Raw genomic sequence first — 56,878 nt, 5'->3', positions numbered from 1 at the left:
GCGTGCAGTTCCGTGTGCACGACAAATCGCTGACAGGCTTCAAATCAAGCCCTTTCAATGCCCAACCGTTTGATAGAGTTGAGAGAATTCACTGATGTTTTGGTATACCGTTCGACGCTTTAACCTATTTATCATCACTTTGATGATCCTTACATTAGTGGGTTTTTCTCTGCTTCGCCTTGACCCTCTCTCGCACTGGGCAAACGTTGATTTTTGGTCTGGTTGGCAAACTTACTTAATCAACCTTTCTCAACTCGATTTTGGCATAAGTAAAAACGGCAATGCGATTTACGACGAGCTCGCCGTTGTATTCCCTGCCACTTTGGAATTGTGTTTCTTTGCCTTTTTGGTGTCCCTTTTGATCGGTATTCCACTTGGAACCGTGGCTGGGATGAAGCAAGGTAAATGGCTCGATACCAGCATTTCATTCATGTCAATGTCTGGTTATTCCGCCCCAATCTTTTGGGTAGCTCTGTTACTTATCATGGTCTTTTCATTGGAGTACCAACTCTTCCCCGTTGCGGGACGGTATGATTTACTTTACGAAATTGATCATGTAACCGGGTTTGCCATTATCGACGCATTCATGGCGAAAGGCGAATACCGCGCTCATGCACTGCAAAGCGTTATTGAACATATGGTGCTGCCATGTTTGGTGCTCGCTTTGGCTCCAACCACCCAGGTTGTCGGACTAATGCGTTCCTCGGTAGCGGAAGTGATGAGCCAAAACTACATCCGTGCAGCGAGAATCAAAGGTCTTTCTAACCGCGAAATCGTAACTCAACATGTATTGCGGAATGCGATACCGCCTATCATTCCCAAAGTTGGTGTTCAACTTTCGAGTATGATTACCTTAGCTATCATCACGGAGTCTATTTTTAACTGGCCAGGTATTGGTCGTTGGCTTTTAGATGCGCTAGCAAGCCAAGACTATGCATCTATCCAAGCTGGCGTGATGGTACTTGCGACTTTGGTTCTTACCGCTAACATTCTCTCGGATTTGATTGGCGCGATGATTAACCCTTTAGTTCGAAAGGAATGGTATGCTAACAAATAACGTTTATCAGGAAGAACGCATTCCAACTCAGTTTGAGCGATTTTGGCGAAGCTACCGTGCCAACGGACTAGCCATGTTTGGCTTGTGGTGCTTGGTGTTTATCGTCCTTATTACCATTTTTGCCCCCCTACTTGCACCATTTGACGCCCAAGCACAGTCAGGTGAGTTGCTTGTGCCGCCATCATGGGCCCCAGCAGGAACGGTTGATTACTTTTTGGGGACCGATGACTTAGGTAGAGATATTCTTTCGCGCCTGATTATGGGCTCTCAGCTAACATTTGGCGCTGCTGTCGCCATCACCGCAATTGCTGCCGTTGTAGGCTGTTTAATTGGCGTATTGGCAGGTATGACGAAAGGCTTACTGTCGAGTACTCTCAACCACTTGCTCGATACCGTCATGTCGATCCCGTCGCTCTTATTAGCAATCATTTTTGTGGCATTTCTCGGCTTTGGTGGGTTCAATATTTTACTCGCAATCTGCTTGGCTTTGATTCCGCGTTTTATTCGCTCCGTTTATATCGCAGTCCACACCGAAGTTGAAAAAGACTACATAATGGCAGCACGCCTTGATGGCGCTAATGATTTCTACTTACTGTGGAGTTCAATTCTTCCTAACATTCTGACGGTCATTGCCGCTGAAATCACACTCGCGCTCTCTGCTGCGATTTTAGATATTACGGCACTGGGTTTTCTTGGCCTAGGCGCACAGGCCCCAAGCACCGAGTGGGGAGCAATATTAGGTGACTCTGTCGAGCTTATTTATATTGCACCTTGGACAGTGACCCTACCCGGCCTGACCATCATGTTTACTGTTATTACCCTAAACTTAGTAGGTGAAGGTGTACGTCAAGCGCTTAATGCGGGGATCGAATAATGCCGTTGTTAGATATTCGACATTTGACCATTGAGATCGAAACACCTCAAGGGTTGGTCAAAGCCGTTGACCGAATGAGCCTAACTTTGAACGAAGGCGAAATTCGTGGTCTTGTAGGTGAGTCTGGTTCAGGGAAAAGCTTAGTTGCAAAAGCGATTGTCGGGGTAAGTAAAGATAACTGGCGCATCACCGCAGACCGTATGCGCCTTGGCAATATTGACTTGCTTCAGCTTACACCAAAAGAGCGTCGGCGCGTCATTGCTCGTGATATTGCGATGATTTTCCAAGAACCTTCAACTTGTCTTGACCCTTCAGAGGAAGTCGGGCGTCAATTGATTGAATCCATTCCATCTCGCGCATTTGAAGGGAAATGGTGGGAGCGATTTAAATGGCGTAAAAAACAGGCCATCGCGCTTTTGCATAAAGTGGGTATTAAAGATCACAAGCGTTTAATGGGTAGCTACCCTTATGAACTGACTGATGGTGAGTGTCAAAAAGTCATGATTGCCATGGCGATAGCGACCAAACCAAAGTTGCTGATCGCAGATGAGCCAACCAACGACTTAGACCCGATTACCCAATCGCAAATTTTGCGTCTGTTGAGCCGCATGAACCAACTTAATAACACAACCATTCTGCTTATCGGCCACGACTTAGCGACCATAACACAGTGGGCAGGACGTATTACGGTAATGTATTGTGGTCAGTCGGTAGAGTCTGCCGATACCAGTAAAATCATTGCGGCACCCAAGCACCCGTATACAGATGCCTTGCTTAAAGCAATGCCAGACTTTAATGATTGGGTACCACACAAGCAAAAACTCCAATCCCTACCGGGCTCGATTCCGCCATTGCAGCATCTGCCTATCGGTTGTCGCCTCGGACCACGTTGCCCGTATGCACAGAAACAATGTGTAGAAATTCCACACACCAGACGAATTAAGAATCATAAATTTAACTGTCACTTTCCATTGAACACGGAGAAAAAGTCATGAGTGCGTTACTTGAAGTCGATAATTTATCGAAGCAATTTGTTACGCGCTCCCGTCTGTTCAAACGTCAGGTTAATGAGGCAGTTAAACCGGTAAGCTTTACTTTAGAGCCAGGACAAACTATTGGTTTTATTGGTCAAAACGGGTCAGGAAAATCCACACTAGCTCGTATGCTTGCTGGCGTTGTTGAACCAAGCTCCGGAGAGATCCGTGTGAATGGCGAACGATTGGAGCACAAAGATTACGCGACACGCTGCAAGCTCATCCGCATGATTTTCCAAGATCCAAACACATCGTTAAACCCACGAATCCAGATTGGTCGTATTTTAGAAGGTCCGCTAAAGCGAAATACCAACATGCCGCCAGATGCACGCATGCAGCGTGTAAAGAACACCCTGCTCCGCGTAGGATTGCTGCCTGAGCACGCCTATTTTTATCCACAAATGCTAGCTGCCGGTCAAAAACAGCGCGTGTGTTTGGCTCGTGCACTTATTCTTCAACCTTCCATCATTGTCGCTGATGAGGCGTTAAACGGTTTGGATATGGCAATGCGCTCGCAGATCATTAACTTATTCCTCGAGTTGCAAGAAGAGATGGGATTGTCATTTGTGTACGTGTCTCAGCACATTGGCATTGTTAAGCATATTACTGATAAAGTGATGGTGATGCATGAAGGTGAAGTGGTCGAGTTTGGCGAGACCAACCAAGTACTGACTCATCCCGAGCATCCTATTACTCAAAGACTAGTCGAAAGCCACTTTTATAAAGCGCCAAGCCATCAAACAAAATAGCTTATCAAAAATGTAATCGTGCAAATGTAAAGAAGCCTGCTTTAACGCAGGCTTCTTTATTGCATGGGGACTAATCAAAAAACTAACGGCGGCTCGCTTGTTTGCGTAGTTCAAAATCAAACTCGTCAGGAAACAATACGACCCCTTCTTCATTTTGATTTGGGAATACAACAATCGATAGCTCGTCATCCTCTAGACCAGAGGTCCAACGGCTGTGCCACTTGTTTAAAGAGATCGCTTCTGGCTCGCAATCTTCCCAATCACCATTCGCCCATTGCAAAGCAAACTCTTCGTTTGGCCATACTGGTACACAATCATCATCTTCTGTATTTAACATGACACAGCCATGTTCGTCTTTCAGAATCCAAACCTTACGATTCGCCACAATCTCTTTTACGCAGTACTTTAAACGTTGCTCTTCGTTGTAGCGATTAATGGTATCCATCTGCTCTTGGGTCAGTTGATCAGACATATTCGTCTCCTATTTCCCATAGAAAAATGCCCGCAGCTAAGCGGGCATTTAAAGTATATGCTAGAAAATTAAGCTAGTTCAGTTTGAAGCCAAGGCCAACCTTGCTTCTTACGGCTTAGCGTGTTTTCCATCATTAGCATGCCGTCTTTTTCGTGCTTAACAAGCTTCTCAGCCCACTCACCTTTGTATAGAAGACGAGTTTGAGCAGTCGTGATGTCTGTTAGCATTACAGCAGCGAACGCTAGGTTATCTTTCTCACAACGAGATTCTAGGTCTGCTTCTAGTGCTTCGATCATACCGTCAACTTGCTCAAGAGTTGCAAGTTCAACCTGACCAACCACTACGTCACGACCGTTGAATGGGTAACCTTTAAGGTCTTTCTCAACAAGCTCAGCCGCTGATAGACCTTCGATGTTTGTTTTAGCAATTAGAAGATCTTTAGTGAACGCGTCCACATCTTGTACGTCTGCGATTGCCGCTAGCTCAGCAACGGCATCTTTGTCTTTTTGTGTACAAGTTGGAGAAGCAAAACCTACTGTGTCAGATAGAATTGCTGACATCATTAGCTTAGCAATTTGTGGAGTAATCGCGTGGCCTTCAATCTTGAACATGTTGAATAGAACAGTGTTGGTACAACCAACAGGCCAGATCCATGCTTCCATTGGGTTTACTGTCATCACGTCACCTAGACGGTGGTGGTCAACAATACCCGCAATTTCAGCTTCTGCGATATCGTCTGGTGCTTGTGCTAGATCTGAGTAATCTACTAGCCAAACGGTCTCACCCGCAACTGATGTGCGAAGCTCAGGAACTTCAGCGCCAGCAACTTCTAGGATGTGCTGAGTTTCACGGTTGATTTCGCCTTGGCGAATTGGCATAGCTTCAACGCCACGCGCTTTTAGAAGTTCAGTTGCAACGAGTGCACTACAAATACTGTCACTGTCTGGGTTCTTATGACCTACAACTAGAATCATGTTTCTTCCTATTCAAGTCAATTTTATACGCCGCCTAATACAGTTAATTAGGGCGTGTTTGCTCACAAAGGCCGATACTTTACCTGATTTCAAAGAGTTTGACACGAAGAAAAGTTCACAATGCTATTGCGAATAAATCTCATTTGCATATAATGATAATTATTCCTATTTGCATTTGAGTAAACGATGAACGCGACCCAATTATTACACTCTGCACAACAGTTGTTTCAGCCTACTCAGTTTCGTTTAGCTTATAAGCGATTGCTGATCCCTATCGTCATGCTCATTTTGCTAGGCAATGAAAATACACGTGACGTAGCCGTACAGACGCTATCCGACTCATTCTGGGCAGTGTCATGCTATGTTGCTGCCACATTGGCTATTTATCATTATCTTTCAAACTTTATGTCGAAAACCAATCGAATTACCGAGCTATATCATCGCTCGCGTAATCATCAGGTTTTCTTTGCTTCTTTGTTGGGTGCTTTGCCTGGCTGTGGTGGCGCTATTGTTGTGACAACGCAATTTATTAGTGGCCGAGTGGGATTTGGTGCGATTGTCGCGGTACTTACTTCAACAATGGGTGACGCTGCCTTTTTACTTCTTGCCGCCAAGCCAAGTGTTGGATTAGGCGTGGTTGGATTAGGCATTATCGTGGGTACTCTTTCAGGGTTAGTCGTTAATGCTTTTCATGCTGATAACTTTCTGCGACCAGAACCAAAAGAAGCACCTCAGACACATGCTTGTTGCCAACACCAGACAGACCGACACACACCCCTTGAACAACGTGCAATCAATCTACAAGGCGCATTTTGGAAATGGCTTATTGTGCCTGCTAGTGTCGTTGCTGTGTTAATGTCTTTCCAAATAGATATTAATCAGTTGCTATCTTTGAAAGCCAACACCATTGAATGGCTGGGCGCTACCTTCGCGGTGATCACAATGTCGTTGTGGGCTATGACAAAAGAGCTCGGCGATTATCAGTCAACGGTCTCTGAAGATGAAAAAATTGTGGACTCGCATCCAATTCAAAAAGCGGCTCAAGACACAAACTTCGTCAGTGCTTGGGTGATCGTCGCTTTTCTGGCGTTTGAACTGACGACCTATTTTTCTGGAATCGACCTCGTAGAAACCTTTTCTCATTGGGGGATATGGATGCCATTAGCTGGCTTAGCCATTGGTATGCTACCTGGTTGTGGTCCGCAAATTTTAGTCACTAGCCTGTACATCTCTGGTGCAGCGCCACTTTCGGCGCAATTGGCAAATGCGATTTCCAATGATGGTGACGCCCTATTCCCCGCCATTGCTATGGCACCGAAAGCTGCTTTGGTCGCGACAATTTATTCGTCCATTCCTGCGTTTATTGTTGGATACGGGTATTACTTTTTATTCGAGTTCTAACGCCCAGAGCATCAAAACGAGAAAGGAGCCGCAATAGGCTCCTTTCTTGATCTCGGTATTGGGCGATTTACTTCACGTTATGCTGTAACGATCGCTTTCGCATTGAGCCCTTTATCAACGCTCACCATTAACAACTGGCAAGGTTCTTGGTTTAGCTTTTCGCCTGTCCAGTAATCATACCAGTCCACCGGTTGATCAGACGTCAGCGTAAATTCCATCGCTCCGTAACTCGCATAATTAAACAAACAATGGAGGTCATTCTTCGTCGTTAGTTTTAAAAACGCGTGATTTAAACTCAAAGCGGTAAACTTTGCAGATTGCTGGTTACGTTGTTGACGTAACATGAGCTTAGACAATGTCGTCTTAGCAAACGGCGTAATCTCAGGGAGTGGGTCGCCAGACAGCAGCAAACCACCACTCGCTAATAACACCGTGCGATGAAATTCATACTCTTCTCTGGATGCAGATTGATTAGCTAATGAAGTGAATGTCGCGCAATCCGGGTCAATTTGCCACAGTTTTCGGTGCTGCCAACTACGGTAAAAGGTTTCTCTGGCTATCTGCTCGAATCGACGACTATGACGCTCTACATCGTCAGAAACACGCATTGCATCCACAAGTCCCAGAGATGGCCACATTGGCGCGTTACAGCCTAACAGCCATGCATCCCCTGCCCCTTTAGCGATCGCTTCCATACCCATGCGGTAGGCTTCTACACCGGTGACACCCGATTGGCTTCGTTTACCTTTTAACGTGCCCCAGTAGTTTGCGTCTAATTTGAATAGCTCAACGCCCCACTCTTGACGCATAACAGAGACCACATGAGTTAGGTGATCTTGCACTTCAGGGTTTGAAGTATCGAGAATGTACCAAGGCGTGCATCGCCAACCACCGTATGTGACATCTTCTGCTTTAAGTAAGCCACCATCCTTGTGGCGAACAAACCAATCTGGATGCTGTTTGAAGATCTCCGACTCAGGTTGAGCAATAAAGGGCGCCATCCAAATCGCCGGCTTTTTACCTTTTGCACGGATACCATGAATGAGCTCTTTCACACCACCAGAAAACTTATCTGATGGGGTTAACCAATCGCCCATAAAGGCTTGATAGCCATCATCCAGAAGTACCCACTCTAGGTCTTCGAGCTTAGCTTGCATACAATCTACGTTCTGCATGATGTTTTGCTCTGTCACGTCTGCGTAGTACGCGTACCACGAACACCAACCAACAGGCGCATCTTGTGTCACACCTTGGCGAACAGGATGATGCTTTGCAATCATCTCGCCATAGGTTTGATAAAGCTCGGACAGCGATTGACCACAGAGTACCGCCACGGATTCAAGTTGATTACTTTCCCAATCCGCCACTTGAGTCAACTCACCATCAATTGCGGCTGATAAAACCCAATGCCCATCACGCAGCACAACATCAAAATAGCCTGCAAAGCGATGACATGATGTGAAGCCAAATAATGTGTAGCCCGCTGAACCTTCCACCACTAAATAGTTGTAATAACGCTTAGGTGCATTTTTAGGGTAGATTCGATAAGAAGGATTATTGTCTGGGCAGCGACCAATATCAACGGGGTGATTGATCGTTCCCGCCGTTTGCGCCAACATTTGAAAACCATCCCCAATTACGTTGGCCTCGTGCTCGTACAAAAACGGCATTTCGAATAACACTTCACGGTCAGTAAAGGTTTTATTGTGAAGGCCAGCAAAAGAAAAATGTAATTGATTACCCTCGACTTCAACTTGGAAGTCATTGTTATTCACAGTGATCTCAGTGTGATTTGCTAATTGAATGCTCTGAGCCATAATGGGTCTACTCACTTAATTACTATTGTTTAGCTTGGCGCATTATCTCCTGCTTGTCTCACCCAATTCGTTACCATCATCACGAATACCAGTCTCGTTTAACGTTATGAAGTTACTATTGAGACAACGCTCACTGAAATTTTGATAAAAAAATACCAGCCCTGAGGCTGGTATTTCTATTTATGCAAACTGCACTAATTAAGCAACTTCGATCGGACCACCAAATGAAGTGACTGGCGGCACTTTACCTGTGAACTTCTCGAAGTCTACGATACATGTGTTCGCAGAAGTCGCCTGTGCAAGCTCAGAAGAACCGATGTCTTGCGTTAGCGTGTTAGGATCTCCGTAGGTACAGATTGCGCCTTCTTTCTCGTTTAGAGGACCGTACCATGCACCTTCTTCGATACGAATAACGCCACGTGGGTAGCTGTCAGTCAAAACAGCACCAGCTAATAGCTGACCACGACCGTTGAATACACGTACCAAATCACCATCTTTGATGCCTTTTGCTTTGGCATCCGCTGGGTTGATGTAAACCGGCTCACGACCTTGTACCGCGTAAGTCGCGCGGAACTCTTCAGACTCACACATTTGAGAGTGAAGACGCTTATCTGGGTGGCAAGACTGCAACCAGAATGGATATTTATCTGAACCAGGACCACCGTGTGAACGCTCTGATTTTTCGAACCACATTGGGTGCTCTTGACAGTGTTCGTAACCGTAACGGCCGATCTTGCGTGATGTAATCTCGATGAAGCCAGACGGTGTACCTAGTGGATTCAGCTCAGGGTCTTTACGGAAGTCCGCATGACGAACCCAAGGTTTACCTTCACCGAAGTCTAGTACGCTCTTCTCCCAGAACTCGTTGAATTCTGGCATTTCGAACTTACCTTCGTTCGCTTTTTTACAATCGTTGTAAAGGCTTTCGATCCATTCCATCTCGCTCATACCACGAGTGTATTCTTCGCGGCGACCAAAACGCTGAGTTAGTTCACTCATGATTTGGAAGTCAGGCTTAGATTGGAACAATGGATCAACTAGGCGATGCATCGCAATCAGACCTTTGTTCGAGTATGAACCGTATACGTCGATGTCGTTACGTTCCCATTGCGTACACGCAGGTAGAACGATATCTGAGAAACGACATGTCGCAGTCCAAGCAAACTCGATCGTTACAACCGTTTGAAGCTTGCGGAACGCTTTCTTCATGCGGTTACGATCTTGATGGTGGTGCCATGGGTTACAACCCGAGATAACCATCATCTTGAAGTCTGGCAGTTTCACTTTACCGCCGTTGTAGTTGATCTCTTTGCCAGGTTCTAGCAGACAGTCGATCCAACGTGCAACAGGGATAGTACGACTGTAACCGTTAAAGTCGTTGTTGTCCCACTTAGGTTTCATACCTTGGTCAAGGTTACGAGGGAAACCACCAGGACCCGCGAAACCAGTAGAAGGCACACCGATACTTGAGTAGTGGTGACCGTAAGAGATACCACCGCCAGGTAGACCGATTTGACCAACCATTGCAGCAACCACAGCCGCTGCCCAGTATGGCTGCTCACCGTGCTCTTGACGCTGGATACACCAACCCATCAGGATCTGTGTACGACCGCTGACTAGCATGCGTGCGAATTCACGGATCTTGTCCGCTTTCACGCCACAAATTGCTGCTGCCCACTCAGGCGTCTTCTCTACTTTGTCTTTTGTCTTACCTTGAACGTATTGAATGAACTCTTCAAAGCCTAGACAGTAAGTATCAATGAACTTCTTATCGTACAGGTTTTCGTTGTACAACACGTGTGCCACAGCGAGCATGAACGCTACGTCTGTCAGCGGGTTGATGTACAAGTGATCGTTCTCTAAGTAGCGCTGAGTTTTGTTCTTCACTGGGTCTACAGATAGAACGTTGATCTCACCTTTCGCCACTTTTTCTTTTAGTTGTGCAAGGTACTTAAACGACTCATGCGTTTCACAGTTCCAACCTACTTGAAGGTTTTTCACTGGGTCGTTAGCCCAAAGAACGATGTTGTCAGAGTTTTCTAGGATCTCAGACCAAGACGTACCTTGTGCGTAAACTTCGGTTGAACCTAGCACGTACGGCATAATGGTTTGGCCTGCACCCGTCGAGTAGTCACCTACTTTAGTGATGAAGTTGCCGTGCATACCTACTGCACGTTGCATGTGCGCTGTACAGTTGTTAAATGAACCCGTTTGGTTCCAACCTGTTTGACCTGCATGCAGCGCCCATGGGCCGTAGTCTTTTTGAATACGTTCTAGCTCACGGTAGAACAAGTCTAGCGCTTCATCCCAAGTTACTCGGATGAAACGGTTGTTACCGCGAGTATCTGCGCTGTATTTATGTTTCTTCAACCAATCTAGACGAACCATTGGGTAACGAACACGTGAAGGGCTGTAGATAATACCCTTAATGCCGTTCAACATTTCTGTTGGGTTTTTGTCTAGCTCTAGCGGCTTGATCTCTTGAACTTTACCCGCGTAGATGTGGGCGCGGAACGCGCCCCAGTGAGAACCGGTTACTTTCCAAGTACCTGTCGTCTCAACGGCATTTGCAGAGGCGGACGCCAATAAGCTAGGACCAATTACTGACGCTGCACTTGTGGTTGCTACACCTTTAAGAAAACTTCTTCGTGTAATAGCCATTTAAAATTACTCCAATCCGACGCTTATTAGTGGTGACCTTCAGCATAATCTGAAGAGTGTTTCTGTAGATACTTCAAGATCAGTGCTTCACTGTCTGTATCTAGGTTAACGAACGCCAACATACCGTCGAACATACCTGGCCAGGTGTTCGCGTCGAAGTGCGCTTCCGCAGGTTGAGTGTGACATACAGAACAATTGGTCTTGTAGGCTTCACGAGATTTTTCCCAAACAGGATTGATGTCGTTCAGCATAGACTCTTTCTTAATCCATACTTTCGCCGCTACTTTTTCCCAAGGAAGGCCTGTTAACTCATCCACTTTTTTCTCACCAGTCGTCACAATGTTGCTGTCTGTTGCAGCTTCTTTCATCAGAGACGCAGTCGCAATGTTCTTACCGAAGTCTTCTTGAATTACACGACCAAAACCTTTTGCTTTGCGCCAACCGTCAATTTCGATCTCAACAAACTCGCCTTTGTCTTCAAGAACTTTAACGGTCGATGCAGGATTAAGAAGACCAGCTTCTTTACTGCCTTGCGCATCAAAGTAAATTGGTAGGTGACGAACGCTCACGAGTTGCTGACCAACGCCGTAATCCGTGTTAGAAGTCATACCCTCTAGATCACCCACGATACCGCCAATGCTGTCCATGCCTGCTGGTAGGTTGTGCGCAATACCCTTGTGACAGTCAACACAGCTTTGATCTTTCTCAGCGGCTTGCTTCATTTGGATACGAGCGGTTGGAGACATTTGCTCGAAATCCATCGATTCGTAGTTGTGACAGTTTTTACACTCCAGAGATTTGTTTGCCGAGAAACGATCCCATTCGTGTTTAGCAAGTTCGATACGACGCTCTTCGAACACACCCGGTTCGTCGTAGTTGCCAAATACTTGTGCAAATACTTCTTTAGAAGCTTGCATCTTACGAGCGATCTTATCTGTCCAGTTATGTGGAACGTGACAATCAGGGCAGGTAGCACGAACACCAGAGTGGTTTTTCCAGTGCACCGTTTCTTGTAGCTCAACGTACACGTTGTCACGCATTGTGTGACAACTAATACAGAATTCTTCTGTGTTGGTTGCTTCTAGAGCGGTGTTAAAGCCACCCCAAAAGATAACACCAGCAATAAAGCCGCCCATAGTCAGCACACCTAGGCTGATATGTACAGCTGGGCGCGTCATGGTACGCCACAGTTTAATGATTAATGATTTCATTATTTGCTCTCTTAAAATCTTTTCAAAAGTGTGGTTATGAGCTCACTGGCTTACATGCCGTGCGCGCCTGGGGGCCCAAAGAAGAAGACTTGCAACATCCAAACGATGAACCCGTAACCGCCAACAAAGGCCACACTCAGAATTGGGAAGAGAACAACTGCAATGAAGAGGAACGACTTCCACTCCAGGGAGCGTTTTTCACCACTCTCAATTTTATTAACATCACTCATACATTTGCCTATTTTGTATCTAGTGTTATTGAAAAGCCCGCGTAACCAAGCTTAAGTTTTTTACAATCTCTAATGGAAAATGTTAGACCATACTAATAGTAGGGTTCAATCAAATAAGCGACCTCAGACCTTGTAATTCAACACTTTTTTGAGCTCATCCAGAGATATGATGGATTGATGTTATTTATTAAAAAACATGAACAGATGTGACAAAATAAGTCTTTTAAGGAGTTGTTAAATAACCAACATTTAAGAAACATCGATCACATTTAAATCGTAATTACCATGCCATAAATCGACTTAAAAACTCCGGAAAAGATAACCACTTGTAAACAAAATGCTGCGTATTAATGTCTAAAATAGCACTCAAGATTTACTTTAAGAACAGCAAAAAGTGCACGTAGTGGTTCATATAAAGGAGAGGCTTAGATACAATTATTCGCGTATTTCAAGGAGCGATTATGGATAACGTGGTGGATATAAGCTGGGTCAAACTGGCACTGTTTGGTTTGATTTTATTGGTCCCCTTCTTTATCAATGCCCGCTACAAATTAGGGATAGCAAAAGACACCATAATCAGTGTTATCCGAATGACACTTCAGCTCATATTGATTGGCGTGTATTTAGAATATCTTTTTCAATTAAACAGCTTACTTGTCAATATACTTTGGCTTGCCATCATGCTACTGATTGGTGCCAGCTCAATTGCGGGAAAAGCTCACTTACCTAAAAAGCCACTTATGCTTCCGCTACTAACGGGCCTTACCTGTGGTCTAATACCACTTCTGATAGCAATTACAGCAGGCTTAGTGCAACCATCCCCTATTTACAATGCGCAGTACATGATCCCACTTGCCGGTATGTTATTGGGTAACAGCTTGAGTAGTAATATCATAGCTCTTCAGAATTTGTTTACGGCTTTTGAGCAGAGACAAGCAGAATATGAGGCTGCAATCTCACTTGGAGCATCTCCTCGCTACGCATCCTTCCCCTTCATTCAGGAGGCTCTTAGAAAGTCCCTCGCCCCGACTTTAGCTTCTATGGCCACTACAGGGCTGGTTACCTTACCGGGTATGATGACCGGTCAAATTCTAGGTGGCGCGAGCCCGATGGTTGCGATTAAATACCAGTTAGTAATTATGCTGGCGATTTTCGTTATGTTGAGTGCCTCCGTACCCATAACGTTAGAAATGACATTGCGCTGGGTACAAACCAAAGAAGGCCGAATCAAGATAAAAATCGAGCAACCCGAATCGACCAAAACTCATGGTTAGCTGGCGCTTGTAGGTAAAGACCGTTAAACAACTTATATTGCCAAGTCGAACGTACTTATAACTGAATAACTCAACTATTCTTCGAGCACTCATCAAGACGCTTTCAGATGAAAAGTCAGGCAGAATTCTTTTTGATATAAGCCTCTAATTTTATGAAATTTTCTTTGCAAGTTTAGATACGCACGACCTTTGATACAGGTTATCCACAGAAAATGTGGATAAGCCCCCAAAACCCATACGCAACCAGAAACATAGCAACATAAGTGATCAATCGAATCGTCATGCATTGATCACGTGACTGACATGTTCTAATTTTAAAGTAAAGGCAGTGATCACAAACTTGGAGAGACGTACATGGATGTCTTAATGATCAAAGAAAATTACGATGAACTCCTGTCCGATGCACCTCTGGATTGGCTCGTTCAAGAACCAAAGGAAGTAACTTCTCATTGGCTCCCAACCGATTTTGGCATCAACGAAGAGTTGATTTAGCATGACTCGACTTGTTTGACATTTGCAGAGACAAATAAAAAGAAAGGCGAACCATCTAGTTCGCCTTTCTTGTGATCTTCTAAACTTATCGCAAATGGTTATCTTCATCGCGTAGATAAATCATCCAATACCACATGCCAACAAATACGCCACCACCAATAATGTTTCCTATCGTAACAGGAATTAGGTTGTTTACGATGAACCCCATCATGTTTAAGTCCGCGTAGTTTGCAATATCTGCCCCTGTCATTTGCCAAAACGCTTCTGGCGCAAAGTACTTAATACCAATCGCCATAGGTACTTGGAACATGTTCGCAATACAGTGCTCAAAACCTGCCGACACGAACATAGCCACAGGCAAAATCATGACCGCTATTTTATCTGTCAATGTTCGCCCACTAAACGTCATCCAAACTGCAATACAAACTAATACGTTACACATGATGCCAAGCGCAACAGCGGCAAAGAAACCATGATGTAATTTGTGTTGGGAGATCGCCATCGCGTTAAGACCAACTTGGCCATGATCAAACATATATTGCTTGGTAACTAGCATACAGGCCACGAGCAAAATGGCCCCAACCATATTGCCAAAGTAAACCACCAACCAGTTTTTGATAAGTGCTTGCCAAGAGATTTTTCCACTCGCACGCGCAACTAGTGTTAGCACAGAGCTAGTGAAAAGCTCGCCGCCAGTAACCACCACCAAAATCAAACCAAGGCTAAATGCCAGACCACCAATGAGTCGTGTAATGCCCCAAGGCAGCTCGCCTGCGCCTGTCGTTACTGTGGTATAGAAGATGAAAGCAATACCAATATGAAGCCCCGCAGAAATGGCGAGCAGAAAAGATTTGATTGGAGCTTTCGTTGCTTTGCCTACCCCCACTTCAGCCGCGCGTTCCGCAGCTTGTGGCGGTAATAGTGAGTCAAACTGATTAAAGTTCATTCTGGTGTAACATTTAGAAACATTTAAAGAGGCGCGGATAATCGCTCTATTTCCCTATTTTTTCAAGTGCTATTTGGCGTGTTTACTAAAATCGTTGTTATTGGGAGATCAAGCAATAAATAGCGCCTATCATTCGCTACCGTAAGCATCATTGATACTTAACAAGTATTCGGCCTTTCGAACAAAGATCCTGCGTTATATCAGCCTGATAGCGCCATACTTAACACTTCTTGTCGTTGAATGTTGCCCAACGCTACTTTTCAGACTAGCTTGGTAAAAAAAGCGCAAAGGAATCATTTATGAAATATTCAGCTGAACATATCGCCGAATTGAATCTACTTCTTCAGTTCGACCTAAGTAGTGCTGCAACTGGTATTAAAGTTCATACAGACGCGTCAGAAGAAATGCAGGCAGCCGTTGCTCGTCTATATAAGAAGCAACTTTGTACACAGCCTGACGGTGGTTATCTAACAGACGAAGGCATTGAAGTTGCAGAACATGCAGATAAGATTTTAAGAGTTCTGTCTGTGTAATTTGAACAAAAAACGCCACCGAACTCGGTGGCGTTTTTTAGTCCTATATTTTTCCTGTCGATGCCTGTGGCAATAATCGCTTTTTCATTTTGCTAAATGGTTGAACCTTGTCATACAACCAGTTAAAACCAGTGGCATAAAATAGGAAGAAAACGAGGAAGCCGGCTTCCAGCATCAGAGCTTGAAGAAGCGTAATTTCTAAGAACCAGGCAATCACAAGTAGAGAGATAAAGATTAATCCTCCCTCGAAACCAACAGTGTGTCCAAGCCGCATCGCTAAACTTCGCTCAGCTCGATTGCCACCAAACCACTTATCAAAGTACAAGTTGTAGATGTAGTTCCATATCACGGTATACATACTCAACCCGACCCCAACTAACGCGAGATCACTAGAGCCCTTTCCAGTGATCAATGAAGCCGCTGGTACAATAATCGCGAGTGCGATTAACTCAAAAAGTACTGCATGAAAAATTCGTTCGTTACGAGTCATATTTCTCTGTCCAAATAGTTCTACTCAATGCTTAGAATTTTATCTACTATTTAGATAACCAAAAGTTAGATACCATCGGTTTAAGCGATATGTTTACCATCGAACAACTGCAAGCTTTCATTGCTACATCAGAAGCAGGATCATTTTCAGGAGCAGCTAGAAAACTGGGGCGAGCTCAATCTGTAGTGAGCCAGCACATCATGAATATGGAGATCGACTGTGGTGTTGAGCTTTTCGATCGATCAGGCAGGTACCCTAAATTAACTGAGAATGGCCTCGCGCTCGTACCTTATGCACAAGCAACAATCAGCCAACTCGACCGCCTAAACAATAGGGCATCGCAGCTCTTTTCCACGCCAACGAACAAATTAGTCTTAGCTATTGATGAAGGGATTCCTCTGACTCGCTTGCCGGATGTGCTAAAGAAGTTAGAGCAACGCTTTCCACACTTACAAGTTGAATGCTTAACGGCATCAAGCCCTGATATCATTGAATTGGTTAAGTCGGAACGCGCCACGACTGGGATTATTTTGAGTGATTTACAAATACCAAGGCACATCGATTTCACCAATCTTGGCAATATTGCATTTGATGTCTATGTCTCTTCAACACATCCTTTAGCAAAGCAGCAAATCACTCACATTGATCAATTAAAACAACATCGTCAATTGGTCATACGATCCAAAAGTGCAGAGCCATGTGGTCTCAATCAAGCATTTAGCCCAGATATCTGGTACGCTGATAACTACTATATTTTGTTGGAATTGGCGAATAAAGGGTTTGGTTGGTGCTTTCTACCACAGCATTTAGTCGCGTATTCACCTAATACATTAAAAAAAGTTGGGGATGATTTCACAAAACTGGCTTGGCAAGTCAATGTTGACCTTATTCAGCACCAGAAATGGCATTCAGATCCCCTCCATCAACAAGCCAAAGCAGAACTGCTCAACCTATTCGGGCAGACATAAGTAAGTAGGAAGACCCAAATGGCAAATACATTGATCGTAGGTGCAGGCTGGCTCGGAACTCCGCTAGCAGAAACATTGATGAAAGATGGACACTATGTTGTCGTCACTCGTCGTAGCCAAACTCGATTAAAAGAGTTACCCACCTCATTAACTCACTCCGCATTGTTCGATTTCAATCAATTGAACGCCACAGCACGGCTAGATGAACTGCTCAAACAGCATCAAATTACGCACGTTATCGGCGCTTTTCCTCCAGGATTTCGTAAAGGACGCGGTCAAGAATATGCCCAGCAATGGCAAATACTTGCCAACGCAGCTAAGCAAAACAACGTTGAAAAACTTCTCATGATCAGCTCTACCACGGTTTACCCTAACCTTGCTTCCGATATGGAAGAAGCTGACGCGTCACTCTCTTTAGCAGCCAAAAGCCCTTATTTCTCTGACAATGCACGTATTATGCTTCAAGCAGAGCAGCATGTTATCGACTCGAATATTAGCTTTGTTATTCTGCGTTGTAGCGGATTAATCGGGCCAGATAGACACCCATCTCGCTTTGCAGCAAGGCTTCAACAAGTTAGTCGTAAAGCACCAGCTAATATGCTTCATCAAGATGATGCTGTCTCGGCTGCGAAATTTGCCTTAGGCAATTTAAGCAACCAAGTCATTAACGTTACGACACCTCATACTGTCAGCAAGGCTGAGTTCTACCAAGCTGCCATAAACAAAATCGGAAGTGAGATACCTCTTCCACCCGTCACAGAGCAAGCTGACAAGCGTATTCTTGCTGACAAACTACTCTCACTTGGTTATCGATTTCACTTCAATTCAACTTTGGATGCGCTATGAGACTCTATAGACATATAGAAACGCTTTGGGATTACATGCAACTTAAACATGAACTGAAGCCTGCGGACTGTTTGTTTGTGATGTGCAGTAATGATGTGCGTGTAGCGGAGCACGCTGCCAAGCTCTACCACCAAAAGTTGGCACCTTTGATTGTATTTTCAGGGGGTGAAGGTCGCTTCACAGATGGACTGTTTGAAAAAAGCGAGGCAGAAACCTTTGCCGAGATTGCAAAGTTGTCGGGCGTTCCAAGCGAAGCAATTTTGCTCGAGACTAAATCCACAAACAGCGGAGAAAACGTCCGCTTTACTGAGCAACGATTAAAAGAGGAAGGAAAACAATGTTCCTCGTTTATTCTGGTACAAAAACCGTTTATGGAGCGTAGAGCAATCGCGACATTTGAAAAACAGTGGCAGTCACCCTACACTCAGCTCCAAGTAAGCTCTGCGGCTCTTCCATTTTTTGAATACATTAATGAAGACATGCCATTAATGATGGTGCTAGAAGCACTAATGGAAGATTTCTCTCGCGTAAAAAGCTATCCAGAGAAAGGATTTCAAACCGAGCAGAACATCCCTCAGCAAGTCGAATCTTCTTACCAGGTTTTACTCGAGCGGTTTGGTTTTGACTTAGTCTAACTTTTTCTAACCGACAACAAAAAGCCACCAAGTTCGGTGGCTTTTCTGTATCAATACGGCTTATTTACCGAGCGCTTCTTTGTAATGTTGGCGGCATACGGAGACATACTTATCGTTACCGCCGATCGCAACTTGATCGCCTTCTTTAATTGCCACGCCGTGTTCATCGGTACGAATAACCATATTCGCTTTGCGGCCGCAATGGCAGATTGTTTTGAGCTCAACCAGCTTGTCTGCCCAAGATAATAGATACTTACTGCCTTCAAAAAGTTCGCCTAGAAAATCGGTGCGAAGGCCGTAACACAATACTGGAATATGCAACTTATCAACGACTTCAGTAAGTTGATAAACTTGTTCTTTCGACAAGAACTGACACTCATCAACAAGAATACAGTGACGTTTTTCAACCTCATTCAGAGCTGCGATCTCCTGATACAAATTGGTATCCTGACGAAATAAATGTGCGTCAGATTGAAGACCAATACGAGAGCTCACTTTACCGACACCAAAACGATCATCTAGCGCAGCCGTAAAAATAACTGGCGTCATGCCGCGTTCTTGATAGTTGAAAGAGGATTGAAGAAGCGTTGTTGATTTACCCGCATTCATTGCTGAGTAATAGAAATACATCTGAGCCACAGAGCATTACCTAAAGTTAAAGTTTTAATTTATGGAAATGGAAAATAAAAGGGCTGAATTATCAGCCCTTTAAAAATGAAAATTCAATTACTTACGACGCCACGTTGTGCCTTCTGGACCATCTTCCAGAACAATGCCCATTTCGGTCAGCTTGTCACGAGCCATATCTGCATTCGCCCAATCTTTCGCAGCACGAGAGTCGTTACGCAGCTTGATCAGAGCTTCGATTTCAGCCACTTCATCATCGTTACCTGCATCACCTTTTAGGAAGGCTTCTGGATCTTGGTGAAGAATACCGATCACATCTGCTAGTTCACGCATTAGCGCACCTAGCTCGCTCGCTTTCTCTAGGTTTTCTGTCTTCAGACGGTTAACTTCGCGCGCCATGTCGAACAGAACTGAGTACGCTTCTGGTGTATTGAAGTCATCGTTCATCGCTGCTGTAAAGCGAGATACGTACTCTTCACCACCAGCAGGCGCAGCGTTTAGGTCTAAACCACGTAGAGATGTGTACAGGCGCTCAAGCGAAGCACGTGCTTGGTTTAGGTTATCTTCGCTGTAGTTTAACTGGCTACGGTAGTGACCAGACATTAGGAAGTAACGCACTGTTTCAGCATCGTAGTGACCAAGAACGTCACGGATAGTAAAGAAGTTACCTAGAGATTTAGACATCTTCTCACGGTCTACCATTACCATGCCGCTATGCATCCATGTGTTCACGTATTGTGTATCGTGTGCACAGCATGATTGCGCGATTTCATTTTCATGGTGTGGGAACTGAAGGTCAGAACCGCCGCCGTGAATGTCGAAGTGGTTACCTAGGATTGAAGAGTTCATTGCTGAACACTCAATGTGCCAACCTGGACGACCAGGCCCCCATGGTGACTCCCACGTTGGTTCACCCGGCTTAGACATCTTCCAAAGTACAAAGTCTAGAGGGCTGCGTTTTGCTGTTTCGATATCAACGCGCGCGCCAGCTTGAAGCTGATCAAGGTCTTGCTTAGAAAGCTTGCCGTATTCGTTGAACTTACCCACTTCAAACATTACGTCACCGTTATCTGCAACGTATGCAAAACCGCGCTCGATTAGCTTCTCAACCAATTCGATGATTTCAGCAATAAACTGTGTCGCACGAGGTTCAACGTCCGGGCGTTTCATGTTCAGCGCATCAAAATCAGCGTGCATTTCACCAATTAAACGCTCAGTCAATGAATCGCAAGACTCACCATTTTCTGCGGCACGTTTGATGATCTTATCGTCGATATCTGTGATGTTACGTACAAACGTCAGATCGTAGCCCAAGTAGCGAAGGTAACGTGATACAACGTCAAAAGAGACGAAAGTACGACCGTGACCAATGTGACAGAGATCGTAGATGGTAACTCCACAGACATACATACCGACTTTGCCAGCTGTAATTGGTTTGAATTCCTCTTTCTGTCTTGTGAGTGTGTTATATATCTTTAACATGATCTCTATCTATGATTGTGAATGAATAAAAGAAGATGAGTATATCAACTCCAACCTAGTTAGGTAATAGCAATTAACCGATAAAACGATAATCGGCTAAACTTCAAGCACAAAACGAAGAATTTCCTCTTCCTGAGTTTTTAAAGCACTAGAACTTAGGCTAGAATCTCGGGCTCAACACAACACAGTAAAGGAAAGTAGCATGATCACCCTTCACACTAATTTTGGTGACATCAAGATTCAACTAAACGAAGAGAAAGCGCCAGAGACAAGCGCAAACTTCCTTCAGTACTGCCGCGACGGTTTCTACGACAACACGCTTTTCCACCGTGTTATTGACGGCTTCATGATCCAAGGTGGTGGTATGGAGTCTGGTCTACGTGAAAAAGCGACTCGTGCACCTATCAAGAACGAAGCAAACAACGGCCTAAGCAACAAAGTGGGTACACTTGCTATGGCACGTACTATGGAGCCGCATTCAGCAAGCTCTCAGTTCTTCATCAACGTAAACAACAACACATTCCTAGACTTCCGTAGCGAAAGCCTAGATGGTTGGGGTTACTGTGTGTTCGGTGAAGTAATCGAAGGCATGGACATCGTAAATAAGATCAAAGGCGTTAGCACTGGTTCTTACGGCATGCACCAAGACGTACCTCTAGAAGACGTAGTAATCACTGGTACAACAATTGAAGAGTAATTCTTAGGAATTATTTTTAAAAGATAAGTTAATGGGGAGGCGTAGCTTCCCCTTATTTCTATGACGACATTATTTATTTCCGATCTTCACCTTACCCCATCACGTCCTGATATCACGGAATGTTTTGTGACGTTCATGCGAACAGAAGCAACAAAAGCTGATGCACTTTATGTACTCGGCGATCTGTTTGAATTCTGGATTGGTGACGATGACAACACCCCTTTTGCAGACCAAATCCGTGCAGAATTTAAAGCACTGACGGATGCGGGTGTGCCAACTTTTTTCATCCAAGGCAATCGAGATTTTTTACTCGGCAAACGCTTTTGCAAAGAAACCGGTATGACATTACTCGACGATGTCTGCACGATTGATCTTTATGGTCAAAAAGCCGTAATCCTACATGGCGATACGCTCTGCATTGACGATGTGAAATACCAAGAGTTTAGAAAAACCGTTCACAAGCCATGGCTACAATGGTTGTTTAACCGTATTCCTTGGTTCATTAAGAAGAAAATTGTCTCAAAAGTTCAATCCGATATTCGTGATGATAAAATGAGCAAGTCATTAGATATCATGGACGTCAACCAAAATGAGGTCGAGAAAGTGATGTCTCAGAACTGCGTCAACTTAATGATTCATGGTCACACGCATCGCCCGAACACACATTTTTTTGACGTCGATGGCGTTAAAAAGACCCGAATTGTTTTAGGGGATTGGTATACGCAAGGCTCAGTTTTAAAAGTAAATTCTGATAGTTTTGACCTACAAACGAGACCGTTCATACAGAATTTGCGTTAAGCATGTAGAGCGTGTAGAAGATTCACGCTCAAGTCGTAGATATTTTGTAAAAAATCGCTATTATCATAATACTAAGTTAAACAGAACGAAGTACCTAATTGAAGTATTCTTACGTAGCTCGCCAACCGATTCTGGATAGAGAAAAACGAACCATAGGTTACGAACTCCTCTTTCGAGACGGCCCTAAAAATACCTTCCCTGAAGTAGAACCAGAGCTGGCTACTAGTCGACTGCTATCCGATCATTTTTTGTCGACGCATTACAACACATTAGGAAACAAACTTGGCTTTGTTAACTTTCCGCATCAAAGCTTGGTGAACTTGGTCCCAACTTTGTTCCCTAAAGAATCTCTCGTCATTGAAGTCCTTGAAGACTGCGAACCGACAGAAGAACTGTTAGAAGCCATCAAGCACCTTCATGAGTGCGGATACAAAATTGCTCTGGATGATTTTGTTCCGACGAAAGCTTGGAAGCGTTTTCTTCCATACGTTTCCATGATCAAGTTTGATATTAGACTTGTGCCGATTAAGAAAGCTGCCATTTTTATTCAGGCGTTGAGCCCATTTAAAATCGACTTTCTTGCGGAAAAGGTAGAGACCTATGAAGAGTTTGAGCAAGCTCTAGAAGCCGGTTTTAACTATTTTCAAGGGTATTTTTTTAGCAAACCTGAGATGATCCAGAAAAAACGGTTGAACCCCGCGTTTCTTACCGTCATCCAACTTTGTAAAGAGATTGCTGATAAGCCCATCGACTTCAATGAGGTTGAACGTCTGTTTTCGATTGATGTGACGCTGTCATACAAGCTGCTTACTTACGTTAATTCAGGCTATACATTAACGACCAAGATTAAGTCGTTCAGACAAGCGCTTATTTATCTGGGTGAAGAGCGACTACGACGCTTTATTTCCTTAGTTGCAATTGCGTCCGTTCAAGAAGATAAACCTGACTCTCTTTACTCTTTAGCGATTCAGCGTGCACGAATGTGTGAACTGCTACTTAGTCAAATGAACACTAGGTATGACCCTGGGCAGGCTTTTTTGACAGGCATGTTTTCTTTACTCGGATCTTTGCTCGATCAACCGCTCTCGGATGTCATTGAAGATATCCCCGTTGACGAAGATATAAAACTCGCATTAACCAGTCGAAAAGGCGTACTTGGTCACTTACTTTCGATGACGATCGCCTATGAACAAGCGGACTGGGAGTTAGCCGAGCGATATTGCACCGTTCTTAAATTAACCGAACCTCAATTAGCGGACGCTTTTAATCAATCGACGGAATGGGCTCAAGAACTGCTGTCTCAAACGCCCTAAATCGCTATAATGCCTCACCCCCAGCCTCGCAATTGTGAGGTTGTTTGTTTTTACCGCTTAATTAATCGAGATTTCATTTTATGGCTTCTTCTTGCCCTTGCGGATCTAACCGCACCTACCAACAGTGTTGTGAAATGGCCCACAACAACCATGCTGACGTCACCACTCCAGAGCAGTTAATGCGCTCTCGTTACAGTGCGCATGTGTTAGGTCTAGTCGATTACGTGGTGAACACGTACCACCCAAGCTGTAATGCAGAAGAGCAACGTGAAGGCATTGCCCAATCTATCGACAGCGATTGGTGCAAACTTGAAGTTGTAAAAACAGAAGCTGGCAGTAATGACAATGAAGGCTTTGTAGAGTTTAGCGCTTATTTTGATGAAGACGGCAAGCGCTACTGTATGACAGAGCGTTCTCGCTTTGTAAAAGAAAATGGGCTTTGGTACTACATTGACGGCACATTTCCTGAAGAAGAGCCACAAGAAGAACCAGAACAAGATCCACGCTTAAACCAGCCAGTAAGTAGCCTAAAAGTAGGTCGCAACGACCCGTGTATCTGTAGAAGCGGTAAAAAGTTTAAAAAGTGTTGTGGGTAGGCATCCCATCCACTCCTGGCTTATTGAGCTCTCTTTAATGAGATTCCTGATCTCGCCTAGGCTTGTTGGAGTGACGTGAATATATGTACCTGTTTGACGTAAATAACTCTACTGCAAGCACCATTAGAAAATATCCCGTCATTCTGAACAGCGAGAGACGAGCGTGATTCTGAATCTAATCGCCACTAGCACTGCTGCCGGGTTTTCCCCCGAATCAAGAACACTAAAGTAAAAAAGCCCCTAGGCTCGAGAGCATAGGGGCTTTCATTTATCTATAGCAGGTTTATTTATGACGCTCTTTCAGTTTATTCACTACGTCATTCATCGATAAGCCTTGGTCTTGAAGCAATACCAACAAGTGGTAAATCAAGTCCGCTGATTCACACACTAGCTCCGCCTTATCGCCCGACGTCGCCGCAAGCGCGACTTCAACGCCTTCTTCGCCCACTTTTTGCGAAATACGCTTGGTGCCACGGGCATAAAGACTGGCAGTATAAGAGGAATCTGGGTCGGCACTCTTGCGGGCAGCCAATAGCTGCTCAAGTTGATGAAGCCACACCATTTGTGACTCCTCTTGAGGGTCCACATCCCAGCAAGTTGTGTTACCCAGGTGACACGTAGGGCCAATGGGATTCACTTTCACCAGTAGCGTATCGTTGTCGCAATCGAGCTGCATGTTCACCAATTGCAATACGTTGCCAGAAGTCTCACCTTTCGTCCAAAGACGTTGCTTGGTTCGAGAGAAAAACGTCACTTGACCAGTTTCGCCCGTTTTTGCCAACGCATCTTGGTTCATGTAACCCATCATCAACACTTGGCTTGATTGGAAATCTTGTACGATGGCAGGTACCAGACCATCCACCTTTTCCCAGTTGATTCGCTCAGCTAGCGAACTTACTTCGGCGGCTTTCACACTCATAGTCGTACCTCAATGCCTTGTTGTTTCAAATACTGCTTTAGTTCACCAATATTGATGACTTGCTTGTGGAATACCGATGCGGCAAGCGCGCCATCCACATTTGCTTTTTGGTAGGCTTCTGCGAAGTGCTCCATGGCACCTGCACCACCCGATGCAATCAATGGCACGTTACACACTTCACGCACCATATTAAGTTGTTCAATATCGTAGCCGTTACGCACGCCGTCTTGGTTCATCATGTTCAGAACGATTTCACCAGCGCCGCGTTTTTGTACTTCTTGCACCCAATCACGCGTTTCCCATTGGGTTGCTTTGGTGCGTTCTTCATCACCAGTAAACTGGTAAACCTGATACTTGCCGGTCTCTTTGTCGTAGTATGAATCGATACCAACGACGATACATTGCACACCAAACTTATCAGCAAGGTCAGTAATCAGTTGCGGGTTCGCCAATGCAGGTGAGTTGATAGACACTTTGTCTGCACCAAACTCAAGAATGCGCGCTGCATCTTCCGCTGATTTAATACCGCCAGCCACACAGAAAGGAATATCAATCACTTCAGCAACGCGAGCGACCCAACTTTTATCGACGACACGGCCATCACTTGAAGCGGTAATATCGTAGAACACAAGCTCGTCTGCGCCCTCTTCCGCATAACGCTGTGCCAGAGGAACGATGTCGCCAATGATTTCGTGGTTACGGAACTGAACGCCCTTCACCACTTGTCCATCACGAACATCAAGACATGGAATTATTCGCTTTGCCAGCATGCAAACGCCTCCTCTGCTGTGAATTTACCATCTAACAGCGCACGACCAACAATCACACCAGCCACACCGCTGCCTTTTAGCGCTTCGATATCTGCTAATGAGCCAATGCCACCTGAAGATTGAAACTGCACTTGTGGGTACTGTTTGCATAGGTCAACGTAAAGCTCTACATTTGAGCCCTCTAGCGTACCGTCACGAGAAATGTCCGTACAAAGCACGTGCTGTAAACCTACCGTTAAATAATCGTTGATCAGAGCTTCGATGGTCACGCCTGAGTCTTCTTGCCAACCAGAGATCGCTACTTTACGCGTGCCGTCTTGGCCGATGTTGATGTCTAGCGCGAGAACGATTTTCTCTGCGCCGTATTTTTCCATCCAACCTTTCACAAGCTCTGGCTGTTTTACTGCTGTAGAACCAACAACAACACGCTGAGCACCAGCTTCTAGCAGATCGATCACGTCTTGCTCTGTACGCACTCCGCCACCGATTTGGATGTTCGCTGGCGTGCTTGCTAGTAGCTTTGCAATTAAATCAAGTTGACGTGCTGTCGTGTCTTTCGCGCCAGTTAAATCCACCAAGTGCAACCAGTTAGCACCCGCTTGGTGGTACAAGTTGAACTGCTCTGCTGGATCGACTTTGTACTCGGTTATTTGGCCGTAATCACCTTGATAAAGGCGAACCACCTGTCCTTCAATTAAATCAAGAGCTGGAATAATCACACTAAATCCCTTTTATAATTCTAAGAAGTTTTGAATAAGCTTCGCGCCCGCTTTTGAAGAACGCTCAGGGTGGAATTGCACGCCGTAGTAGTTACCGCTTTGTACTGCTGCTGTGAACGGGTTACCGTACTCACATTCCGCAATCGTGTAATCCCCAACAGGCATTGCAAAGCTGTGCACGAAGTAGAAATACTCTCCTTCTTCAATGCCTTTGAAAAGTGGATTACCTGCTTTTGCGGAAACTGTATTCCACCCCATATGCGGCAGTGGCAAATCGCCAGTTTGTAGCAACTTCACTTCGCCATCACAAAGTCCAAGACACTCAACTAACTCGTCGGCTTTCTGGCCTTTCTCTTGAGACACTTTGCCCAACAATTGCATGCCTAGACAGATACCTAGTAATGGCTTTTCTACCTGTTTTACCAAGCTGATAAGATCGCGCTCTTCTAGGTTCTTCATCGCTTCGCTGGCGGTTCCCACACCCGGTAGGAATAGCTTGTCTGCCGATAATACGACTTGCGGATCTTTTGAAATCGTTACGTCATAGCCTAGGCGTTCAATGGCAAACTTCACCGAAGAAACGTTGGCACAGCCAGTATCGATAATGACAACTTTCTGTTCTGTCACTGTTTTTCTCCTTGCTAACGTTAGCCTTAAAGCACGCCTTTACTACTTGGTAGCTCAGTGCCTTCTACTTTGATTGCTTGGCGCAAAGTACGGCCAAACGCTTTAAATAGGCTTTCAATGATGTGGTGATCATTGTTGCCCGCAGAAGAAAGGTGCAACGTACACGCTAATGTGTCAGTCAGAGAGCGGAAGAAGTGAACCACCATCTCTGTTGAAAGATCACCCACTTGCTCACGACTAAACTGCGCGTCGAACTTAAGGTAAGGACGACCTGATAGGTCTAGTGCGCATTGCGCCAAACACTCATCCATTGGCAAGCTAAAGCCAAAGCGACCAATACCACGCTTGTCACCCAGTGCTTCTTTCAACGCTTGACCTAACGCAAGAGCGGTATCTTCCACTGTGTGGTGATCATCAATGTGCAGGTCACCTTCCACTTTGCACACCATTTGGAATCCACCGTGCGTCGCAATTTGATCCAGCATGTGGTCAAAAAAGCCAAGACCTGTGGAGATGTCATTACCGCCTTGCTCATCAAGATTAACGAATACTTTGATGTCTGTTTCTTTTGTGGTTCGAACGACTTCAGCAACACGCGCCTTCACTGTGAGATCTTTTAGGATCTGTTTCCAGCCCATGGTTTCTGGGTTGTATTGAATACCACGAATTGCCATATTTTCTGCAAGTTGAAGATCGGTTTGACGATCGCCAATCACAACAGAGTTTTGGAAATCCACTTTGCCACCTTGAAGGTACTCTTTTACCAAGCCCAATTTAGGCTTACGGCAAGAGCAGTTGTCTTCATCAAAGTGAGGACAAATCAGTACGTCATCGAACTTCACACCTTGAGACTCAAAGATCTCCATCATCATGTTGTGCGGTGCATCAAAATCAGCTTGTGGGTAGCTGTCTGTACCCAAACCATCTTGGTTCGTGACCATCACTAGGCGGTATCCTGCATCCTGCAACGACAACAGGCTTGGGATAACAAATGGTTCCAGTTTTAGTTTATCTAAACGGTCTACTTGAAAATCAATCGGCGGCTCAACAATTAAGGTGCCATCACGGTCGATAAAAAGGATTTTTTGTTGTTTGCTCACTCGAACTTCCTTATTGCTATTCTTTTGGCGCTCCCGCTATTGAGCGAGAGCGATAAATTCTGTCTCTATTTATGCGTAGTAGTTTCTGATAAATCCAAGCGTTTTTTCGCACTCGTCACGGTTACCCACACTGATACGCACACAGTTTTCAATTGGCGAGTTACGCAAAATAATGCCCGTATCCCAAGCCGCTTTGAAAAGGTCATCGCCATCTGGGAATTTCACCAATAGGTAGTTTCCCCACCCTTCAAACACTTCCAAGCCCGGAATCATTGAAAGGCCAACTTGCAAGTAAGCACGGTTTGCATTCAAATCGAGAACTTGAAACTTCGCTCGCGCTAAACCAGCTTCCGAAAGTGCCTGAGTCGCAATTTCTGCCACTGGTACTGGGACTGGGTAAGGTGCGATAACTTTAAGAAGTACATTAATCAGCTCTTCGTTCGCAAGCGTAAATCCACAACGCAGACCTGCAAGCGCAAAAGCTTTCGACAGAGTACGCAGAATCGCAAGATTCGGGTATTGCGCCAGTAAATCTACCGTTGACGCTTCTGGACAAAAATCGATGTATGCTTCATCCATCACCACGATTGCACGGTCTTTTGTCATCTCAAGCAGAGAGACAATGTCTTCACGCTTAACTAAGTTACCTGTTGGGTTGTTTGGCGAACATACAAAAACCAGCTTCACGTTATCCAGATTAGCTTCGATGCCAGCAAGGTCTAGTTGCCAATCTGAGGTTAGCGGCACGGTTTTGCGCTCAACGCCAATGGTTTCAGCGCTGATGGCGTACATACCGTAAGTTGGAGGGCAGTAAAGAATCGCATCTTCACCCGGCTCACAGAATGCACGAATTAATAACTCAATACCTTCGTCGGCGCCGCGAGAAGTCAGTGTTTGTTCTGGTTTCACACCCGCATACGCTGCGTAAGCGGAAATCAGTTCTTTCGGTTGGCATTCGCTGTAACGATTAAGACGAGCAAAGTCTGTTTTGTATTCATTATTAAATGGTGATTCATTGGCATTTAGCCATACGTCACCCGTACCACCGATTCGGCGAGCCGACATATAAGGGGTAAGCTGTTGGACTTGTTTACGCGCTAGCTTTTCCATCTCATTACTCTCTTATTCTTTCTTACTTACTTGCTAATTTTTCTACGCGGATAGTAACAGCACGTTTGTGAGCGTCCAGACCTTCTGCTTCAGCCATCGTGACTACCGTTGGTGCAAGGTTCTTTAAACCATCAGCAGAAAGCTCCTGAACCGTCATTCGTTTAGAGAAATCCGCCAAACCTAAGCTTGAATAAGTACGTGTGTAACCGTAAGTAGGAAGGACGTGGTTAGTCCCCGATGCGTAATCTCCCGCAGATTCAGGCGACCAATCCCCAAGGAAGATAGAACCTGCGTTATCTAATAGAGGTAGAAGCTCACGAGGGTTCTTAGTCTGAACAATCAAGTGCTCAGGACCGTAGTAATTGGAAATAGAAACTGACTGCGTCATCGACTCGGAAATAATGATCAAGCTTGATGCCAGAGCCTTTTCTGCGATGTCTGCACGAGATAGCTCCTTAAGCTGACGTTGAACCGCATCCGTCACTTGATCAGCAATCACAGGAGAAGGAGTCACCAATACCACTTGAGAATCAGGACCGTGTTCCGCTTGGCTCAAAAGATCCGCAGCGATAAAGTCTGCATCTGCGGTTTCATCTGCAATCACTAGCACTTCTGATGGCCCTGCTGGCATATCAATCGCAGCACCGCGGAAATCATTGCTAACCTGTCGTTTTGCTTCGGTCACGTAAGCGTTGCCCGGACCAAAGATCTTATCTACTTTCGATACAGTCTCGGTGCCATAAGCCATTGCAGCAACTGCTTGGCCACCACCGACGTTGTACACTTCATCAATGCCACACAGTTTCGCGACATAAAGGATCTCATCAGCGATTGGCGGTGGAGAACAAAGAACGACTTTACGACAACCTGCAATTTTTGCAGGAACGCCGAGCATCAATACCGTTGATGGCAGCGGTGCACTCCCTCCTGGGATATATAATCCGACTTTTTGAATTGGGCGAGTGACTTGCTCACATACGACACCCGGCTGCGTTTCCACCTTGATCGGTTGCGGCTTTTGCGCTTTGTGGAACTTAGAAATATTGGCGTAAGCTTGCTCTAGTGCGCTCTTCATTGACTCTGACAAACGCTCTGACGCTGCCTTAATTTCCTGAGAAGAAACACGAATGGATTCAGGCTTAACACGGTCAAACTTTTCTGTCAGCTCAATAAGAGCAGAGTCACCTTCTTCTCGAACTTTAGCAATAACTTCGGCCACAGCAGTGGTGATATTGGCACCTTCTGCAATAGCAGGGCGCTCCAAAATAGAGTCTTGCTGATTCTCACTTAATGATTGCCAAACGACTGTTCTCATGATGCTTACTCCATCATTTTTTCAATTGGTAGAACAAGAATTGAACTTGCGCCCAACTCTTTCAGCTGTTCCATTGTTTCCCAGAACAGGTTTTCAGAACTCACCAAGTGAACAGCCATTTTCTGCTTATCTGCAGAAAGAGGAAGAACAGTTGGATCTTCAGCACCTGGCAGTAGTGCTTTAATTTGATCTAACTTCTCTGCTGGGGCGTGAAGCATAATGTACTTAGATTCTTTTGCTTGTTGTACGCCTTGCATGCGAGTTAACAGCTTTTCGATTAGCGCCACTTTGTCTGCGTCGAACTCACCTGTGCGTTGAATCAATGTCGCTTTTGATTTGAAGATAATTTCAGCTTCTTTAAGGCCGTTCGCTTCCAGTGTTGCACCTGTAGAAACCAAATCAGCGATAGCATCAGCGAGACCCGCACGAGGCGCAACTTCTACAGAGCCTGTCAGCATACATGTAGAGAATGGAACGCCGGCTTCATCCATGTACGCTTTTAGAAGTTGAGGATACGTTGTAGCAATACGCTTGCCAGCTAAGTCTTGTGGACCGTTGTACTCTTCGTCCTTGTCGATTGCGATAGATAAACGACAGCCACCAAAATCAAGTCGACGAAGCTGAACAAACTCGCAGGGTTCACCTAATGCTTTGCGGTCAAGGCGAACTTCTTCTAGTTCATTTTCGCCAATAAAGCCAAGGTCAACCACGCCATCCATAATTAAACCTGGGATGTCGTCGTCACGAACCAAGAGTAAATCAATTGGCATATTTTCAGAATGGACAACTAAACGCTCGCCCATTACGTTGAACTTTACGCCGCACTGTTTTAGTAGAGCTTGACTCTCTTTGCTAAGACGACCTTTTTTCTGAATTGCGATTCTTAAACGTTGTGTTTGCATTGCTTTGTCCCTATGCAAGATTTTGATATCTAAGTATTTTTCAAACTAATAAAACTAAAAAACCCTCGGGAGATTGAAGTCTCCCGAGGGTTTAAAATCTGCTTTTACTTTGATTTTACCTCCGGGAGTTTCCTGCCTCCCGGGTATGCGTACATCGCCCGAAAGACTAGATTGGGTGATGATGGTGATGAATGTTCATTACAAAATTACGCATACTTATTTAAGGCTCTTTTTGAGTTGCTTTGTTAGTAACCACACTAACTAAGGATTCTATATTTTTCAATACTCAATTGAATATTTTCTAAATATTTTTCACAAGATATTGATTTAAATGAAATTAAATTCTTTTCCATATTGAATACTCTGGTAGAAAGAACACCTCCAATCAGCTCTACTCTGACGAAGAAAACGAAGAATAGTATGAATATCCACCAAATCAACTATTTAGACCGTACCCAACCCATTAATTGACACTTTTCTCAATAAAGAGACAGCAACTCACGTTTGAGACAATTCATTCAAAACTATTATTAGAGCGGGGCAAAAAATAGTGATTAACAATGAAACTGCGTAACGGTAGTAATAAACAAGCTGTAGATTTCGACGATACGGCACTATACCCGTTGATCGGCAATAGTGCCTGTATCCAAGAACTTCGTACTGCAATACAAAAGTACGCTCAATGTGATGCTGAAGTCCTCATTCAGGGTGAAACTGGTGTTGGGAAAGGTCTTTGCGCTCGCCTTATTCATCAATTGTCGAACAGACACTCAGCACCTTTTGTGGAAGTCAACTGTGGAGCCATTCCAAGTGGTCTTATTGCATCCGAGCTTTTCGGCCATGAAAAAGGAGCATTTACAGGCGCAATCTCAGAGCGTATAGGTTTTATTCAAAAGGCACATAAAGGCACCCTATTTCTTGATGAAATTGGTGACATGCCACCAGACCTACAAATCCACCTCCTTCACTTTTTGGAGAGTAAACAAATCCATAAAGTCGGAGCGGATAAATTCATTGACGTGGACTGTAGGGTCATTGCAGCAAGCCACGTGGATCTGAAAAATGAAGTCGTACAAGGAGGATTTCGTGAAGATCTATTCTATCGGCTTAATATATTGCCATTAACTATCCCTCCACTGAGAAAGCGTGGAAAAGACATTATTATTTTATCTGAACACTTCCTAGCAGACCTGTCTCATGGTCAGGTACAAAAAATGTCTGATAAGGTAAAAGCCAAGCTCCTCAAACATCGTTGGCCAGGCAACGTAAGAGAACTGCGGAATGTCATCCAACGAGCAATTGTGATGTGTGAAGATCACACGCTTCTCGTCGCTGACTTGGGCCTTGATAACAATGAGAGGCAATTGCTCCCTTCTGTGGACCAAATTGATCTCGACTACCTACTGCAAGCTATCGAAGAAAATAAACACAATATGAGTGCGGCTGCACGTCACCTCGGCATTTCAAGAACAACGCTTTATCGATTAATAAAGAAATACAACTTAAATGTTTAAATACTGTATAGGTGTAACGTAACACTGTGTAACAGGTAACTCTTTAGATATCATTTAGTTAACTCTGCATCGCAACCATGCGGATTTTGCTGTATTAAAAATCAAAAGCTTAAAATGGGCATAGTCTTTGCTTAGAACTAAGAAGAAGATGGATTGCTTTTCCATTACAGCCCATCAAGGAGAGCTCGGTACACAAACAATTCGCTCTTAACACGAGACTTTTATCCCCAAAAACGCGATTGCCCCCCTCACCTAAGTCGCGTTAAAAAAAAGCTCCGCTAAATTAGCGGAGCTTCCCTCTGTAACGAATCTATTCAAAACAACTTACGCACTCTGGCAAGACGCTATTTTAGACTTTGAAAGCCATGACAAAATAGCGCAAACGATAACGAATGTTATCGACGCTGCAATGAACGAGAACGCAATTGAAGCAGTCATACCAAGGGCAATAAAGCCGACGCATGAAACAAGCGCGACTGATAATGCATAAGGTAACTGTGTTGATACGTGGTCAATGTGGTTACAACGTGCACCCGTCGATGACAGGATAGTCGTATCTGAGATTGGTGAACAATGGTCACCGAATACCGCACCAGCTAAAACCGCACTCAGCATCGGTAGCATTAGCGCTACGTCTGTTGCGCCAGCCATGTCTCCAGCGATTGGAAGCATGATGCCGAACGTACCCCATGAAGTACCTGTTGAGAACGCCATCAGGCCAGACAACAAGAATAGGATAACTGGGAGCCAATGAGGGTTGATATTGCCCTGCGCCATTGTCGAAAGGTAAGTACCTGTCTTCATATCACCGATAACAGAACCAATGGTCCAGGCAAATACTAAGATTAGAATCGCACCAAACATAGACTTAGCACCAATCCAAAGTGTACGTGCGATCTCAGCCATTGGTAGACCTTGCTTCACAACAGTAAACAGTGCAACTGCTAAGCCAAGCAAGCTACCGTAGATTAGTGATGTACCTACATCTGTATTTTCAAAAGCACCAAGAAGCGCAAACTCCTTACCATCAGCAGCCAATGCTTGGCCACCCGTGTAAAGCATTGAAGCGATAGTCGCGATAATCAGCGTCACGATAGGAAGTATCAAATCTGACACTTTACCCTTTTCACTTTCACGGATATCTAGCTCTTCGTTTAGGTCATGCGCTTCTTGCGAGTCATTTTCTTTGTCTTTATCAAAGCCACGACCTTGCGATGCAGAGATCTCATGCTCACGCATTTTACCAATATCAAGACCAAACCAAGCAACAGCGAACACCATTAGCAGCGCAAAAACGGCGTAGAAGTTCATTGGGATAAGACGAACATATGCGCCAAGAGCCGAATACTCTGTGATCCCATGTGAGACTAAGATCCCGCCAATAATAGTAATAATGTAAGCACCCCAGCTAGAAGCAGGCATAATTACACACATTGGAGCAGCGGTTGAGTCTAGAATGTACGCAAGCTTAGCGCGAGACACATAAAAGCGATCGGTTACTGGGCGAGAGATCGCACCAACAGCAAGGCTATTAAAGTAATCATCGACAAAAATGAATACGCCTAAAAAGGCGGCAAGAAGTTTGGAGCCGCGTTTACTCTTCACTCGAGATTGTGCCCATTCAGCAAAAGCACGAGTACCGCCAGATAGCGTTAATAAAGCTGTTGTCATACCTAATAAGATTAGGAAACCAACAATGCTCATGTTCCAAGTGTTAATTCCGCCATCTTCAATAAAGACAGAAGAAACTTGAGAACTGACGTAACCTGCGGTGTCGCTGATAGACCAGCTATTAAGTAGCACCGCACCTAGCACGATACCTACACCCAAGGAAACTAATACACGTCGAGTCAAAATCGCCAAAGTCAAAGCGACAATAGGTGGCAATAATGAAACAGGAGAACTAGAAAAATCTATTAAATTCATGATCTTCAAAAACCAAAGTTTGGCTAGAGATCTACTGCAGACAAGTCACGTAGCATACGATACGTGCTCATGTTGAACTTAGCGACAGGGAAGCGAACACTCCACCCAACCCTACAGTAGCGCTCCATAGTTTAATGTGAATATATACTATGGCAGTGTTGTTCCTTTCAGATACAACCCCAGCAAGTAACTTTGATGAGTTACTTACTTCGGCAATCTTCGCCTTCCACTATTATTCATTGGCATCACCCCAATAATAGCTACTCTTCGAGACCGCGCCTCTACGGCAACAACAAACAATTAACCACTAACTGTACAAATTAACAACAAATTGTCTGCAATATTGCATCAGGTGGCAGCCATTGTACTTATGATGAGAGTCAATGCAACACATCAAACTAAATTAAACAAATAAATAATGACTGAGATAATTTATAAACCTTGCCTACTTCCATAAGTTTTGTGCAACTGAAATCACATCAATCATGTTATTTATGAAACATTATTACTACCTTAGAAATATCATGGTTTATCTTATATCAATAAATTAAGGATATATGACACACCATTAAAGATGGATGCTTCATATTTTTAAGTAATAACTCAAATTTTTTTATAAAAAACCAAGCTGTCACTCTCTCTATACAATAATGATTGTTGATTTTAGTTCTCATCTAATAATGATTTATTTCGAGTGTAATAATATTAATTGCTTTAAAAAATAGTCAAATTTAAACAAAATCTTGATTTAGCATTTGCACATAAGGAAAAGATAAAGTTAAATATAAGGACTCTTTGTTTATTTATAGATTGGCATTATTTAATCGTAACGATAAAAAGTGCCCAACACATTAACCTTTTAATAGGAATCGTTATGTCAGAGCTGACTAAAACCCTTCTAAATATCCGTAGCCTTCGTGCATTTTCTCGTGAGCTGACTCTAGAACAATTGGAAGAAGCTCTAGATAAACTCACTACTGTCGTAGATGAGCGTCGTGAAGCAGAAGAAGCAGAACGCGCAGCACAAGCAGAGCAAGAAGCTAAGCTTGCAGAGATTGCTGAGAAAATCGCTCAAGACGGTATTGACGTAGAAGCACTTATTACTGCGCTATCTGGCGAAACTAAGACGAAAGGCAAAGCGAAGCGCGCACCTCGCCCTGCTAAATACAAATACACAGATTCAAACGGTAATGAGAAAACTTGGACTGGCCAAGGTCGTACACCTTCGGCGATTCAAGAGCAACTTGATGCAGGTAAATCTCTGGATGAGTTCCTAATCTAGATCCATGCTATTTTTAAAAGGCTCCCATAGGGAGCCTTTTTTATTTAAACCATTACAAAAAAAAAGGCACATTTCTTAATGTGCCTTTTACTTTAGTTACAGAATAGTTAATTAAACCGCTTCGTATTAACGTTCCCAGTATGCTTCTTCTAGGCTATCTTCTCGCTCAGGAAGTCCGCGCGACAATCGTGGTGAATGTTGCACGAGAACTTCGTAGCTAGCACGGTTTGCGTATTTGCAGACTTGAGAAAAAGAAGAGTAAGTTAAATACTCGTTACTGTGCTTGCTTGAATTAGGCACATTTTCTTTATGGTATTTATTTGCTGCCATATCATGAAGAACAGCAGATAACGCAGCATCACCTGCGCCATTTGTATTCTTAATTTTTTCTGGGCCACCCATATATGGCGAGATATGCGAGTACACTTTTATTGGCGTCTCGCATGAGTCTTTTTTCGCCGGACGACTGAATTCATAACGATTAAATTCAGCAATTGACCCTGGAAGTAATGGCAAAGAAGTTTCGCGCTTCGCGCTATCTTCCGTATACCCAGCCATAAATAGACCTACAGGACCAGCCGTGCACAATACTAGATCAGCCCACTCCAATGTTTTATCAGACGCAGCAAGTGGATCAGATTCCCCCGTCAGAGCTTCTGCTTCATCTTCATTCATCGCAACGACTGAAACGTTATCTCGAATGAATTCTTGCCAATATTTAGGGTCATCTTGAATAACAAACTTTGTGCCTAAAGTCAGAACAACAGGCACATCATTCTTTTTCGCGTACTCAATCGCTTTCATTGTTGCTTCCGGCATTGGGTCGCCGTCTTTGCAACGTACTAGATATGACGTCAGTACAAGTGCTGATGCATTTTTAAAGATTTTCTCTGGAATGCTATCAGGATGGAGTTGGTTCATTTGCCCTTCGCTGATAGCAAAAGTACGTTCACCGTCTTCTGTGATAAGAGCAAAACAACGGCCAATTGCACCATCTACACCTTGTAGGTAGTTCAAGTCCATGCGGCTTGATGTATTACAAAGATAACGGTAACCATAGCTGCCAATCTTAATATCCTGGCTCATCACTCCAAGTAGTGTGGAGCGGTCATCCGCTAGCACGGAGTAGTTATGTAGCGTGTTACCAATTGTACCGCCCGCATACTCATTGGTAATCAAGTTCTCTTCTTTCAGTTGCTGGTATAACTCTTCTGCTCTTTCGTCATCGATAACCAGAGAGTGACCTTTACTCAGACCGTACTTTTCAATCACATCCGTTGTAACTTTTGCTTCAATATCAACCAAGGTTTGGTCAATACCAATGATGTGAGTGCGCGTCATCTTCTTGCTTTCTTGTGCTTGGCTCACCAGCGGGTCACGAGCATGAACAGGAAAATAGTGCTTCGATTTGCGTTGTCCAGGAAATTTCATATTGTCAGTCTGAGTAAGGGGATGAAAAGGAGAGCGGATTCTATACCGCTAATAATAAAGCAGCAATAAAAGCGATTATAGCAAACGTTTGCTGACTACTTTTTTCTTTTAGGTGGCTTATTCACCTTCCATAAAGCTGAGATCTGGTAGTTGCTCAAGGTGCTCGCTATAACGCTTTAGGTTGAACTCACCTTCATTCTTCATTACATCAAAAATCTCAATTGACATCGCACATGCCATCATCGCAACCGCATCTTCACGTGGTGTGCCAGTCATCATTAAACGCATAAGGGTTTCTTTTACTTTAAGCGGGTTGCCATCTTCGAGCTGATTTTCAACAATTTCAATCAACTCACTTTCTTGCATAAATTGGTTTTCTTCTGTCATTTGATGTTTCCTCTTGGATTTTGGCCAACTATGCCATATATACCTCTTCTATACTTGCGAAATTACTCGTTCGAATCTTTGTTGAAGAAAAATTCAGCGAAATGAATTGTGATTTCGATCTCGGATCTGTCACCGGTCTGTGGATTCTGATAGAATCTGCATCCCGTTTATTTAAGTGGTGTTTAGTAATGTCTGATAACAGCCAAAAGAAAGTCATCGTCGGTATGTCCGGCGGCGTTGATTCATCTGTTTCCGCGTATCTTCTAAAACAGCAAGGCTACCAAGTAGAAGGCCTTTTCATGAAGAACTGGGAAGAAGATGACAACGAAGAATATTGTACAGCGGCAGAAGATCTTGCTGACGCTCAGGCAGTATGTGACAAGCTAGGCATCCACCTACACACTATCAACTTTGCTGCCGAATACTGGGATAACGTATTTGAGTACTTCCTTGCTGAATACAAAGCGGGCCGTACTCCGAACCCTGACATTCTTTGTAACAAAGAAATCAAGTTCAAAGCATTCCTAGAATTCGCTGATGAAGTACTTGATGCTGATTACATTGCAATGGGCCACTATGTGCGTCGCTCTTTCCCAGAAAACGGTGAAAAACCACAGATGCTACGTGGTCTAGATGGCAACAAAGATCAAAGCTACTTCCTGTACACATTAAGCAACGAGCAAATCGCACGTAGCCTATTCCCTGTTGGTGACCTAGAGAAGCCAGAAGTACGCCGCATTGCGGAAGAGCAAGATCTAATCACGGCGAAGAAGAAAGACTCAACTGGTATTTGTTTCATCGGTGAACGTAAGTTTACGGAATTCCTGGGTCGCTACCTTCCAGCTCAGCCTGGTAATATCGAGACTCCAGAAGGCGAAGTGATTGGTCAACACCAAGGCCTGATGTACCACACACTTGGTCAGCGTAAAGGTCTACACATTGGTGGCCGTAAAGGCGGCGGTGGTAACGAGGACCCATGGTTCGTTGGTGAGAAAGATCTAGAACGTAACGTTTTGATTGCTGTTCAAGGTAAAGACCATCCAATGTTGAAATCAGAAGGTCTACTTGCATCACAACTTCATTGGGTAGATCGTGAGCCAATTCGCGATGTTATGAAGTGCACAGTGAAAACTCGTTACCGTCAGGAAGATATTCCTTGTACAATCATCCCTATCGATGATGAAAACATTAAAGTTATCTTTGACGAGCCACAAATTGCTGTAACTCCAGGTCAATCAGCAGTGTTCTACAAAGGTGACGTGTGCCTAGGTGGCGGCATCATCGAGCAACGCATTAAATATTCTCAAGCTTAGGAGTCGTTACGTGGCGAATACACTTTATGACCGTACTATCGCTTTCGCTGGGATTTGCCAAGCTGTTGCTTTAGTTCAACAGGTAGCGAGAAACGGACATTGTGATCAAGATGCTTTTGAAACATCAATCAACGCTATTTTGAGCACGAACCCTGCTAACACAGTTGGCGTATTCGGTCGCGAAGCCGATCTAAAGCTCGGCCTAGAATGCTTGGTTAAAGGGATTGATAGCACACCATCAGGCAGTGAAATTACTCGTTACATTATTAGTTTAATGGCGTTAGAACGTAAGTTAAGCTCTCGTAACGATGCTATGTCTCAGCTTGGTGATCGTATTCAAATGGCCAAGCGTCAGTCAGAGCACTTTGAGCTACTAGACGATCAAATGATCAGCAATTTAGCGAGCATCTATCTGGATGTCGTTAGCCCTATTGGCCCACGCATTCAAGTAACGGGCACGCCATCTGTACTGCAGCAGACGGCAAGCCAACACAAAGTTCGTGCGCTGTTGTTATCTGGCATTCGTAGTGCAGTTCTTTGGCGTCAAGTTGGTGGTAAGCGTCGCCACCTAATCTTCGGGCGCAAGAAGATGGTAGAGCAAGCACAAATCCTTCTTGCTCGTCTGTAGTAAAATATCAAATAAGCAGCTCGCGTTTATCGCGAGCTCATTTTTTTCGACTAAAACAAATCTCGCGCAAACGTTTGCGCAATATTCGTGACAATTGCCACAGTTATTGGTATAAAGCTCACGAAATTTAGAAACCCAATTCAGGAGAACATCATGGAACTGTCAGCATTGACTGCTGTTTCACCAGTAGACGGCCGTTACGGAAGCAAGACAATTGCGTTACGCGAAATTTTCAGTGAATACGGTCTACTAAAGTACCGTACTATCGTTGAAATCCGCTGGCTACAAAAGCTTGCTGCTACTGCTGAAATTGCAGAAGTGCCAGCGTTTAGCGCAGAAGCAAACCAATTCCTAGACGACCTTGCTGCAAACTTCTCTGAAGAAGATGCACGCCGTATCAAAGAGATCGAGCGTACAACTAACCACGACGTAAAAGCGGTTGAGTACTTCCTAAAAGAGAAAGTAGCAGACGTTCCTGAACTGCACGCAGTAAACGAGTTCTTCCACTTCGCATGTACTTCTGAAGACATCAACAACACATCACACGCTCTAATGCTTAAAGAAGCGCGTGAGAACGTGATTCTTCCAGAAATCCGTAACCTAATCGACGCTATCAAAGCACTAGCAGTGGAATACCGCGACATTCCTCTTCTATCTCGTACACACGGTCAGCCTGCTTCTCCATCTACTATGGGTAAAGAAATGGCAAACGTGGCGTACCGTATGGAGCGTCAATTCAAGCAAATCGAAAACGTTGAGATCCTAGCGAAAATCAACGGTGCAGTAGGTAACTACAACGCACACCTTTCTGCTTACCCAGAACTAGATTGGCACAAGTTCTCTGAAGAGTTCATCACAGAGTCTCTAGGCGTAACTTGGAACCCTTACACAACTCAAATCGAACCGCACGATTACATCGCTGAGCTGTTCGACGCTATCGCTCGTTTCAACACTATCCTGATTGACTTCGACCGTGACGTTTGGGGTTACATTGCACTAGGCCACTTCAAGCAAAAAACTATTGCTGGTGAGATTGGTTCTTCAACAATGCCTCACAAAGTTAACCCAATCGACTTTGAAAACTCAGAAGGCAACCTAGGTCTTGCGAACGCTGTATTCGGCCACCTAGCACAGAAACTGCCTATCTCTCGTTGGCAACGTGACCTAACTGACTCAACGGTTCTACGTAACCTTGGTGTTGGTGTTGGCTACGCTATCATCGCTTACACTTCTACGCTTAAAGGCATCAGCAAGCTAGAAGTAAACCGTGAAGCGCTTCTTGCTGAACTAGACAAGAACTGGGAAGTACTAGCTGAGCCAGTACAAACAGTTATGCGTCGTTACGGCATCGAGAAGCCATACGAGAAGCTGAAAGAGCTAACTCGTGGTAAGCGTGTAGACGGCGAAGCAATGCGTAACTTCATCGACGGTCTTGAGCTTCCTGAGCACGAGAAAGCACGTCTGAAAGAGATGACACCAGCGAACTATATCGGTCAAGCAATCGAGCTGACAGATAAGCTGTAATACTCCTGTAACGACCAGATACTTAAAAGGTTGACGCGAAAGCGTCAACCTTTTTTAGTTAGGAGAGTTAGGTCGGGAGAAAATAATTTTAGTTATATGGAATGGATTATTAATTGAAGATCAGCCCCATTTGTTATGGCTGCTTTTGGAAGAACAAGGTTATTGTTCCTACTTCCACACCAAACTTTTTTATTTTCGTTAGATTGAAAACGTTTCTGTCATCCTGACGATAAAGCCAATCATCAAAAGCAACTGTCACTGATGAATCCTCCATTTGTAGCTCAAAGTCATATTGCCACTGTAGCGCATTGCCCTGCTCTTCCCCTGTTGCTACATCTATAATATCGTCTGCCTTACCTTCATAACGACCGTCTTCTAATCTAGTGATAACCCAAATTCGCTGGTCCACCTCTCCGTCATCAAACACGAAGTCTTCCACCAGCGTCAGCGTATCACCCGCTACAGTACCCACTATATCGACCTCAAAGCGACGCGTTTGCTGTCCGGTATAATCTTGCACCATCCCCCACGCCTTTATGTCGCCTTCGAAATAACCGAATACGTCAAAAGTCGGTGTAGAAGAGCGGTAATTATCAATGTCTGCGGAACATGCCGAAAGAAAAACAGCTGCCACTAAAGTCGCTGCTTTAAAAATTCGTTTAAACACTATCTAACCTGCCCTATCAATTGTTTTCGGAGTTTCGGAAATTCTGTGTTGGGTGATAACCATATAGCCAAAAATGCATCGTTCATTCGTTCGTCTTCAATGATGCCAACGTTCTTTACTTGCACGTCCCCAACCTGCTTATAAAAAAGCTGACCAGATTTTCCATCTGTTAGATAAGTAAGCTCGTCACCTTTTTGAATATCAGGAAACATACGATCGAGCTCGCTGATCCAAGCTTTTCGATATGAGTCCGTAAAACCCAATTTCGCCCACTGCTCATCCGTCACATCAAGCAGCTGTTGCTTACTGATGTCTCTCTTGTAATTAATTTCCAACGCAAGGGGATGTGGCGATACGTCATCGCTTACGATGAACTTTCCATCAGGCGCTTTTAATCTTGAGTGATAAATATCGAAGATGAACCAAGTAAGATGGGCTTCACCAACAGTTTTCCATCCCTTCCAATTCGCAATGTTGCTAGCAGCTTCGCTGTTTCCAACAGGTTGAGCTTGCAGAGCAAAAGAGCCAGTTACTATTACCAACGCAAGCAGCCTAGTCAGTCTCTGAGTTAAGTCTCTCTTCAAGCTTTTCATTTCCGTACACCTTGAGTATCAAGAGCATCATGACGCACCATTCGACAAACAACATTGCCAGTGTAGCGCCAGTGCTAAATCCAAATTCAACGGCTTGGAGCTTATAGCCAGCAAAGTAGCTCGCTGTTCCTCCGAGTCCGCCTACTATTGATACGTAGGTTTTTGGGAAACGGTACAAAATTGACTTGAGTTGATAGGCATACCAGGCGAACAGAATCCAAAGGCACAAAAGCCAAAGGGGTAACCATTGAGTGGCAAACATGAAAATTGAAAATTGCTGATTTAATGTATCAAGCACGAGACCAATCGTGGCGATAACACCAATACTTTTGAGCGAAGATGCGTCAGTTTTCAAACAATATAGTAGGGTTGCCAAAGTAAGGAATAACGTCACCCATTGCCATTGATAGGTTCCAAGCACCGCTGCAAACCAGCAGAGTTGGAACCATGTCGAAGCAAGAAACACCTTCATAACGAACTACGGGCGTTGAAACGTCATGTGAACGGCACTGATCGTGCGAGCCAAAAAGCCACCTTCACAGTAGCTCAAATAGTAGCGCCACATACGCACAAAGCGGTCGTCGTAGCCAAACGAGCGCACTTCATTCTCTGCTCGATTAAAACGTAAGTGCCATTCGTTCAGCGTCTTGGCGTAGTCCAAACCAATATCGAACAAGTCTCGCGTCACTAAGTCACTGTACTTTGTTGTTGCTTGGGTTAGTGAGGTTACCGACGGTAAAAAACCACCCGGGAAAATGTACTTTTGGATAAAGTCGACGTTGTTACTGTAGTAATCGTAACGCTGATCGGCAATCGTAATCGCTTGAATCGCCATCAAGCCACCAGTCTTCAATAAAGACTCACAGACCTTAATGTACGAAGGCAGGAATTGTTTGCCCACAGCTTCAATCATTTCAATAGAAACGAGCTTGTCATAAGTGCCGGTTAAGTTACGGTAATCTTCTTTGAGTAGTGTGATTTTATCTTCTAAGCCACGCTCTTTGATTTTTTGCTCCGCGTACGCGTGTTGCTCTTCAGATATCGTTGTTGTGGTGACCTGACAGCCGTATTGTTCGGCCATGTAAATCGCCATAGCGCCCCACCCAGTGCCAATTTCAACAACATGATCAGTGGGCTTCAGCTCAAGTTGCTGACATAGACGATCCATTTTGTTGATTTGAGCCTGCTCTAGAGAGTCGTCCGCATGATTGTAAAGCGCCGACGAGTACAGCATATTGGTGTCAAGGAACGCTTCGTATAGGTTGTTACCCAAGTCGTAATGCGCATGGATATTTTTACGTGAGTTCTCTTCAGAGTTTCTGTTTGACCAATGACTGAACTTGTACAGTATTTTAGTCAACCAACTGCCTTGCTCTTCGAGTTTATCTAGAGCACGCATGTTAAGGGCCATCAGTTTCATTAATGAGGTTAAATCGGGGCTATCCCACCACCCATCCATATAAGCCTCACCAGCAGCAATACTGCCGCCCTGCAAGATCCGTGAATAAAAGCCTGGATGTTTTACCTCTATAGTAGCGACAACAGGTTGACCACTGTACTCCCCATTTGGCGCACTAAAACGCTCGCTTCGCTCTGTCGTTTCCGTCTTAAAACTTTCAATAACTGTTAAGCAGCCGATTTCCATTTTTTGCAGACATTGAAAAATAACTCCGCGAGCCGCTTTTTGCGTTGTCGTCAATTTACGCGGCAATGTCATAGAACTAGTATTTAACATGCAGAATTCTCCTTGTGCTTTTTATTTTTTTTGTCTGTTTTTTCAATATCGGCTTCTATTTCTTCATGCGTTGAATATTTAGGATGAGAATAAAAAGGTGCGCCTTTCACCCAAAGTTTTAATGCGTGCCAATAAATACCAACCATTACTTTTACCGTTTGTATTGGTGTAACGATCAAACACCTCAATAAGGTTTTGCTTGAAAGTGGCTTAGCTTTCATAACCATGGTGGCATCAAAGTGTTTCTCTCCTTTGTGACATTCAAGATGAATATTCAACTTGTCTGTCAAAGGCTTAATTCTCCAGCGGTAGAGTTGGTCAATCGGGTTGAATGGTGAAACATGGAATGCTTTATCTTGTTCCCAACCAAACTTTTCTTCTTTATCTGCTGACACCACGTAGTAATGTCGTTCATTCCAAGGAGTGTTACTCACCTCTGCGAGGAGATACTTCCATTCTCCTTCCGTGTTATAAACGTAGTAGAAATTAACGGGACTGAAATAAAGTCCTAGATAACGCAAGTGACAGACTGCGATTACCTTGCCGGTACAGCGAACACCTGTCAGTTCTTCAATTTTGCTGTGCACTGCCGCCTTGACGCTACCTTCACCAATGTAATCACTGCGCTTGAAGCGAGCCCAATGCCACCAACGCGAACCAAAACCCCATACTTTTTTCTCTAAAGCATCGAGCTCGTCTACATCGATGGCGGGCATAAATAAAGAGTAGTTCAACTCATGATTCACAGGCGTGAATCGACGGTGACGAACGTTGCCTATAAACAATCGGCTGTTCATTTGGCTATCCATATCACGCTGCGCCTTTTTCGAAAGGAACCACATTTTGTTCGCGGTACTTTTCTTCTAGTTCTTTCACAACATCAAGCGCGCTACGCACGCCATCTTCATGAAAACCGTTGTACCAATAAGCGCCGCAGAACCAGGTACTTTGTTTGCCCTGTATCTCATCTTTGCGCTGCTGCGCTGCAATAGACTCAGTGGTGAATACTGGATGATGATAAGTGAACGAACGCAAGACTTTATTTGAGTTAATTTGCTCAGTACTGTTCAACGTTACACAAAACGTGTGTTCTGATTGAATATGCTGAAGAATGTTCATGTTATAAGTGAGCGAAGGGAGGCGTTGCTGTTCCTCTTCACTGCCTTCCAATAGGTAGTTCCATGATGCCCATGCTGCCTTACGTTTTGGTAATACGGCAGAGTCGGTATGAAGAACAACTTCATTTGCTTGGTATGTCATATCCCCCAAGATTTCCTGCTCAATTGGGCTGATATCCTCTAGCATTCTCATTGCTTGATCACTGTGACAAGCAAAGATAACGTCATCAAACCAATGCGTTTCTCCGCGAACTTGAACGCCAACCCCTTTTTCGTTGCGAACCACTTTTTCGACAGGACTATTAAGACGAATATTCTCGGCAAAGCCTTTGGTCAATGGTGGAATGTATGAACGTGAACCACCTTTAATCACATACCATTGCGGTCGGTTAGTCACATCTAGCAGACCGTGGTTGAGGAAGAAACGTAAGAAGAACATAAGAGGGAATGCGCGCATGTCAGCTAAAGTCGACGACCAAATCGCAGCACCCATCGGTAAAATGTAGTTATCGGTAAAGAAAGCACTGAATTTGTGTTCGTCAAGGAACTCACCTAACGTCTGAGAGTGCGAGGATTGCTCGCTAGCGAAGCGCTTGGCAAGTTTATTGAAACGAAGTATCTCGAAGATAAATCGATAAAATTTGGGGTTTGCCCAGTTGCGTTTTTGAGCAAACAATGTCGACACTGTGTGGCCGTTGTACTCTAGTCCGTTCCCATCGTTTCTGACACTGAAGCTCATTTGAGTAGGCAGACCTTCAACGCCAATCTCGCTCATCATTTTAATGAAATTAGGGTACGTACGGTCGTTATAGACGATGAACCCAGTATCTATCGCGTATTCTTTACCATCAAGGCTCACATCAACGGTTGCAGTATGGCCACCGATGTAATCGTTCGCTTCAAACAGCGTTACATCATGTTCTTTATGCAAGTAATAACCACAAGTAAGGCCAGAGATTCCCGTTCCCACAATCGCTATCTTCTTTCTTCCTGCTGTTTTCATTTTTATTCCTTCTTATGATACGAGTTTAGCAGTTAGGCGAGCTTGCCAACTGTATGGAAGTAACGAGATAAAACGTAAAATACTGGTAAATCTCGCCGGGAAATAGATATAGGTCTTGTTGGCGGCTAACTGCTTCCTGATAGAGTCCGACGCTTGCTGAGTAGAAATGATCATTGGCATTTCGAAGTCGTTTTTGTCAGTCAACGGCGTTTCAACAAAACCAGGAAACACCGTTACCACTTTGATCCCTTTCTTTTTCAAGTCGACGGCGAGCGTGCGTGCAAAATAACTGACTGCCGCTTTGGATGCGCCGTAAGCTTCTGCACGAGGCAGTGCCACTTCTGATGCGATAGAGCCAACAATAACAATGCGGTGCCCTCTCTCTAAATGCACTTGGCAGCCTTCAACGCAGTTGGCAACACCGACAACATTTACGTTCATCACACGCGCCATGAGTTTCGCGTCGACCACTCCCTCATCCATGTACTCACAATCGCCTGCGTTAAAAACCCATGTATTTGGCGTAAAGGGCAAATTAGAGAGCGCCTGCTGAGTTTCCTCATAATTTGTCACATCAAACTGCAATGTATGAATTTTGGAGGAAACTGCCTCCAGTTCTGCAAGAACATCTTGATTCCGACCACAAGCAATCACATTCCATTCTGAGTTCGCGTAATCTAGGGCAAGCTGTCTTCCTATTCCGGAGGTGGCGCCTGTGATTAAGATGGTGTTGTTCATTGTCCTAACCTCTGCTTGATGGTTTTAACGACTGAACCAAGTAACGGTAAATGCTCATAGAGCATCTCTCCGAGATCAAAATAGTCTCGGTGATAAATGACCTGACCTTCGCTAAATTTGAGGTGCGAAACACCATTGACGAGAATAGGCGCACCCTTCTGAAGTTTGGGATGCTGAAGGTCCATTGTCCAAGTTAGGAAGCCTGTATCTCCGACTTGTTGATGCTCATGGATTACAAAATCACAACTGATGACGTTGGCATATAATGAGGTGAAATAATCCGAAAGTGCTGGCCATCCTTCTAAACGATGCGCTGCGTCCTCAAATACTACATCTTGGTGATATATATCCTTAAGTAGATGTAAGTTCGCTTTGTTGAGCTTTTGATAGATATTGCCAACAGACTGTATGTCCATTTTTTTACTCCTACACGCCCATTAAGTTGTACAAAATTATTATATGTACAAGATAGTTCATTCCACCAAAGTTGTACAAAAATAATTTTGTATAACTTTATTTCTGTAAGTAGTACGTGATGAAGTTCGCACGCGATCAATCGGCGAAAAAAAAGGCTTGGTCAAAACCAAGCCTTTTCAGCAAATTAACAATTATTTAAGTAGACACAGTTAGTATTGCTGGCCTCGCAACGCTGCAATACGTTTATCTAGCGGAGGGTGGCTCATTAGTAGCTCAGTCAGCGACTGCTTGCCATTGATACCAAACGCCATCATGGTGCCATCCAGTTGAGATTCATGACTCACCTTCAAACGCTCTAGAGCCGCAATCATTTTTTCTTTGCCAACGAGGCGCGCAGCACCTGCGTCCGCGTGGAATTCGCGATGACGGCTGTACCACATAGTCAAGAAGCTAGCTAGGAAACCAAATACCAGTTCAAGCACCATGGATACGCCAAAGTAAACCATCATGTTTGTACCTTGGCCTTCTTCATCATCGTTCGATGCCACGATATTGGCAATAAAGCGTGATAGGAAGATAACAAACGTGTTCACGACACCTTGCATCAACGTCATCGTGACCATATCACCATTTGCAATATGGCTCACTTCGTGTGCAAGTACTGCCTCTGCCTCATCACGAGTCATATTGTGTAAAAGACCGGTAGAAACTGCGACAAGAGAGTCATCTCGTTTTGCACCTGTCGCAAATGCATTGATGTCTGGTGAATCATAAATAGCCACCGTTGGCATACCAATACCCACTTGTTGAGCTTGACGACCCACAGTTTCGACTAACCAATGCTCCGTTTCGTTGCGCGGGCTTTCAATGACCATACCACCAACCGAGCGTAGCGCCATACCCTTTGACATCATCAACGAAATAAATGCGCCACCAAAACCAAATACAGCAGCCATTACAAGTAAACCTGACAGACTGCCTGGTTGCATTCCAGTTACAGCGTAAACAATATTCAGAACAACACTAAGCACTAGCACGACAGCTAGGTTAGTTGCTAGGAATAACATAATTCGCTTCATTACTTTTCTCCGAGGAAGCTTATCGTTTTTTTAAAACGGATTGTTATAAGGAACAAATGGTAATCGCTATAAAAGCCAATTCCGTTGATTTTCATGTTCCGTGCGTTATAGATATAGTCTATCCGCGATAAAAACAAGGTTAAGCAATAAATTGCAACATTTGTTTTCGGGACTGAAATATTTGATTCAAGCGATTTCAAAACATGCTTTGGTAGGAGCTGGAACCTCCGCTCATATACATTTATCAAAATGATGAAATAAGCTCTGAGCTACCCATCATGTATTGATAGATGATCTTGGTGTTAAATCTATCACCTCTTAGCAACTTAGCTAGAAATTTTTTAATAGACCAAAAACAGTACGTTAGCTCTGCTATAGACTTTGGTCTTATTGTGCGGCCACATGGACATGCTAAATTCGAATGAGATGAACAAAACAGAGTCACTCTAAGTACATTGCAAAAAGTGCATTGGGTGAGCTCAAAAACTCCATGTATTGAGGGAAAAACCATGGTAGAAACTAACGACTATCAAATGGCTATTGATTTACTACGTTGTCACCTAGGCATCTCAGAGGACGAGGCAAAGCAACAACTTGGTATTTCAACCGATCATCATATGTCTCAGCGTGTTGCAGAAACACAACAAGCATTGATGGGGCTCAGCCAAGATAAGTAATCTGACTTTTTAGGTTACACCAACAAGAAAGGGCTGCATTGCGCAGCCCTTTGGGTTTTTTAGTCTTTTATCCTAAACACCATTAGTCAGTGTTTAGCAACGGCTCTACATTAATGTACTTGCCTAGCTCTTTGCGTTTAGCACTTGGAATATATGGAATTTCCCCAAGCTTAGGTGCATCGATACGTGCTTCTAGCATCTCGATAATGTCAGCGTAGTGCTCTGTGCCTGGGTTGACGCGGTTTGCCACCCAGCCAACAAGATTCAAACCATCCGCTTTAATACTCTCCGCTGTGAGTAAAGCGTGGCTCAAACAGCCTAATTTAATGCCAACCACCAGTACAACAGGTAACTGCTCTTCTTTTACCCATGTAGATAAACAGTCCGTATCGGATACTGGCACACGCCAGCCTCCAGCACCTTCAACGAGAACAACATCGGCTTGCTGCTTATGTTGAGCCAGTTTTTGACTCAGAACATCGTAACTTATTTCGACATGTTCATGCTTCGCTGCAATGTGGGGAGAAGCAGGCAACTCTAAAGCGTATGGGTTCACATCATCATAGGCCACATCGAGTGTTGCGGCGTCTTGTAAGTGTAAAGCATCAGAGTTACGCCATCCCGCTTCAGTCTTGTCACTCCCTGCTGCCACTGGCTTATAACCAATAGTGTTTAGTCCTTTTGCTGCGATCGCTTGCAAAATGGCTTTAGACGCTACCGTCTTTCCAACATCAGTATCCGTACCAGCAATAAAAAAAGCATCAATCATAGATGTATTACTCCAAAACAAACCTGATAACTTGCAGGTAGAAGACCTTGATCGTTTTTAAACGCTTGGTACGCATGCTCAACTTTTAACAAAGTCTCGCGACTAGTTAAACCGTGTGAGCGCCCGCTTACGTGATTTGCACCTATACCTTTGAGGTCACGCATAACTGAAAATGCAGAGTCGTACCAAACTGTGATGGTGGTCAAGTCTAGTTGATGGCTGTCACATCGAGATTGCGCTAACGCAATTTTTACCTGATTGAGCGTTAGAAAGTTATTGACGTGTTGATATGCATCAATTTTTTCCCATGATGCACGCAGCTCATACAGTGATCCATCAACCAGTGTAGAGAACCACGCTTTCCCACCATTTTTTAGCACGCGGCGCACTTCTTTTAGTGGGTAACTTAAATCTGTACACCATTGCAGCGCTAAACTTGAAAACACGTAATCGAAGCTATCATCGTCAAATGGTAAGTTTTCAGCATCAGCAACTTGGTAGTGCATTCGTACTGCACCACAACGCTGCTCTGATTTATCTAACATGGCTTGAGAGATATCGCCGCAGACTACTTCCGCACCGCGTTGTTGAAGTAGTTGGGAGAAATAACCCGTGCCACAACCTAAATCCAATACACGTTTTCCCGTCAAGTTTTCAGGAAGTTTATCAAGCAGCTGATGCCCGACATCACGTTGAAAAGCCGCATGTTTATCGTATGTTTCTGCTGCTTTACCAAACGAAGAGGCAATCGCGTCTTTATCTTGATGGAAACTCTCTAACGCGAGCGTTTGCGCTAATGCGGTAGTTGCATTATCCATTACAGCGCTCCTAATGCTTGCTTCAATGCGATTGAAAGCGTTTTAACTTGTTCATTAGTGTGATTGGCAGTGAGTGTGATTCGAAGACGAGACGTTCCTTTAGGCACCGTCGGAGGGCGAATAGCAGTCACCCAAATACCGTTTTGGCGACAAGCACCTGCTACTCGCAAAGCCAATTCAGATTCACCAATCACAAACGGCTTAATCGAAGTCTGAGTCTCAACAAAGCCCTCCAGATCGCTGAGGCAGTCTCGATACACTTCACTAAGCTCTGAAAGCTTTTCACGTCGCCAAGACTGTTCTTGAACCATAGAAACCGCATGCGTCAGCGCATAGGCTTGTGCCGGAGGCATCGCTGTGGAATACACATGGTGACGAGCAAACTGAGTCAAAAAATCTCCCGTTGCGTGGTCACATAAAATAGCCGCGCCAGACATACCAAACGCTTTGCCGAAAGTAACGATCAGTATCTCAGGTTTAACCTTTGCCAACTCGCAAGAACCACCACCGGATTGACCGAGAACACCAATTCCATGAGCGTCATCGACAGCAAACCATGCATTGTGGCTATCAACGACAGCAGCGATATCAGCGAGTGGTGCACAGTCACCGTCCATGCTGAATACCCCTTCAGTCACAACTAGATGGTTGCCTTCGCTATTAATCAGCGACTTCAGGTGCTCGATGTCATTGTGCTTGAAACGCTTCATCTTAGCTGGTGACAACATCCCCGCTTCCATCAGTGAAGCATGATTCAAACGATCTTGGATCAATACGTCTGTTTTTTCTAACAAGGTGAACAACAAGGCTTGATTAGCACTGAATCCAGAACCAAACAGAATTGCTCTGTCGTAGCTCAACCATTCAGTTAGTGCGGCTTCTAAATTGCTGTGTGCTGCACTAAAGCCAGTCACCATTGGTGATGCCCCACTGCCACTGCCGTATACGCTTAAACCTTGCTGCCAAGCCCGAACAAGCGCTTGGTCATTGGCCAAGCCCAAATAATCATTACTTGAGAAATTAATGTAGCGTCTGCCTTCGTGTTCCAAAACGGACTGGTTACCGGCAAACACCACATTCATAGAACGATTCAACCCTTGCGTTTTACGCTCAGCAAGGGCGGACTCGATACGAGATTTAAACGCTGGCATCGTAGAAAAGGTCGTCTTTTGTTGGACGAGCAGCAACGCGCTCTACGACGCGATCGAGTAACTCGTTTTCTTCGATTTCATCAGGTTTTTGAGACACCTCTTGGCTGTTAATACCGAGCTTGTTGAACAGCATCATGTCTTTGTCTTCAGAAGGGTTTGGCGTGGTCAGAAGTTTGCAGCCATAGAAAACGGAGTTTGCACCCGCCATAAAACACAGCGCTTGCATTTGTTCGTTCATGTTTTCACGGCCGGCGGATAAACGAACGGCTGATTGAGGCATCATGATTCGTGCAATCGCAATCAGGCGAATGAAATCGAAAGGCTCAACATCATCCACTTCTTCCAGTGGTGTCCCCTTTACCTTCACGAGCATGTTGATTGGAACGCTTTCAGGGTGTACCGGCAAGTTAGCCAATTCAACCAACAAACCTGCTCGGTCGTTAGCACTTTCACCCATGCCGATGATGCCACCGGAACAGATCTTCATGCCAGCATCACGTACGTGAGATAAAGTATCTAAACGGTCTTGGTAAGTACGTGTGGTAATAATGTTGCCGTAGAACTCAGGTGAGGTATCTAGGTTGTGGTTGTAGTAATCCAGACCTGCGGTTGCCAATTGCTTTGCTTGATCTGGTGTCAACATACCTAATGTCATACACGTTTCTAAACCCATGTCCTTCACGCCTTTGATCATGTCGGTCAAATGCGGCATGTCACGCTCTTTTGGATTTTTCCATGCTGCGCCCATACAGAATCGAGTAGAACCAGCATTTTTGGCTTTTTGCGCAGCATCGAGTACGCGTTCTACTTCCATCAGACGCTCTTTCTCGATGTCTGTGGTGTAACGAGCACTCTGAGGACAGTACTTACAATCTTCTGGACAAGCACCTGTCTTAATCGACAGAAGCGTGCTTACTTGAACATGGTTGGTTTGTTGATATTGACGATGTACAAGCTGCGCTTCGAATAGGAGATCCATGAATGGTTTTTCCATGAGGTCGCGCACTTCAGCATGCGTCCAGTTATGACGAACTTCCACGTGTATTCCTTTAGTCACTTTTGTTGTTGTGTTGACAGTCTACTGAGTCTCGATAAACTGTCAACACAACACAAAAGAACAAAGTTTACACCTGTTTATTTTTTAATCTAAATTATTATTGGAATCGCACATGGATCTCGCCTTCGACCGCCAGCATATCTGGCATCCTTACACTTCGACATTGACACCTCTGACCTGCTACCCAGTGGCATCGGCAAATGGTGTTCACATTAAACTGGAAGATGATACTGAGCTTGTAGATGGCATGTCTTCTTGGTGGTCGACGATCCACGGCTACAACCATCCGCACTTAAATCAAGCCGCGCACAAGCAAATCGATAAGGTCTCTCACGTGATGTTTGGCGGGATCACCCACCAGCCAGCAATCAGTTTGTGTAAGAAGTTGCTATCCCTAGTCCCAAGTAATCTTGAACATGTATTCCTTGCCGATTCAGGCTCCGTTGCCGTAGAAGTCAGCTTAAAAATGGCGCTGCAATATTGGCATGCAAAAGGCGAACGCCGACCGAAGTTTCTTACTTTGCGACACGGTTATCACGGCGATACGTTTGCGGCGATGTCGGTTACCGATCCTGACAACTCAATGCACTCTCTTTACAAAGGCTTTTTACCTGAGCATATCTTTGCGGAGTCACCAACTTGTGGTTATTGGGATGAATGGAAGCCAGAAGACCTTACCGACTTCGAGCACAAGATCGAGACGCACCATCAAGAACTTGCTGCGGTGATCCTTGAGCCTATCGTTCAAGGCGCAGGTGGCATGCGTATCTACCATCCAGAATTTCTCAAAGGCGTGCGTAGACTTTGCGACAAATATGGCTTGTTATTGATTGCTGATGAGATCGCTACTGGTTTTGGACGCACAGGCAAATTGTTTGCCTGCGAACATGCAGATATTCAACCAGACATTCTGTGCGTTGGGAAAGCACTCACTGGCGGCTACATGACCCTCTCTGCGACCCTCGCGAGCAAACACGTAGCAGACACTGTTTGTGGTGGTGATGCTGGTTGTTTTATGCACGGTCCAACCTTTATGGGGAATCCACTCGCTTGTGCTGTAGCTACTGCAAGTTTGGAATTGATCGAGCAAGGTGATTGGAAGCAACAAACCCAACAAATTGAAACGCTGTTTTCTGAGTTACTACCAAAACTTGAAGAATACGAGTTGGTGAAGAACACCCGTTGGTTAGGTGCCATTGGCGTAGTGGAGACGCATCGCCCTGTGAATATGGAAACCATCCAAGCCTTGTTTGTTGAACACGGAGTGTGGATTCGTCCATTTGGCAAACTGATTTATATGATGCCGCCGTTCATCAGCAAGCCGGAAGATATTGAGAAGCTAGTTAACGCGATTGATGCGGCGTTGCAACGTAGAGACTGCTTCGCTTCATAGTTCAATTCAATACGAAAACGGTTTGAGTATGAGACTCAAACCGTCTCGTTATTTATTAGAGCAGTAAAGCTATCGAAGTTGACTGTCTTTACTCGCTCGTCGATTGAACAATGCTTGGCGTTGAGATACCAATTCGATTGTTGACTGACATTCGATACACAGACGAACGCCTTTCATAGCAAGACGACGAGCTTCCGGAATCTCATCACCACACTCAGCGCAGTAATGGACGCTCTCACCCTTTGTGATACTGCCACGAACACGAGAAATCTCGTCGTCTATTGTGTTTTGAATTTGTTGGCTGACACTATCGTCGTTTGCCCACCCTACGGCCATAAGCCCTCCTCGTTACTTGAATGAGAAAATCTACTTACCGTGGTAAGGTGGACGATTATATCGATTACAAATAACAAGATAATTAGGGTAAATTCGAAAACACTATTACGCTTTGGTAATAATTACTCTGCAATCGATTATTCAACACTCTCATGGAAAAGCAATGCAAGGTTACTCATACTCCCTTCCTCACATTCAAAGTACTGCGTTTGCTCAGGCTCTCTCAAAGTAACACTGAGTATCTTCTCTACCTCACCAAACTCCTCGCTAAAGTACTCACTGACTAATATGACGCGCTCACCAATACTAAATTCCAGTGACTTCTCATCTACCAACGCTCGATGATACTGGTCTAATTTAAAGTCCTTTATAACTAAGGTTCTTTCAATACTGCTCCCCCCTAAATTAAGCTCCGACAGTAGAACCTGACTGTTTATATTTTCTATTGATATTTCTAGACGGTTAGGATGTGAAACATCACACTTAAATAGCGCAGTATTAGTGTGGCTGGAAGCACAAGCAGATGAACTAAAAATAAGTCCAAGCAAAGAAATGTTACGCAGCATTTTTAATCGAAGCATATTTTTTGTAAGCCTTTTCTAATTTGACGTCGTATTGATTTTTCTGATACTCAGAACCATTGTAACCACGAGCAAAGGCAGCCCAATTTTTATCTCTTATATGTTCACCTAAGCCAGACTTTTGGATAAACGTAACAAAAGCCTCAAGTTGTTTCTTCTCCGACTCGAATACAGCTTTAACAAAGGATTCAGCGGTAACATGACCAGCTAACTTGAAATTAAAGCCCATAATTTGGAAACGTCCCCAAGATGCGGAGCGGATTGCTGCATTTGAATTCAGTTCAATCGCTTTATTTAAACGTACGTATTCTGAGACACCACCAACGTACAGACTTCGATTCCAATGCCGACTTGAAATACTCGGATGACTGTTATCGTAGGCTCTTGAAGTGAGTCTCGAAAATATATGAGCCTCAAACAAAATCTTTGGCTTACCATTGCTAAAGTAGGCTTCTCCTCGGCTCTCAACTTCAGCTACAGCTTTAATAGCAGCGACTTCGCATCCAAGAGTTTCAGCTACTTTGCTATAATCCAAGTCCGTCAACGCATCTCTTGAGCCAACCAAGGGTAACGTATATGCCACCGCAGTCTCAGGTGTTCGTTTTAAATACTCATTTAGCTTACGATGGCTTTTTCCATTCACATCTATCCTTCCATCTGGACGAGCCATCCCAACAAGGTTTTTCTGAAAAGCTTTAATTGCGGCGACAGTCTTGGAGTTTTCCGGTCTAGAGCCTAGTTTCCCATCCACTTTAAGCTCCTTTACTCCCTTTAAAGAACCAAGCAATTGGTTAATAGACCTTTGTACCGTACGAATATCAACATCCACATTTTTACCACCCAAGCCAACAGAGCCGCTTATTCTTATTGAAGCCATGAAAGTACCTCCTTTTTAAATTTTGGAGGAGATTGTCATGCCCAATAAAGCTTAGAAAAATATCATTAAGAATTGTTTTCAATAATTTAGGTCAACTATGCAATACCTCATCCAATATTTACATAACAACGTATTTTCACTCGACGCAGATAGTAAATTACCACCTTCTAAAGAAGGTGGCTTTGTGTGAGCCCCCTAAAAGGGGGCCTTTGTTTAGTCCAGCGC

At 44.4% G+C, this 56,878-nt stretch carries 60 protein-coding genes, 1 riboswitch and 1 other annotated feature (1 of these 62 cut by a window edge); of the genes, 23 read left to right on the top strand and 37 right to left on the bottom strand.

Annotated elements, in window-relative coordinates; translation table 11 throughout:
* The 5 genes in view from sapA to R7O03_RS18060 are tightly spaced (each overlapping or abutting the next) and all read left to right on the top strand, a layout consistent with a single transcriptional unit that may run on beyond the window.
* A protein-coding gene (sapA, locus tag R7O03_RS18080) for an ABC transporter substrate-binding protein SapA (protein ID WP_262656904.1) crosses the window boundary here: on the top strand, positions 1-95 show its 3' end. 1,525 nt of this gene lie to the left of the window's left edge; only the last 95 of its 1,620 coding nucleotides appear in the window; its start codon lies beyond the left edge, outside the window; its stop codon occupies positions 93-95.
* Entirely contained in the window at positions 95-1,057 is a 963-nt protein-coding gene (locus R7O03_RS18075; RefSeq protein ID WP_005378122.1) for an ABC transporter permease, read from the top strand. Before sapA ends, R7O03_RS18075 begins: the two co-directional genes overlap by 1 nt.
* Positions 1,044-1,931, top strand: coding sequence for an ABC transporter permease subunit (locus R7O03_RS18070; protein WP_005378123.1), 888 nt, complete (start codon positions 1,044-1,046; stop codon positions 1,929-1,931). Before R7O03_RS18075 ends, R7O03_RS18070 begins: the two co-directional genes overlap by 14 nt.
* Positions 1,931-2,926 carry an oligopeptide/dipeptide ABC transporter ATP-binding protein gene (locus tag R7O03_RS18065; protein ID WP_005378126.1) on the top strand — a complete coding sequence of 332 codons (996 nt, stop codon included), beginning with the start codon at positions 1,931-1,933 and terminating at the stop codon, positions 2,924-2,926. Before R7O03_RS18070 ends, R7O03_RS18065 begins: the two co-directional genes overlap by 1 nt.
* Positions 2,923-3,714 (top strand): ATP-binding cassette domain-containing protein, encoded by a 792-nt coding sequence (locus tag R7O03_RS18060; protein WP_005393308.1) that lies wholly within the window; start codon positions 2,923-2,925, stop codon positions 3,712-3,714. The genes R7O03_RS18065 and R7O03_RS18060 overlap by 4 nt, the downstream gene beginning before the upstream one ends.
* Positions 3,715-3,796: 82 nt before the next feature.
* Here R7O03_RS18060 and R7O03_RS18055 read toward each other — a convergent pair whose 3' ends face one another.
* Together R7O03_RS18055 and R7O03_RS18050 are read right to left on the bottom strand one after the other, a co-directional pair.
* Positions 3,797-4,186 (bottom strand): DUF2750 domain-containing protein, encoded by a 390-nt coding sequence (locus tag R7O03_RS18055; RefSeq protein WP_318131920.1) that lies wholly within the window; start codon positions 4,184-4,186, stop codon positions 3,797-3,799.
* Between the two features lie 68 nt (positions 4,187-4,254).
* A complete protein-coding gene (locus tag R7O03_RS18050; protein ID WP_017634678.1) occupies positions 4,255-5,160 on the bottom strand; it encodes a manganese-dependent inorganic pyrophosphatase in 906 nt (301 codons plus the stop codon).
* Between the two features lie 186 nt (positions 5,161-5,346).
* Between R7O03_RS18050 and R7O03_RS18045 the strand changes: the two genes are divergently transcribed.
* Complete coding sequence (locus tag R7O03_RS18045; RefSeq protein ID WP_005387656.1) at positions 5,347-6,561, top strand: putative manganese transporter; 1,215 nt, start codon at positions 5,347-5,349, stop codon at positions 6,559-6,561.
* Positions 6,562-6,638: 77 nt separating this feature from the next.
* Here R7O03_RS18045 and R7O03_RS18040 read toward each other — a convergent pair whose 3' ends face one another.
* The 4 genes from R7O03_RS18040 to torE all read right to left on the bottom strand — a co-directional run bounded on the left by R7O03_RS18040 (position 6,639) and on the right by torE (position 12,480).
* Positions 6,639-8,378, bottom strand: coding sequence for a glycoside hydrolase family 36 protein (locus R7O03_RS18040; protein WP_005387658.1), 1,740 nt, complete (start codon positions 8,376-8,378; stop codon positions 6,639-6,641).
* Positions 8,379-8,576: 198 nt separating this feature from the next.
* Positions 8,577-11,039, bottom strand: a complete 2,463-nt coding sequence (torA, locus tag R7O03_RS18035; RefSeq protein WP_005378138.1) for a trimethylamine-N-oxide reductase TorA — start codon at positions 11,037-11,039, stop codon at positions 8,577-8,579.
* Between the two features lie 26 nt (positions 11,040-11,065).
* Positions 11,066-12,250 carry a pentaheme c-type cytochrome TorC gene (gene torC / locus R7O03_RS18030; protein ID WP_005378139.1) on the bottom strand — a complete coding sequence of 395 codons (1,185 nt, stop codon included), beginning with the start codon at positions 12,248-12,250 and terminating at the stop codon, positions 11,066-11,068.
* 50 nt (positions 12,251-12,300) lie between these two features.
* Positions 12,301-12,480: a trimethylamine N-oxide reductase system protein TorE gene (gene torE, locus R7O03_RS18025; RefSeq protein WP_005378141.1), complete on the bottom strand. Its 180-nt coding sequence runs from the start codon at positions 12,478-12,480 to the stop codon at positions 12,301-12,303.
* A gap of 461 nt (positions 12,481-12,941) precedes the next feature.
* On the opposite strand from torE, the gene R7O03_RS18020 reads away from it, so the two are divergent.
* Together R7O03_RS18020 and R7O03_RS18015 are read left to right on the top strand one after the other, a co-directional pair.
* Positions 12,942-13,754: an ABC transporter permease gene (locus R7O03_RS18020; RefSeq protein WP_005387660.1), complete on the top strand. Its 813-nt coding sequence runs from the start codon at positions 12,942-12,944 to the stop codon at positions 13,752-13,754.
* 354 nt (positions 13,755-14,108) lie between these two features.
* On the top strand, positions 14,109-14,246 hold the full coding sequence (locus tag R7O03_RS18015; RefSeq protein ID WP_005378145.1) for a hypothetical protein: 138 nt from the start codon (positions 14,109-14,111) through the stop codon (positions 14,244-14,246).
* Between the two features lie 85 nt (positions 14,247-14,331).
* On the opposite strand, the gene focA is transcribed toward R7O03_RS18015, so the two are convergent.
* Positions 14,332-15,192 (bottom strand): formate transporter FocA, encoded by an 861-nt coding sequence (focA, locus tag R7O03_RS18010; RefSeq protein WP_005378146.1) that lies wholly within the window; start codon positions 15,190-15,192, stop codon positions 14,332-14,334.
* Positions 15,193-15,491: 299 nt separating this feature from the next.
* On the opposite strand from focA, the gene R7O03_RS18005 reads away from it, so the two are divergent.
* Complete coding sequence (locus R7O03_RS18005) at positions 15,492-15,725, top strand: TIGR02647 family protein (RefSeq protein ID WP_005387662.1); 234 nt, start codon at positions 15,492-15,494, stop codon at positions 15,723-15,725.
* A gap of 43 nt (positions 15,726-15,768) precedes the next feature.
* On the opposite strand, the gene R7O03_RS18000 is transcribed toward R7O03_RS18005, so the two are convergent.
* A complete protein-coding gene (locus tag R7O03_RS18000; protein ID WP_318131919.1) occupies positions 15,769-16,215 on the bottom strand; it encodes a PACE efflux transporter in 447 nt (148 codons plus the stop codon).
* Between the two features lie 89 nt (positions 16,216-16,304).
* Here R7O03_RS18000 and R7O03_RS17995 point away from each other — a divergent pair, with 89 nt between their 5' ends.
* The 3 genes from R7O03_RS17995 to R7O03_RS17985 are packed head-to-tail and all read left to right on the top strand — an operon-like array spanning position 16,305 to position 18,664.
* Positions 16,305-17,183 carry a LysR family transcriptional regulator gene (locus tag R7O03_RS17995; RefSeq protein ID WP_318077374.1) on the top strand — a complete coding sequence of 293 codons (879 nt, stop codon included), beginning with the start codon at positions 16,305-16,307 and terminating at the stop codon, positions 17,181-17,183.
* 18 nt (positions 17,184-17,201) lie between these two features.
* Entirely contained in the window at positions 17,202-18,029 is an 828-nt protein-coding gene (locus tag R7O03_RS17990) for an NAD-dependent epimerase/dehydratase family protein (protein ID WP_005389813.1), read from the top strand.
* Complete coding sequence (locus tag R7O03_RS17985; RefSeq protein ID WP_005389814.1) at positions 18,026-18,664, top strand: YdcF family protein; 639 nt, start codon at positions 18,026-18,028, stop codon at positions 18,662-18,664. Before R7O03_RS17990 ends, R7O03_RS17985 begins: the two co-directional genes overlap by 4 nt.
* Positions 18,665-18,724: 60 nt before the next feature.
* Here the strand turns inward: R7O03_RS17985 and R7O03_RS17980 are convergent, their stop codons facing one another.
* Entirely contained in the window at positions 18,725-19,303 is a 579-nt protein-coding gene (locus tag R7O03_RS17980; RefSeq protein WP_005378154.1) for a thymidine kinase, read from the bottom strand.
* A gap of 87 nt (positions 19,304-19,390) precedes the next feature.
* The gene (gene cysS, locus R7O03_RS17975; RefSeq protein ID WP_005378155.1) at positions 19,391-20,773 is read right to left on the bottom strand and encodes a cysteine--tRNA ligase; all 1,383 of its coding nucleotides are present in this window, start codon (positions 20,771-20,773) and stop codon (positions 19,391-19,393) included.
* A gap of 202 nt (positions 20,774-20,975) precedes the next feature.
* On the opposite strand from cysS, the gene R7O03_RS17970 reads away from it, so the two are divergent.
* From R7O03_RS17970 to R7O03_RS17955, 4 genes are all read left to right on the top strand, one after another.
* Positions 20,976-21,470, top strand: a complete 495-nt coding sequence (locus R7O03_RS17970) for a peptidylprolyl isomerase (protein ID WP_005378156.1) — start codon at positions 20,976-20,978, stop codon at positions 21,468-21,470.
* A 60-nt stretch (positions 21,471-21,530) separates the two neighbouring features.
* Positions 21,531-22,268 (top strand): UDP-2,3-diacylglucosamine diphosphatase, encoded by a 738-nt coding sequence (lpxH, locus tag R7O03_RS17965; protein ID WP_005389817.1) that lies wholly within the window; start codon positions 21,531-21,533, stop codon positions 22,266-22,268.
* 98 nt (positions 22,269-22,366) lie between these two features.
* Entirely contained in the window at positions 22,367-23,581 is a 1,215-nt protein-coding gene (locus tag R7O03_RS17960) for an EAL and HDOD domain-containing protein (RefSeq protein WP_005378158.1), read from the top strand.
* Between the two features lie 80 nt (positions 23,582-23,661).
* On the top strand, positions 23,662-24,177 hold the full coding sequence (locus R7O03_RS17955; protein ID WP_005389823.1) for a YchJ family protein: 516 nt from the start codon (positions 23,662-23,664) through the stop codon (positions 24,175-24,177).
* Positions 24,178-24,460: 283 nt separating this feature from the next.
* Here R7O03_RS17955 and hisIE read toward each other — a convergent pair whose 3' ends face one another.
* The 8 genes from hisIE to hisG all read right to left on the bottom strand — a co-directional run bounded on the left by hisIE (position 24,461) and on the right by hisG (position 31,639).
* Complete coding sequence (gene hisIE / locus R7O03_RS17950) at positions 24,461-25,096, bottom strand: bifunctional phosphoribosyl-AMP cyclohydrolase/phosphoribosyl-ATP diphosphatase HisIE (RefSeq protein WP_005389826.1); 636 nt, start codon at positions 25,094-25,096, stop codon at positions 24,461-24,463.
* Positions 25,093-25,866 (bottom strand): imidazole glycerol phosphate synthase subunit HisF, encoded by a 774-nt coding sequence (gene hisF / locus R7O03_RS17945; RefSeq protein WP_004749837.1) that lies wholly within the window; start codon positions 25,864-25,866, stop codon positions 25,093-25,095. Before hisF ends, hisIE begins: the two co-directional genes overlap by 4 nt.
* Positions 25,848-26,585, bottom strand: coding sequence for a 1-(5-phosphoribosyl)-5-[(5-phosphoribosylamino)methylideneamino]imidazole-4-carboxamide isomerase (hisA, locus tag R7O03_RS17940; protein ID WP_005389828.1), 738 nt, complete (start codon positions 26,583-26,585; stop codon positions 25,848-25,850). Before hisA ends, hisF begins: the two co-directional genes overlap by 19 nt.
* 12 nt (positions 26,586-26,597) lie before the next feature.
* The gene (gene hisH, locus R7O03_RS17935) at positions 26,598-27,212 is read right to left on the bottom strand and encodes an imidazole glycerol phosphate synthase subunit HisH (RefSeq protein ID WP_005389830.1); all 615 of its coding nucleotides are present in this window, start codon (positions 27,210-27,212) and stop codon (positions 26,598-26,600) included.
* A gap of 26 nt (positions 27,213-27,238) precedes the next feature.
* A complete protein-coding gene (gene hisB, locus R7O03_RS17930) occupies positions 27,239-28,312 on the bottom strand; it encodes a bifunctional histidinol-phosphatase/imidazoleglycerol-phosphate dehydratase HisB (protein WP_005389832.1) in 1,074 nt (357 codons plus the stop codon).
* Between the two features lie 69 nt (positions 28,313-28,381).
* Positions 28,382-29,422, bottom strand: a complete 1,041-nt coding sequence (gene hisC / locus R7O03_RS17925; RefSeq protein ID WP_017634689.1) for a histidinol-phosphate transaminase — start codon at positions 29,420-29,422, stop codon at positions 28,382-28,384.
* 22 nt (positions 29,423-29,444) lie between these two features.
* Positions 29,445-30,737, bottom strand: a complete 1,293-nt coding sequence (gene hisD, locus R7O03_RS17920) for a histidinol dehydrogenase (RefSeq protein WP_005389836.1) — start codon at positions 30,735-30,737, stop codon at positions 29,445-29,447.
* A 5-nt stretch (positions 30,738-30,742) separates the two neighbouring features.
* Positions 30,743-31,639, bottom strand: coding sequence for an ATP phosphoribosyltransferase (gene hisG / locus R7O03_RS17915; protein ID WP_005378180.1), 897 nt, complete (start codon positions 31,637-31,639; stop codon positions 30,743-30,745).
* 53 nt (positions 31,640-31,692) lie between these two features.
* Positions 31,693-31,830 (bottom strand) — a sequence feature (His leader region).
* Positions 31,831-32,199: 369 nt separating this feature from the next.
* Between hisG and R7O03_RS17910 the strand changes: the two genes are divergently transcribed.
* A complete protein-coding gene (locus tag R7O03_RS17910) occupies positions 32,200-33,153 on the top strand; it encodes a sigma-54 interaction domain-containing protein (protein WP_005388056.1) in 954 nt (317 codons plus the stop codon).
* 324 nt (positions 33,154-33,477) lie between these two features.
* Here the strand turns inward: R7O03_RS17910 and tet(35) are convergent, their stop codons facing one another.
* A complete protein-coding gene (gene tet(35), locus R7O03_RS17905; RefSeq protein WP_005378182.1) occupies positions 33,478-35,079 on the bottom strand; it encodes a tetracycline efflux Na+/H+ antiporter family transporter Tet(35) in 1,602 nt (533 codons plus the stop codon).
* A gap of 109 nt (positions 35,080-35,188) precedes the next feature.
* A riboswitch (Lysine riboswitch) is annotated at positions 35,189-35,371 on the bottom strand.
* Between the two features lie 582 nt (positions 35,372-35,953).
* Between tet(35) and R7O03_RS17900 the strand changes: the two genes are divergently transcribed.
* A complete protein-coding gene (locus R7O03_RS17900; protein ID WP_005378185.1) occupies positions 35,954-36,361 on the top strand; it encodes an H-NS family nucleoid-associated regulatory protein in 408 nt (135 codons plus the stop codon).
* A gap of 126 nt (positions 36,362-36,487) precedes the next feature.
* Here R7O03_RS17900 and R7O03_RS17895 read toward each other — a convergent pair whose 3' ends face one another.
* Both R7O03_RS17895 and R7O03_RS17890 read right to left on the bottom strand, forming a co-directional pair.
* A complete protein-coding gene (locus R7O03_RS17895) occupies positions 36,488-37,792 on the bottom strand; it encodes an inosine/guanosine kinase (RefSeq protein WP_005378187.1) in 1,305 nt (434 codons plus the stop codon).
* Between the two features lie 117 nt (positions 37,793-37,909).
* Positions 37,910-38,179: a hypothetical protein gene (locus R7O03_RS17890; protein ID WP_005378190.1), complete on the bottom strand. Its 270-nt coding sequence runs from the start codon at positions 38,177-38,179 to the stop codon at positions 37,910-37,912.
* 188 nt (positions 38,180-38,367) lie between these two features.
* Here R7O03_RS17890 and mnmA point away from each other — a divergent pair, with 188 nt between their 5' ends.
* The 3 genes from mnmA to purB all read left to right on the top strand — a co-directional run bounded on the left by mnmA (position 38,368) and on the right by purB (position 41,644).
* Positions 38,368-39,492 (top strand): tRNA 2-thiouridine(34) synthase MnmA, encoded by a 1,125-nt coding sequence (mnmA, locus tag R7O03_RS17885; RefSeq protein WP_005378192.1) that lies wholly within the window; start codon positions 38,368-38,370, stop codon positions 39,490-39,492.
* Between the two features lie 10 nt (positions 39,493-39,502).
* Complete coding sequence (hflD, locus tag R7O03_RS17880) at positions 39,503-40,120, top strand: high frequency lysogenization protein HflD (protein ID WP_005378194.1); 618 nt, start codon at positions 39,503-39,505, stop codon at positions 40,118-40,120.
* A gap of 153 nt (positions 40,121-40,273) precedes the next feature.
* Positions 40,274-41,644 carry an adenylosuccinate lyase gene (gene purB, locus R7O03_RS17875; RefSeq protein ID WP_005378198.1) on the top strand — a complete coding sequence of 457 codons (1,371 nt, stop codon included), beginning with the start codon at positions 40,274-40,276 and terminating at the stop codon, positions 41,642-41,644.
* A gap of 133 nt (positions 41,645-41,777) precedes the next feature.
* Here purB and R7O03_RS17870 read toward each other — a convergent pair whose 3' ends face one another.
* The 9 genes from R7O03_RS17870 to htpX all read right to left on the bottom strand — a co-directional run bounded on the left by R7O03_RS17870 (position 41,778) and on the right by htpX (position 48,994).
* Positions 41,778-42,311, bottom strand: a complete 534-nt coding sequence (locus R7O03_RS17870; RefSeq protein ID WP_318131918.1) for a DUF3833 domain-containing protein — start codon at positions 42,309-42,311, stop codon at positions 41,778-41,780.
* A complete protein-coding gene (locus R7O03_RS17865; protein ID WP_318131917.1) occupies positions 42,311-42,904 on the bottom strand; it encodes a chalcone isomerase family protein in 594 nt (197 codons plus the stop codon). The genes R7O03_RS17870 and R7O03_RS17865 overlap by 1 nt, the downstream gene beginning before the upstream one ends.
* Complete coding sequence (locus R7O03_RS17860; protein WP_042522066.1) at positions 42,864-43,376, bottom strand: DUF2878 domain-containing protein; 513 nt, start codon at positions 43,374-43,376, stop codon at positions 42,864-42,866. The genes R7O03_RS17865 and R7O03_RS17860 overlap by 41 nt, the downstream gene beginning before the upstream one ends.
* Before the next feature lie 6 nt (positions 43,377-43,382).
* Positions 43,383-44,639, bottom strand: a complete 1,257-nt coding sequence (locus tag R7O03_RS17855) for an SAM-dependent methyltransferase (RefSeq protein ID WP_042522068.1) — start codon at positions 44,637-44,639, stop codon at positions 43,383-43,385.
* On the bottom strand, positions 44,633-45,448 hold the full coding sequence (locus R7O03_RS17850) for a DUF1365 domain-containing protein (protein WP_213891610.1): 816 nt from the start codon (positions 45,446-45,448) through the stop codon (positions 44,633-44,635). The genes R7O03_RS17855 and R7O03_RS17850 overlap by 7 nt, the downstream gene beginning before the upstream one ends.
* Position 45,449: 1 nt before the next feature.
* The gene (locus tag R7O03_RS17845) at positions 45,450-46,760 is read right to left on the bottom strand and encodes an NAD(P)/FAD-dependent oxidoreductase (protein WP_005388084.1); all 1,311 of its coding nucleotides are present in this window, start codon (positions 46,758-46,760) and stop codon (positions 45,450-45,452) included.
* Positions 46,761-46,772: 12 nt separating this feature from the next.
* Entirely contained in the window at positions 46,773-47,498 is a 726-nt protein-coding gene (locus tag R7O03_RS17840) for an SDR family oxidoreductase (protein WP_047100788.1), read from the bottom strand.
* Positions 47,495-47,914 (bottom strand): nuclear transport factor 2 family protein, encoded by a 420-nt coding sequence (locus R7O03_RS17835; RefSeq protein WP_005378211.1) that lies wholly within the window; start codon positions 47,912-47,914, stop codon positions 47,495-47,497. The genes R7O03_RS17840 and R7O03_RS17835 overlap by 4 nt, the downstream gene beginning before the upstream one ends.
* A gap of 210 nt (positions 47,915-48,124) precedes the next feature.
* On the bottom strand, positions 48,125-48,994 hold the full coding sequence (htpX, locus tag R7O03_RS17830) for a protease HtpX (RefSeq protein WP_005388085.1): 870 nt from the start codon (positions 48,992-48,994) through the stop codon (positions 48,125-48,127).
* A 509-nt stretch (positions 48,995-49,503) separates the two neighbouring features.
* On the opposite strand from htpX, the gene R7O03_RS17825 reads away from it, so the two are divergent.
* The gene (locus R7O03_RS17825) at positions 49,504-49,671 is read left to right on the top strand and encodes a hypothetical protein (protein ID WP_005378215.1); all 168 of its coding nucleotides are present in this window, start codon (positions 49,504-49,506) and stop codon (positions 49,669-49,671) included.
* An 82-nt stretch (positions 49,672-49,753) separates the two neighbouring features.
* On the opposite strand, the gene bioD is transcribed toward R7O03_RS17825, so the two are convergent.
* From bioD to bioB, 4 genes are read right to left on the bottom strand one after another with little or no spacing between them, the layout of a single operon-like run.
* A complete protein-coding gene (bioD, locus tag R7O03_RS17820; RefSeq protein ID WP_005378217.1) occupies positions 49,754-50,440 on the bottom strand; it encodes a dethiobiotin synthase in 687 nt (228 codons plus the stop codon).
* Positions 50,437-51,258, bottom strand: coding sequence for a malonyl-ACP O-methyltransferase BioC (gene bioC / locus R7O03_RS17815; RefSeq protein WP_213969482.1), 822 nt, complete (start codon positions 51,256-51,258; stop codon positions 50,437-50,439). Before bioC ends, bioD begins: the two co-directional genes overlap by 4 nt.
* Positions 51,258-52,409 carry an 8-amino-7-oxononanoate synthase gene (bioF, locus tag R7O03_RS17810; RefSeq protein WP_318131916.1) on the bottom strand — a complete coding sequence of 384 codons (1,152 nt, stop codon included), beginning with the start codon at positions 52,407-52,409 and terminating at the stop codon, positions 51,258-51,260. The genes bioC and bioF overlap by 1 nt, the downstream gene beginning before the upstream one ends.
* Positions 52,396-53,448, bottom strand: coding sequence for a biotin synthase BioB (gene bioB, locus R7O03_RS17805; protein ID WP_086369529.1), 1,053 nt, complete (start codon positions 53,446-53,448; stop codon positions 52,396-52,398). The genes bioF and bioB overlap by 14 nt, the downstream gene beginning before the upstream one ends.
* 130 nt (positions 53,449-53,578) lie before the next feature.
* On the opposite strand from bioB, the gene bioA reads away from it, so the two are divergent.
* Positions 53,579-54,859, top strand: coding sequence for an adenosylmethionine--8-amino-7-oxononanoate transaminase (bioA, locus tag R7O03_RS17800; protein ID WP_318131915.1), 1,281 nt, complete (start codon positions 53,579-53,581; stop codon positions 54,857-54,859).
* Between the two features lie 69 nt (positions 54,860-54,928).
* Here the strand turns inward: bioA and R7O03_RS17795 are convergent, their stop codons facing one another.
* The 3 genes from R7O03_RS17795 to R7O03_RS17785 all read right to left on the bottom strand — a co-directional run bounded on the left by R7O03_RS17795 (position 54,929) and on the right by R7O03_RS17785 (position 56,653).
* The gene (locus R7O03_RS17795; protein ID WP_318131914.1) at positions 54,929-55,195 is read right to left on the bottom strand and encodes a DksA/TraR family C4-type zinc finger protein; all 267 of its coding nucleotides are present in this window, start codon (positions 55,193-55,195) and stop codon (positions 54,929-54,931) included.
* 137 nt (positions 55,196-55,332) lie between these two features.
* The gene (locus R7O03_RS17790) at positions 55,333-55,761 is read right to left on the bottom strand and encodes a hypothetical protein (protein ID WP_053349537.1); all 429 of its coding nucleotides are present in this window, start codon (positions 55,759-55,761) and stop codon (positions 55,333-55,335) included.
* On the bottom strand, positions 55,751-56,653 hold the full coding sequence (locus tag R7O03_RS17785; protein ID WP_213970492.1) for an N-acetylmuramidase domain-containing protein: 903 nt from the start codon (positions 56,651-56,653) through the stop codon (positions 55,751-55,753). The genes R7O03_RS17790 and R7O03_RS17785 overlap by 11 nt, the downstream gene beginning before the upstream one ends.
* Positions 56,654-56,878: the final 225 nt, after the last annotated feature.

The organism is Vibrio sp. Vb2960 (assembly GCF_033337665.1).
GTDB classification, from domain to species: domain Bacteria; phylum Pseudomonadota; class Gammaproteobacteria; order Enterobacterales; family Vibrionaceae; genus Vibrio; species Vibrio alginolyticus.
Note: the sequence above shows the minus strand (reverse complement) of the source record. Positions and strands in the feature narration are given on the sequence as shown.

Bases quoted from the DNA above. Each gene is read 5' to 3' on its own strand.
- R7O03_RS17860 (WP_042522066.1), bottom strand. From the start codon at position 43,376: ATGAAGGTGTTTCTTGCTTCGACATGGTTCCAACTCTGCTGGTTTGCA.
- hisC (WP_017634689.1), bottom strand. From the start codon at position 29,422: ATGGAAAAGCTAGCGCGTAAACAAGTCCAACAGCTTACCCCTTATATG.
- torA (WP_005378138.1), bottom strand. From the start codon at position 11,039: ATGGCTATTACACGAAGAAGTTTTCTTAAAGGTGTAGCAACCACAAGT.
- R7O03_RS18000 (WP_318131919.1), bottom strand. From the start codon at position 16,215: ATGACTCGTAACGAACGAATTTTTCATGCAGTACTTTTTGAGTTAATC.
- R7O03_RS17995 (WP_318077374.1), top strand. From the start codon at position 16,305: ATGTTTACCATCGAACAACTGCAAGCTTTCATTGCTACATCAGAAGCA.
- R7O03_RS18050 (WP_017634678.1), bottom strand. From the start codon at position 5,160: ATGATTCTAGTTGTAGGTCATAAGAACCCAGACAGTGACAGTATTTGT.
- R7O03_RS17855 (WP_042522068.1), bottom strand. From the start codon at position 44,639: ATGTTAAATACTAGTTCTATGACATTGCCGCGTAAATTGACGACAACG.
- R7O03_RS17865 (WP_318131917.1), bottom strand. From the start codon at position 42,904: ATGAAAAGCTTGAAGAGAGACTTAACTCAGAGACTGACTAGGCTGCTT.
- R7O03_RS17785 (WP_213970492.1), bottom strand. From the start codon at position 56,653: ATGGCTTCAATAAGAATAAGCGGCTCTGTTGGCTTGGGTGGTAAAAAT.
- mnmA (WP_005378192.1), top strand. From the start codon at position 38,368: ATGTCTGATAACAGCCAAAAGAAAGTCATCGTCGGTATGTCCGGCGGC.
- R7O03_RS17790 (WP_053349537.1), bottom strand. From the start codon at position 55,761: ATGCTGCGTAACATTTCTTTGCTTGGACTTATTTTTAGTTCATCTGCT.
- R7O03_RS18040 (WP_005387658.1), bottom strand. From the start codon at position 8,378: ATGGCTCAGAGCATTCAATTAGCAAATCACACTGAGATCACTGTGAAT.
- torC (WP_005378139.1), bottom strand. From the start codon at position 12,250: ATGAAATCATTAATCATTAAACTGTGGCGTACCATGACGCGCCCAGCT.
- bioD (WP_005378217.1), bottom strand. From the start codon at position 50,440: ATGATTGATGCTTTTTTTATTGCTGGTACGGATACTGATGTTGGAAAG.
- R7O03_RS18075 (WP_005378122.1), top strand. From the start codon at position 95: ATGTTTTGGTATACCGTTCGACGCTTTAACCTATTTATCATCACTTTG.
- htpX (WP_005388085.1), bottom strand. From the start codon at position 48,994: ATGAAGCGAATTATGTTATTCCTAGCAACTAACCTAGCTGTCGTGCTA.
- R7O03_RS18005 (WP_005387662.1), top strand. From the start codon at position 15,492: ATGAAATATTCAGCTGAACATATCGCCGAATTGAATCTACTTCTTCAG.
- purB (WP_005378198.1), top strand. From the start codon at position 40,274: ATGGAACTGTCAGCATTGACTGCTGTTTCACCAGTAGACGGCCGTTAC.
- R7O03_RS17890 (WP_005378190.1), bottom strand. From the start codon at position 38,179: ATGACAGAAGAAAACCAATTTATGCAAGAAAGTGAGTTGATTGAAATT.
- R7O03_RS17970 (WP_005378156.1), top strand. From the start codon at position 20,976: ATGATCACCCTTCACACTAATTTTGGTGACATCAAGATTCAACTAAAC.
- R7O03_RS17795 (WP_318131914.1), bottom strand. From the start codon at position 55,195: ATGGCCGTAGGGTGGGCAAACGACGATAGTGTCAGCCAACAAATTCAA.
- bioF (WP_318131916.1), bottom strand. From the start codon at position 52,409: ATGCCAGCGTTTAAATCTCGTATCGAGTCCGCCCTTGCTGAGCGTAAA.
- R7O03_RS17895 (WP_005378187.1), bottom strand. From the start codon at position 37,792: ATGAAATTTCCTGGACAACGCAAATCGAAGCACTATTTTCCTGTTCAT.
- R7O03_RS17845 (WP_005388084.1), bottom strand. From the start codon at position 46,760: ATGAAAACAGCAGGAAGAAAGAAGATAGCGATTGTGGGAACGGGAATC.
- cysS (WP_005378155.1), bottom strand. From the start codon at position 20,773: ATGTTAAAGATATATAACACACTCACAAGACAGAAAGAGGAATTCAAA.
- R7O03_RS17910 (WP_005388056.1), top strand. From the start codon at position 32,200: ATGAAACTGCGTAACGGTAGTAATAAACAAGCTGTAGATTTCGACGAT.
- hisIE (WP_005389826.1), bottom strand. From the start codon at position 25,096: ATGAGTGTGAAAGCCGCCGAAGTAAGTTCGCTAGCTGAGCGAATCAAC.
- R7O03_RS17835 (WP_005378211.1), bottom strand. From the start codon at position 47,914: ATGGACATACAGTCTGTTGGCAATATCTATCAAAAGCTCAACAAAGCG.
- bioC (WP_213969482.1), bottom strand. From the start codon at position 51,258: ATGGATAATGCAACTACCGCATTAGCGCAAACGCTCGCGTTAGAGAGT.
- bioA (WP_318131915.1), top strand. From the start codon at position 53,579: ATGGATCTCGCCTTCGACCGCCAGCATATCTGGCATCCTTACACTTCG.
- hisG (WP_005378180.1), bottom strand. From the start codon at position 31,639: ATGCAAACACAACGTTTAAGAATCGCAATTCAGAAAAAAGGTCGTCTT.
- R7O03_RS18045 (WP_005387656.1), top strand. From the start codon at position 5,347: ATGAACGCGACCCAATTATTACACTCTGCACAACAGTTGTTTCAGCCT.
- R7O03_RS18055 (WP_318131920.1), bottom strand. From the start codon at position 4,186: ATGTCTGATCAACTGACCCAAGAGCAGATGGATACCATTAATCGCTAC.
- R7O03_RS18060 (WP_005393308.1), top strand. From the start codon at position 2,923: ATGAGTGCGTTACTTGAAGTCGATAATTTATCGAAGCAATTTGTTACG.
- R7O03_RS17900 (WP_005378185.1), top strand. From the start codon at position 35,954: ATGTCAGAGCTGACTAAAACCCTTCTAAATATCCGTAGCCTTCGTGCA.
- R7O03_RS17985 (WP_005389814.1), top strand. From the start codon at position 18,026: ATGAGACTCTATAGACATATAGAAACGCTTTGGGATTACATGCAACTT.
- R7O03_RS17825 (WP_005378215.1), top strand. From the start codon at position 49,504: ATGGTAGAAACTAACGACTATCAAATGGCTATTGATTTACTACGTTGT.
- R7O03_RS17955 (WP_005389823.1), top strand. From the start codon at position 23,662: ATGGCTTCTTCTTGCCCTTGCGGATCTAACCGCACCTACCAACAGTGT.
- R7O03_RS17850 (WP_213891610.1), bottom strand. From the start codon at position 45,448: ATGGATAGCCAAATGAACAGCCGATTGTTTATAGGCAACGTTCGTCAC.
- R7O03_RS18015 (WP_005378145.1), top strand. From the start codon at position 14,109: ATGGATGTCTTAATGATCAAAGAAAATTACGATGAACTCCTGTCCGAT.
- lpxH (WP_005389817.1), top strand. From the start codon at position 21,531: ATGACGACATTATTTATTTCCGATCTTCACCTTACCCCATCACGTCCT.
- hisF (WP_004749837.1), bottom strand. From the start codon at position 25,866: ATGCTGGCAAAGCGAATAATTCCATGTCTTGATGTTCGTGATGGACAA.
- torE (WP_005378141.1), bottom strand. From the start codon at position 12,480: ATGAGTGATGTTAATAAAATTGAGAGTGGTGAAAAACGCTCCCTGGAG.
- R7O03_RS18020 (WP_005387660.1), top strand. From the start codon at position 12,942: ATGGATAACGTGGTGGATATAAGCTGGGTCAAACTGGCACTGTTTGGT.
- R7O03_RS17990 (WP_005389813.1), top strand. From the start codon at position 17,202: ATGGCAAATACATTGATCGTAGGTGCAGGCTGGCTCGGAACTCCGCTA.
- focA (WP_005378146.1), bottom strand. From the start codon at position 15,192: ATGAACTTTAATCAGTTTGACTCACTATTACCGCCACAAGCTGCGGAA.
- R7O03_RS17840 (WP_047100788.1), bottom strand. From the start codon at position 47,498: ATGAACAACACCATCTTAATCACAGGCGCCACCTCCGGAATAGGAAGA.
- hisD (WP_005389836.1), bottom strand. From the start codon at position 30,737: ATGAGAACAGTCGTTTGGCAATCATTAAGTGAGAATCAGCAAGACTCT.
- R7O03_RS18065 (WP_005378126.1), top strand. From the start codon at position 1,931: ATGCCGTTGTTAGATATTCGACATTTGACCATTGAGATCGAAACACCT.
- R7O03_RS18070 (WP_005378123.1), top strand. From the start codon at position 1,044: ATGCTAACAAATAACGTTTATCAGGAAGAACGCATTCCAACTCAGTTT.